Genomic DNA, 44,861 nt, shown 5'->3' on the forward strand with positions numbered 1-44,861 from the left:
CAGCAACACGGAGGAACCCGGCCGAGCGCCGGGCCCTCACCATGCCTACAGAACAGCTAAAAGCACGCGAATCGCATTCATCGAATCATAGCTATGGGCCGACGGCCAAGCGAAAGACTGAGGTTAGTGGTCTTCGTTGGCGTGCATATGCTCTTGACCGTCTTCATGATCCTCAAGCGAGTACGCGCTATGTTCCGCTCTTTCCGGCTCCGGCGAGCAGAGATCATTCCGTAGCGTCAAGGACGAGCTATCTGCGACGCAGGGACGGCCGCCATCCTGGCGGGACCGGCGCGGTCGTGGACGTCTGGGCCATAATCACCCTATGGCGACGGTCGACGGGGTATGTCGTCGTCAGTCCTCCGGCACCCAGCAGATGACGCTGTGCTGGCCGCCGATAGCGCGCCGCCACTCCTGCACGCCGACGCGTCCGCACGCGACTTCGACGCGCCCCTCGTAGATCGAGGCGTCGACCACGGCTTCGAAGTCGTGCCAGTCCGGATGCGCGCCGCAGCCGGTACACGTGTTCGGGTTGAAGCTCGCACCTCGTGCGCTGAACGGCCGGGGCCGTAACCGTCGTGCCACGAGGTCCTGGCCGGCGGCGCGTAAAACCTCTTCGGCCAGCGCAACAGCACCCCTCTTGGTCGACCTTGACGAACTCGCCGACAACTGGCCGGTGCACCGGCAGGAGGGCCAAGACCCACAGCATTTGATGCGCGCAGCCTGGGCACGGCGCCACCCTGCCCAGCACGCGCAGCAGCAGCGTTCCGGTCGTCGACGGGGTTTCCGAGATCGACATGTCGACATGGTGCCAGCTTGGTATGACATCCCGTCCGTTGTCCCCGGTCGGCGGTATGTGGTGTGGGCGCTCGGCCTTACCAGTTACGCAGTCAAGCATCGCGGCTTCAGGCCGTCATTGTGCTCGCTCCACCATAACCGCAGCTTCGTGGAGATCGGTTAATCCAGCTCCGTCTCGTACCGTCGTGAACTCACGGGCCTTCCGATGTCCTGATGGCCCGGGGTTGGTATGTTGCGAGGCAGGCTTCATCGGGCATCACGTATCACCCCTCCAGCCGATTCGAGTGCATATAGCAGCGGATCACCTGCGGTCCGGGGCAGCCGTCCCGCGCCTAGTCCGCTTGCGTCGATCAACTGGTTGAGTTTCTCGTGGTGCATTGGGCTGACTGGGTGGTGCTGAAGTAGCTCACGTGCTGCGTTCGCGTCCTGGTCCTGGAGCAGGTCGCTGACCAGTTGGCTTAGCGCATTGTCGGTGAGGAACGACGGCCCGGCGGGTGCAAGATCGATTGCTGCGAGGAAGAGGCGGGTACGAAATACCGCGAGCCCGGGTGTGGAGAGGGTTTCCAGCGACTGGCCGAGCAGCTCAGTCTGATTGGGTGGCAGGCCAGCGCCGGTAGTTCGTGCATGCCAGCTCGTCAGGAGATCGCGTACCAGTTGTTCCCAAGAGTGCTCGATGGTGGTGTCCCTGAGCAGGGCGGCAGCGGTAGCGCTGTTGCCCTGCATCGTGAGCGCCATGACCGCCACCTGCCGTCCCTCGTGCAGGGTGGGGCCGAGTCCGTCGTAGCGGCGCACGTGGGCTAGAGCGTCGCCCCAACGTCCGGCCACGGTGAGCGCGCGTGTCCCGTCAGCGAGCATGATGTCGCTGAGCCAGTCGATGATTTGATCGCGCTGAGCGTGCTCTGTGGGCAGTTGCTCGGGAAGCAGCTCAAGGCCGTCGATGACGGCGGGGGCACGGTCGTTGATCGCCTGGTACAGGTCGGTGAGCAGACGGTGTGCGCCGTCGCCGTCGCCCGCTCGTATGCGCAGGCGGGCGAGGTTGACAACCGGTTCGAGGGCGAAGCGGGCGGTGTAGCCGTTCAGCGGGGCTTGGCTCAGGTAGAGGTTTGCGTGTTGGTGGCACCAGGTGCGGGCGAGTTCGGCGTCTCCGCAGTCGGAGGCGACGAGGGCCGCGCCGTTGAACACCATGGATGCCTTGTCGGAGTCACGGTCACGGTTGGCGTCTTCAGCCATTCCTACGAGCCGAGCTACGCGTGCGTCGAGGGGTTTGGCCGGCGGGCGTTTGCGGGCGACGAGGGGGAAGTGGGCCGTGACGGTCGAGGCGAGGGGCAGGGTCATGGGGTCCTCATCTGCTGCGGGCGTCGGCGCCTTGGCGGTTCGGGCGCGGCGCTGCTCGGCGTGTGGTCACCGTTCTTCGGCGAGGCCGGGGCGGGGCGAGTACCCGGCCCCGGCAGCATGCGCAGCTAGAAGGAAATCGTGAGGACGGTGTCGGGTCGGCTGATGTCACCGGGCTCGAGCGGGCGGGTTCCGGCCCGGTAGGCGGTCACGGTGGGCTGGTTGGGGCGGCCCGCTGTGTCCCAGCGGTCGAGCAGAGTGTTCAGTTCGGCGGCGAGTTTGTCGGCGTCCGGGCCGTGTGCGATGACCCCGATTTCTTGGTTGCCGTCGCCGACCTCGTGGAAGGTGGGATAGGCGATGGTGCCGCCGTGATAGATGGCGGCACCGGCCCACCGGTAGGCGGGAGTGACCAGGCCGCTGGCACGGGCTGTGTCACCGACGCCGAGGCGGCCGAACGGCTTGTCGGTGTTCACGAGCAGCCACAGGTCGAGGTGGCCGATGGGGTCGGCGTCGCCGACCTGGATACCGGTCCACTGCTCGTACGGGGCGTGGCTCAGCGCCGTGCTCAGGGCTTGCCGGTCGGGCTGGTCGGCGGCGTCGAGTTTGAGGACCACGTCGGCGTCGAGGCTTACGTGCTGGTCGTCGTGCTCGGCGGTGCCGCGCATCGGGACGAATCCACAGACCAGGGGGGTCGCGGTGCTGACGAGTTGGTCGGTGCCGGTGCGGTCGAAGGCGAAGCATCGGGTCAGGCCGCTTTCGTGCACCCGCAGGGGCACGACGATACGGCCGTTGTCGGTGAGCTGGTCCCACCATGAGGCGGAGACGTCCCAAGCTCCGGCTGTCACGATGATCCGGTTGTACGGTGCTGCGTCGGGGTGCCCGAGGGCTCCGTCGGCGCAGATCACCTCGACGGTGTCGTAGCCGGCGCGGGCGAGGTTTGTTCGCGCGCCGTCGGCGAGGTCTTCATCGAGTTCGATGGTGACGACTCTGCCGCTGGCGCCGGTCTGATCCGCGAGCAGGGCTGCGTTGATGCCGGTAGCCGCGCCGATCTCCAGGATGTGGTCTCCGGGCTGCGCTTCGAGCTGTTCGAGCATGTCGGCCACGAGGCTGGGGCTCGATGCCGAGGACATCGCGGCGCCGCTGGGGTCGCGTTTGGTGACGATCTGGCGGCGTGTGTAGACCGTTTCAAGGTCTACGCCGGGCAGGAACTGCTCGCGAGGCACCCTCCTGAATGCTCGTTCTACAGGGGCGGATCGGATGTGGCCGCGCTGTTTGAGTAGCGTGACGAGCTGGTCGCGGAGCACGGCGGCGTTAGCAGATTCTGGGCTGGTTTGGGATAGTTTCACTGCTGTTACCTTACTGTCGTTGACAAGGGTGGGCTGATGGCCGGTTCGGGTGTCGGACGGCTGGTGGAAGGTGACGTGCACGGCAGCCGTCGCCAGCAGCCAGGTGTCGGCGGCGGAGATGCCGAGCCGGTTGAACTGGAACAAGATGTGGTGGGTGAGCAGCCCCCGAAGGTCGCGAGTCAACATGCCGTGCCGGTCGAGTAGACCGAGGTTGCGTCCCGCATAGTCGTGCGCTGCTGGCCATGCTGGAGTGGCGGTTAGGGGACTCGCCGGTGCGTCGGCGCTGGCGGTGAGCAGTCGCTGCACCGCGGCAATCAGTCGAGGGCTTGGTGCAGGCATGGTCGCCTGACGACGATGGGCTGAAACGTTCTGCCAGACATCGCCCTGCTCATAGAACTCAAGTCCGGCCGCGCGCATCAGGCGGGTGGCGAGCAGCACGCCGAGTTCACGGCGATGGGTGGCGCCGGCAGCGGCGAGATGGCCGAGGATATGACGACTGTCGACGTGGAAGAAGGTATGGGCGAGGTCGGTGGCCTGCGGTCCGCCCAAGGCGTACTGCTCAGGCCGGTACAGGGGCTCGGCCACGCCCTGGACGCGGTCGTCGTCGGTGATGGTGGCGAGAAGGGTGTAGAACTCGGCAAGTCGGCCGCTCGGTAGGAGCCGCAAACGCCAGGTCTCACTCTTGCGGATGAACCAGAACCCGGTGATCACGCCGTTGTTCTCGGCAACGGTCAACGCGGCGGCGAGACGGGTCGCCGCGTATTGCTCTGCGATCTGCCAGTCGGAGAAGGTCAGGTTGACCTGTCGCCACCGGTTGACCGGCGCCGCTGGGTCAGGCCGCTCGGTGTCAAGGTCGGTATCGAAGTCCACGGCGCTCTCCCCTAGTTGATCAGCAGGCTGGTCGCCCAGCGGACGTGTGTGCAGGTGGCGAAGGTGTGCAGCGTGAGCGCCACTCCGGCGTGGCCGGCGGTCAGGCCAGACCGCTCCGGAGTTGGGTCGTTGGCGTGCTGGATCAGCAGCCGCAGGATGCGCGGTACGTGGGCGGACAACGCGGTAGACCGGGCGTCGGCGGCGGCGTACCAGAGCGTGGCGGCGAGTCCTGCCCAGCCGTGGCACAGCGACGGGTCGATGATCCGGCCGAGTTGGACGGGGTCGGCTAGGCAGCGGGTCAAAGCGTCCTCCGCCGTCTGCTGCCGGGCGGGGTCGCCGAGAGCGATTCCGGCGAGTTGTTGAGCGCGAGCTATGCCGGGGGTGCCGTAGCACCAGGACGGCCGCGCCGGTCCGATGGCAGTGGGTCTCCCCGCGTGTAGATCGACGGCGGTGACTTTCTCCGGCCACCAGGGTCCTGCCGGATCCGCTTGCCGCCAGGTGTCGAGCCAGGTGGAGATCCGGCCGATCGCCTCGGTGTGTCCCGGCACGATGATGGTGTGGCGCATCGCCAGGGCGAGAAGCGCCAGGGGGCCGGTGATGCCGTGCGCCATGCCGAAGTTGGCGTGCCCGCCGGGGACAGGCTGGTCCGGGTTGGCTGCGTCGGCGCTCCACCAGCCCGGCGCGTGGCGGCCGATGTCGTCGTTGGTGTCGAGCGGCTCAGTGAGCCGGACCAGGTATTGCAGCACCCGGCGTAGCAATGCGCCGTCTGGTTGCCTGGTCAGGAGGTGAGCGCCGAGCCCGGTCAGTCCGCGGACGAGGTCGAACTCCGACAGTGAAGGCCGCTGGCGTGCGGCGAGGCGGACTTCGGCGGCGGCCAGCCGGCGCTCGGCCAGGTCTGCGACAGCGCGGTCAAGGGGGTCGAGTGCTGCCGGGTGGGCGTGCGGGGCGGCCGTGGTGAGCGCGTGAGTGACGGCCGGTGTGCCGAACCAGAGTCCGGCCCCTGTGCTGTTGTTCAGTGTGTCGGCGGTCGCGCGTCGCAGCCAGGTGTGGACCGGCTCCCAGCCGCCGTGTCCGGTCTGGGCGCGCACACCGTGCAGGATCGACACTCCGGCGGCACCCTTGGACAGCGACTGCGCGTGCCAGCGGGTGCTATGCGGCCCGTAGTCGCCCGCCGCGAAGTCCGGCAACGGCGGCTCGGCCAGGGTGTCAGTGATGCACGAGGCCACCGACTCGGCCTCGCAGGCCAGCGTCTTCAGCAATGGAGAGATGGTCATTAGGGCGCTCCTACCCTGCGGGTACGGCGGCGGACGGTCGCCAGGGCGATGTGACGGGCCAGCCGGTAGGTCACCTGTTCGGCGGCCTCGTCGGGACCATGGGTACGAACGTGGTGTAGGTGCAGCAGCGAGGCGAGGACTGACTCCGGTGTGATGGGGCCGCTTGAAGCGGACAGGGCGTCGGCGTACCGCGCCGCAGCATCGGAGCGTTCCCGCCACGCGTTCCTGACCGGCCCTGGAAGCGCGGAGGGGTCAAACGCGACGGCTTGACGCAGCATGTCGCGGTCGATCGGCGAACGCCCAGCCTGCTCCAGGCGGGCTATCAGCCACTCACATCCGTCGTTACGGTTGCCGAGCATGGCAGCGGCAAGGTCGACCATGCTCGCAGCGGTGAACGCCTGCCGATCGATCCGGCATTCGCGTTCTGCCCTCAGTTGTGCGAGGGCTGCGGTGGAGTCGGCGACGAACAGCCGTTCAGCGGCGGCCAGCGCCGGCCCGTCCCCGTAGCGGCCGGACTCCGGATGATAGGTATCCAGGCTCAAATCCCCGGCAAGGCCCTGCTGCCGAAGGTCGGCAGCCCACCGGCCGATTCTGACCGCCGCGTAGCCGAAGTCATCGGTGTGCAACCGGAGCCGAAGGTGCGGGGCAGGGCGGCGCATGCGGATGAACCACATCAGCGGCGGTTCGTCCCAGTCGGCAATCAGCGCTGGTAGAGCGGCCGAAAGGACAAGCTCCATCAGGGACGGCTCGACGGCCAACGACACGGAGATCAGGCCGCCAGTCCCGGGAAGCAGCGGCTCGGCGGGAGCAGGCGGCGGCCACGAGTCCCGTCCGATGAGAGCGGCTGGCACCGCAGCAGGCGCGGCCGTGGAGGCAACCGGCACAACGATCTCGTGGGCGCGGCCGGACAACCATCCGAAGTCCGCTGGTTGCGCCGATTCCACAAGGGTGATCGGTCCGTCGCTGGCGTCCAAGTGGGCGCGCAGCAGCGCCCGGTCCATGGGCTGATCAAGGTTGAGTCGAAGCCGCTGGTCGCCGTTGCCGATTTGGACCCATACCGGCAGTCGCAGCTTCGCGCGGACTAACTCCCAGGCCGTGAGCCACTCGCCGTCGCTCGTCTGCGCAGCAGGCAGCCCAGCGGGGTCAATGCGCCAACGCGCCGCCGTCAGCAGAGTCCGGCCGTATCGCAGCGCTGGCCGAAACGGTAGGCCGGACGCGGCGCCCCAATCGAATGGCTTGAGCCGGGCGTCCATACCGCGCGGCAACTCCACCAGAAACCTGCCTAGGAGCGGCATGGTGTGCAGCGCGGCGGCGTGTGCCACCGTCGGCTCGACCACTCGTCGCTGCGACAGCGATACCAGCACCAGTCGATCGCGACCTACAGCCACACCGAGGTCATCGATGCCGATCGCATCGTCGGTGACAGGGCGGTGCTCGGCCAGCGACACCAGCCACGGCAGGACCTGCCTGGCATTGAGGACGTTCTGTGCGTGCAGGTTCGACGGCGGGAAGCTCAACTGCGCCAGCATGGCCCCCTCTACCGCGACCGGCAGCCTTCCGAACTCCTTGCACATCCGCTCGCGCTCGGTGTCCGGCAGCGCATTGAGAAAGCGTCCGCTGGTGGCCATGGCCGAGCGACCCATGCCGGTCAACGCGACGGTGAACTCGCCGCTGTCCAGAGCAGCTACCGAGGCTGCGCGCACCTCTGCCAGGACGTCGACGTGGGCGCTGAGGTGTCCCTCGTTCTCGTCGGCGCCGGCAAGCGCCTGCACGGCCGCATCATCGAGTACCACCTCACGTGCACCGTCGATCAATGCCTGCTGCGCCAGCGCCAGCAAACGCCCGTCCCGGCCAGACAAAGAAGTGGCCGAGGACGAATCGGCCGTGGCGTCAAAGTGTTCTGGATAACCCAGCCCAGTGACCGGATTGAGTAGGTGGGCGAGCGGCACCACAGCGGCAGTCCCGTAGCGGTTGACGAACCGGGCGCGGTACGCGCGCCATTGCGGCCGTCCCGCCGGGTCGGGCGTCAACCGGCGCAGCACATCCACCGACGCTACGATCTCGGTGGCCACCGGGTGCGGCAGGACGACTCGATCCGCTAGTTGAAGATCCACAGCTAGCGGCTGCGGAACCGCAGTCAGGCCAAGCATCTGTTCGGCCAGTCGACGCAGGTCTGTCGCACTGTTTGGGGTGACATCGAGATGGCCATGAATCCAGCTCAACTCATCTTGAACGGTTCGTCGGCCTCCCCGACTCGCCTCCGCGGTGACATCACGCTGGTCCAGGATGTGTCGCACAGGGTCTCGGCAGGTTGAGGGCGGCCGGAGGGAAGAAATCAATACGCCGTGGCTCACCAGGTCGGCAATCAGGGCTTCGGCCGACGTACGCGGGAAGCGGGGAAAAGCTTCGGCGACTTTGCCGACCAACTCATCCCACCGCACGGGAATCGCAGCGAAGGAGACCAACAAACGCACGGCCTTGGTGTTCCGCACTGAGGCGGTCCCTTGGGCCGGCGCAGACAAGTGCGGCCGACGCTTCACGACGATTCGATCTCCGTGGACCACGGCCATGTTGTTCGCCTGGACACGCAGATGCTTCCGCACGAGCGGATCGGCTTCGAGAAGCGCGACAACCGGTGCAACCCAGCCTGCATCTGCCTGGACTCGAATCGCCGCCTGCCCGAACGTTGTGACCGAGGCGACGGCATCGAAGCGCAACGCCGCGACCCCCGAGAACAGCCCGAAGGGTGTCGCCCGGCGCTGAGCGCGCGCGAGGTAACGAGCCAGAGCCAGCGCCATCCGCCGGGCACGTTCCGCGTCAAGATTCCCCCCGGAGCACGCAGCCCCAACGCGCGCAGCAAACTCTGGGCTGGCGATCCACACCGCGTCGCTCAGACCGGGTTGTCCCCACGTCGCCCGCAGCCAGTTTCGGAGCGCAGCAACATCGCAAAGATTGGGCCACGGTATGGGGCTGTCCGGCCAGGAGTGAGCGGCAGCCCGGATCGTGGCGGCATCAACCACCCGGTACACGCTGCCTCTCGCGGTCACGATCGCTCTCCTTCTCAAGATCTGCTTGGTTTGTGGTGCTGGTTCCGGCGGGCGTTCGGGTTGCTCGCCGGAACCAGCGGGATGGCAGCTAGCTAGCAGTCGCTGCCCTGCACGGTGTCGCAGCCGTCGTCGGTGTTGGCCAGCAGCGCGGCGGTGACCGGCCCTTCCGTGACGATCTCGACGTCGAGCTCGAACGGGTCGCCGTCGATGGCGATGAGGTGGTCCATGGTTCCTCCAAAGTGGGGATGTTCGGCGGGCAGGTAGCCCCCGCAGCTACCAGCACAAGGCGAGAAATACAGGGCAGAAAGGGTCGGCGGGTGGGGAGGATCTCGGTTGGCACGTGACCCACCGGATCGCTGCTCTCTCACATGTCGAAAGCCGCGGTGACGAGGTTGTGGTCGCTGTTTCGTTTCTGGGGGTCGTCTGGTGGTAGGTGCACGCGGTAGGTGCCGGGCACGTAGCGCGGGGCGAGGGAGGTGTTGGCGAGGAGCCAGTCCTTGATGATGGCGCCGTTGGGCACGACGTCGCGGTTCACGGTCGGGGCGTACGCCAGCTCGGGTGGAGTGCCGGTGGCGTGGGCTAGCTCGCAGACGGCGTCGAATCCCATGTCGTCGTGCCGCTCGCCGCAGTGTTCGTCGTGGGCGCCGATGAGGTAGTCCAGTGCCCGGGTGTCGGCGATGACGTCGTCGCCGACGTCGATGCCTTCGTGGTGGCGGCATTGCGGTTCGGCGTCGTGCCAGTTGCGTTGTGGCAGATGCGGTCCGGAAGCAGAAGTGTTGAGGTCGCCGTACACCAGGACGGGGTTCGCGTGTCGTCCATACCGGCCCACCTGCTTGGCCTCGAACAGGCGCCGGTCACCGCAGGTCGAGTCCCAGTGCTGGGCGATGACGCCGAGCCGGGTGCCGGTGGCGTTGACGGTGAACCAGCCGATGTTGCGCCAATCGTCGAAGACGCCCTCCGCACCGTGCCCCACCCACGACTGCACGGTCAGGGCTTCCGGGTTGTAGAAGACGGCCGGCGCGATCGGCCCTCGATCCAGGTGCCCGAGCAGCCCCACGTACCGAACGCCGAGCGTCTCGGACAGAGCCGCGGCAGCGCCGTACAGTCCCTCCCCACCGAGGTCGGCGTAGCCGCGCCCTTCACATTGGACGATGACCGCCGGTGCGGTGGTGAGGTGGGCGAACGCGGCGGAGAGTTTGCCGAACTCGTGTCGGCGGCTGGTCTTGTTGAACCCGCCGGACTCGTAGTTGAACAGCGCCGTTTCCAAGATCATGAATTGCCCCCTCCGGTCCGGATGGTGGTGCCGTTCGTCGGCGTGGTCGTAGCGATCCCCCCGGCAGGTCGGGGCCGGTCGCCAGTTGTCGGTGCAGCGGTGTGAACGCTCGCGCGGACCAAGATCGGACCAGCCCGCCGATGGGGGCGCTGATCGGTCGGCATGTCCTCCGTAAGCACGGCGGTGTGGACCGTTGGGATAGGGATCGGCACGCCGCGCATCGGATTGGTCGCGTGCACGATGCGCCGGACGAGTTGCTCGGTGTACTCGCCCGTCTGGCAGGGCGGGTTGATTACGACGGGCGAATCACCACCTACCGGCGCCGGCGGTGCCTCGCGCCCGCGCCCATCGCTCTCGTCGATCATCGCGAGCAGTTCCCCGGCCGCGCCGAGCGCCGTGTCCAGCCGCGCAACCTTGTCCCGGTTGGGGGCGGCAACCCGGCCCCCGTGCTCCAGTTCGAAGACGTAGGTGCGTGATACCCGAGCTGCCAGCCCTAGCGCGGCACGTGTCCACCCGAGGCCAGCACGCAGTTCGCGCACCCGGGCACCCAGCGCCGCCCCGACACCGGTGCCCCGCGCCTGCTCCAGCCGCTGTTTCACCTGCGCCGCGTACGCCCGCCGACATTCATCGCACGCATACTCCCCGTGCCGGATGTGGCGTTGGTATGTCGATGGTGTCCCGCACGGCTTCAACCGTTCCTCGGGCAGCCGGCTACGTTGCATGCGCCACTTCCGGGTTGGGCTCTCGTGCTCGTGCCACAGCGCAAGGAACCGGTCGCGTGCCCGTTTCACCCGCCCGGTCATCACACCGACGGTCAGTCCCAACGCCCGTGCCGCGCTCGGAATCGAGTACTCATGCGCAGCTAACGCAACCAACACCTCCCGGTCCTGGTCGGCAAGCGCGGACAGGATTTGCCGCAGCGCCAGCGCGTCAACGATCCGCTCTTCCGGGGACCGGGTGACGCTGGCGGACTGCCACCAGTACGTCTCGAACCCCACCGTGGCACGCACGCCGCCCTCATCGGCGGTAGTCCATCCCCACGAGCGCAGGTCATCACGCTGCTCCCGGCGCACCCCGTTGCTGCCAACACCGATGAGCAGTTCGTCGCTCGGCGGTTCCCCACAGGTGTAGAGGTACTCCGCCACGACCACCCACGCGGTGGCATAGCGGTTCTCGAATCCAGCACCGCTGTGGCCCAGGCTCGTGCCGGTCCGCGCCGCGCAGATCCGCGCAATCCGGTGCAGCCCGTCAACGGTCTTCCCATATCGCAGCACAGTCACACGGCCCCCCCCAGGGGCGTCGACGCCTGCCGCTACGTGGCCGATGTCCTTGGTCGCGTTGTTCATGGCTTCCGCGCCATCCCGCAGAACACGTCCACCTCGGCCGGGGCCGGAGCGTCCGCAGGTACGTCCGGCCGCCACTGGCTGCTGGAGACCACGCCAGGCTCGACGAGTTGAAGGCCCTGGAAGTAGCCGGCGATCTCGTCGGGATGGCGGGAGATGTACGGGATGCCGGCCTCGATCGAGGCGCGGGTGGCGTGGTTGCGTGCCACGGGGTTGATGACGTTGGTGCCGTCGTTGACCACCAGGTAGCTACCCGGGGGCAGGGCCGACACCAGCCGGTCGACGATGGTGCGGGCCTGGCGGTAGTCCACGACGTTGCCCAGGATCCCGAGCATCATCAGCGCGACCGGCTCGGCGAAGTCCAGGACCTTCTGCGCCCCGCCCACGATGGCGTCCGGATCGTGTACGTCGGCGTCAAGGTAGTCGGTGGAACCTTCCGGCGAACTGTTCAGCAACGCCCGTGCATGCACCAACACCAGCGGGTCGTTGTCGACGTAGACGATCCGCGCCCATGGGTTGATCCGCTGGGCGACTTCATGAGTGTTGTCAGCGGTCGGCAGGCCCGTGCCAACGTCCAGGAACTGCTTGATCCCCACGTCTGCCGCCAGATACCGCACGGCTCGGGTGAGGAACTGCCGCGACTGCCTCGCAATGTCGATGATGTCGGGGAACATCTGCTTGATCTGGTCACCGAGGTCCCGGTCGGCGGCGTAGTTGTCCTTGCCGCCGAGCCAGTAGATCCACACCCGAGCCGAATGCGGCTTCGACACACCGAGCTGCACAGGGGTCCGCTCGCCGCCCGGCGAGTCGACAGTCATGACGCGCCCCCGTCAGGCCCGGCCGTCGTGGGGGTGCGCCGCCGCAGTGCGGGGGGCTGAGACAGCGGCACACCCCCGGACGCCACCAGGACCGCCGCGTAGGCCGAGACCGCTTCCTGGGCAAGCCGCGCACGTTCTGGTTCTGACATTGGGGTGTAAGACCGCCGTTTGACCTTCGTGGCCGCGTGAGGACCGGTCACCGCGCAACCCTCCCGCGATCGGCGCGACGCTGTTCGACGCGCAGGGTGATCTCAGCCGGTCTGCTGCGGCGCGACAGGACGGACCGGGATTGCAGACGTGGGAAAGGAACGCGACGACCGAACATAACCATGGAGACGAAACCGTTCCTGGAGAACTTGAAAAGGGGAGACGGGGAGACGGTGGGCGTGTGTTGGCTTGTTCGGACCGGTCCCGGAAATCGCCCTCGCGGGCTCGGGTTGTCACCGGGACCGGTCCACGGGGGTGTCAGCTATCGGTGAGCTGGCTCAGGAAGGGCAACTTCGCCCGTACGAGACGCCGTTGGTCCGGCGTCTGCTTACCGCCGGTGGTGCGTTCGGGGGTGCATGCGGCGGCTGCGGTGGTGACGCCCTTGGGGGTGCAGGCGGCGGCCTTGGCCAGCCAGGTGCGGTAGTAGGCGAGGCTGGTCGCGATGATCGGTTTGCCGCACGGGTCGGCCGAGTCGGTCTCCCGCGAGACCAGGCCCTGCCACACCCACCGCCGGTTAGCACCGACCGTCCGGCCCGGGGCCCGGGTGAGTACCGGGCTGCCGGAGTCGCCGAAGCACGGACCGGTAGAGACGCACAGGTCGCCCTTGCTCATCACGCCGACTTCGGTGTCGCAGGACGCCGCCGGGAGCTGGGTGATGTCGCGCTGGCGCAGCATCGTCGGTAGCGGGTCCGGGTTATCGGCCGGCGGCGGGTACTCGGTCAGGCCCCAGCCGATGGCCCGCAGCGAGGTGCCCGGCTTCGACGCGGCAGCCGGGGGCAGCTGCATCGTCGGTGCGTGGATGGGCTGGTCGAGGGTGACCAGGGCGATGTCGGCGACCGGCTTGCCGGTGTTGGGGTCGACCCACCGGAAGTTACGGTGAATCTTGCTGCGAGTGCCTCGGGCGGTCTGGCCTGCGCTGGTGCGATCGTTGGTGCCGGCCCGGACCATGATCCGTGACGGCTCCACCGCGACCGGGTCCGGGATCGCCAGGTTGTCCAACACGCAGTGCGCGTTGACGGCGACGTGCCACGCGTCGTACAGACCGGCGCCGCAGTGCAGGGTCCGGCCGATACTCGGGTAGTCCACGGTGAGGTGGAGCATGCCGTTGTAGCGGTGGGTGGCTTCCTGCCCGCCGACGATCGCGGCGGCTGGTGAGGCCGTCCCGGCGAGCACGGTGACGGCAGCCCCGAGGGCGACTGCCGACCTTGAGAGGAGTTTCATCGATTCCGTTTCTTGGTTGGCCCGGCACTCCGATGTGCCGGGTGGTCTTGAGAGGGATTCAGGGGGCCACGTCAGCGCAGGCCGCTACGGCTGCCGCGGCCCCCTGCCGTGGGTCGAGCAGGACTTCGCTGGAGGGTGCTCAACCCACTGCGACAGCGCCCTAGCGGGGACTCGCGCTGCCGAGACAGACGTGCCGCGGACCCCGGCGTCTACCTCGGGCCGCCACATCGGGAACAGTTCGGGGCCACCGGCCGCGATCCGGAACGATGGCCGGGGCCGGTAGCCGTGCCGGTCATAGAGCGCGGTCGGCCCGGCACCGGTGGACTCCAGGTAACAGGGCAGGCCAAGCCGGTCGGCGTACTCGTGGAGATCATCCAGTAGCAGCGACCCGCGTCCGCGGCGCTGCACGTCCGGGTTCACGGCAAGGAACTGCACGTAGCACTGCTCGACGTCGTCTGGATGATGCGCCTCGATCGCGGCGTCAAGCGCACGGAAGCCTTCGGCATAACCGCCGAAGATCCGGCTCAATCGTCGGTCGTACTCTGGGATCTCCGGTATCACCTGGCCGCCGCCGCGCAGATAGGACACCGCGACCGCCTTGCCGTCGCTGGTGATGTGAACCCACCCGTGTTCCAGGGCGTGCCGGACGAGCATCCCGAAGTACGGCTGGTACATACGCCGGCGATCCCGCTTGTTCGGGACCAGCCACGGCCCGAGGTCTCCGTTGACGAACGCTGCGACCAGCACAGCGGTCACCTGGGTCGCGTCCTGGGTGGTCGCCCGGCGCACCTCGATCAGCCGATCGTGTCGAGTCATCGCACGCCACCCGTGGTGCTGTGCCGGGCGGTGCTCTCCACCTCGGCGACGTTGCTGTGCGCGCCCAGGCCGATCCTGGCGTACACCTCAGGCTTGGCGGATCTGAGGATGAGCGCCCAGACCACCCCGGCGATGAATACGGCCGGGTAGACCCCGAGCAGCCACCACTGGGTGCCGGACGTGGGGTCGACGCCGAACAGGGCGGCCCCGTTGTCCACCGTCACGTAACACACCCCGGCGAGGGCGGCGAAGGCCAGCGCGGGTGCCACCCGGCCTTCCCACACACCCGCAGGGTTGTCGCGGCGGGAGAAGAAGGCGACCACCGCGCTGCTAGTGATGGTCATCAGGAGCAGGACGCCGATCCCGCCGAGCACGGTGAGCCAGAAGAATCCCTTGGTGAACGGGTCCCAGCCGGTCAGCACGAACGCGATGATCGCGAAGAAGGCGAGCACGGTTTGGGTGATGCTGCCGCCGACCGGGGCCTTGGACCGCTTCCCGACCCGGCCCAACAATGCGGGGAGCACACCTTCGCGGGCGAGGGCGAACACGATGCGGGCCTGGGTGTTCTGGAACGCCAGGATCGCGGCGAAGATGCTGGACAGCAGCAGGAACTGCCCGACCGTGATCACCGCCGGTGGCAGGTGGGGCGCGGCCAGGTTGAAGATCAGCTCCGATCCTTCGCCGGTGGCCCGATCGACGATCTGGTCCGGGCCGGCCGCCACGGACATCGCCCAGGCGCAGAAGGCGTAGAGGCCGCCGATCAGGGTGACGGCGATGAACGTCGCCCGCGCGACCGTCCTGCGCGGGTCCTTGGCCTCCTCACCGAACACGGCGGTGCCCTCGAACCCGACGAACCCGGCGATCGCCGTCGCCAAAGCGGCGCCCAGCCCGGTCGTCAGCAGGTTCGACGGCGACAACGTCGTCACCGACAGCCGCCCGCCCGACGGATGCCGCACCTGCACCACCGCCAGCACGACCGCCACGCAGATTTCGGCGACCAGCAGCACCGACAGCACCACCCCGAGCAGATCGATGCGGGTCACACCCAGCACGGCGGCGAGCGCCCACGCCGCATACGCCCAGATCCACCACGGCATCGTCAGGCCTACATGGGTAGTCATGAAATCCTCCGCGACCACCCCGAACCCACACAGCAGACCGACCTGCATCAACGGCCCGTACGCAGCCAAAGCCGTCAACGCCCCGCCGACACCAGCCGGTTTGCCCAGGCCGCGGCTGATGTAGGTGTAAAACGCGCCCGCATTCACGATCCGCCGAGACATCGCCACATAACCGACCGCGAACAACCCCAAGATCACCGCAACCACCACATACGCGAGGGGGATACCGGTACTACCGGTCACCTGGAACCCCGCCGTCGCGCCACCAGCCACCACCGTCAGCGGGGCGGCAGCTGCCATCACGCTGAACACCAGCGCAGCGACACCCAGCCGAGACTTCGCCAACGCAGCCGCGACACCGCCTCGGGAACTACTTCTGCGCGTACGCGCGTCGGGCATGGCTATGAACTCCTCAATGAGGGGGATAGGAAAGGAAGAGAGCTGAATCGGACACCGAACTACGGGACAGCCGCTGGATCAGCCGATGACGACCCTGGTGCCGACGGCCGCCTCGGTCCGGCTGATCAAGTCCTGCACATCGGCCGGCACAAACCCGGCGACCTGGTAACGGATGTGCTGCTCAATGCCCGGGTCCCAGGTGTCGAGAACTTCGTGGTGCAGGCCCATCGCCACCATCAACCCGGCCAGCACCGCATCAAGCTTGTGCAGGTACTCGCCCCGACGGATGGTGTCCGCGATCCGACCCGCAGGCGCCCACGCCTCCCTCTTGTCCACCGGCACGAACCGGGTCGCCCGTGTCAGCCCCAACGTCCGCAGTCGACGAGGCCGCTCAACCCGGATACGGCCCGCCGCCGACAACCGGTCACCCACATCCGATACCGCATCCAAAGCAAGCGCCGCGATCCACGTACTGACCGACCACGGCTGCTCCGCCCGCACCCGCGCCAACACGGCATTAGCAAGATCATCGGACGGGGCGGTCGTCTCCACCACCACCAACGTCCCGTACTCCGAGGTCAACCGCCCCGCGAGCATCAACTCCGCGAGCAACGCCCCGCCCAGCCCGAGGGCGACAACATCCGGATGCACCTCAGGCTCGCCAAACGAGTCATGCGCAGCGAAGAACAACTGATCCGCCAACACCGGCCACACCCGCCGCCGACGATGCACACCAGGCTGCCGCGACACCCCAGCACCCACCGGCGGCCACGAACCCTGCTGCCACTCCGCCGCAGCCGGACCCACGGGCACGTCCCCACGACCGCTCTGCGAGTGCATCACGACCGCCCAACCAACTCGCGAGCCAACTCCCGCGTCGTAGCACCACAACTCGGACACCACCGAGCCTTGACCCTGAACGACAGCAGCCCGGCCAGAAAACCCAACACCGACGCCGCGATGACGGCCACAATCAGCACGGCGACCTCCATTCGACTACGCCCGCCGCGGCGAGATGAGGCGCACGAACGGGCCGGCACGTTTCTCTCGCACGCCATCGCCCGTAGACAGCAGTGCCGATTCGCAGAGTGCTCGGCGCGGAGTCCTGTGTCGTGGACGCCCGGTGAGCTAGCGCTTGCGGCTCGGGCATCGGCATTGATGGCTCAGAAGCGTCTTGAACATTCGCGCAGCGATGAGGCCCGATCATCACGGCGTTCCTCCAGTACGTCCAGATAAGTGCGCTGAGCTTCTGCGCCCTGTAGCCAACGCCACGCGCGTCGCGAAGAGGTGGAAGCGCGGGGTCTACATCGTGCGCCACGTGCCAATCGGTCATCGCTGACTGCCCCTCTCTCATCGGGGATGATCAAATGGAGCTGCGCAGCGCATGCCGGGTGTATGGCGTCTAGAAGGCGTGCTCAGCCCATGCCGGCCCGGAAATGGCGGGCCGAAGAAGTTGTGAGACTGAGCTAACCGCTGATGTCGGGACGATTCACCCACCTGGGAGGACGCCAGAGGGACTTCTGTCCAAGTTGGAAACGTCCCAGGAAGTCCTTGAAACGTCCTAAGACGTACAGGCAGAGTTGTGGTCATGAACGAGCGCCTACGGACCACCATGATGCGGCGAGGCGTCACGACTGAAGATCTCGCCGCCGAGTGCGGCATCGATGTAAAGAGCGTGGAGCGGTGGATCTCGCTCAATCGAGTACCCCACCGTCAACATCGCTGGGCCGCCGCCAAACTCCTTGATGCCGATGAGGTGTACTTGTGGCCAAGCGCCCTGCTGCAAGGCACGCGACGTCGGGATGCAAGCAAGTCCGAGTTGGTGGAGCTGTACCCTGATCGCGCCAGTGTGCCTCGGGAAACGTGGCTCCGTTTGCTAAATGATGCCCGACAGAACATAGATGTGCTGGTGCACTCGGGTACGTTCTTCGCCCAGGTGCAGCCGCGCATTGCGCACATGCTAACCATGCGAGCGAAAGATGGAGTGCAGATCCGACTCTGTTTCGGCGATCCCGACTGTGTGTCCGTGTCTTCCAGAGATGCGGAGGAGGGTCTGGGCGGGACGCTGCAAGCCAAAATTCGGGCCAGCCTCACATATTACAGAACCTTAACCGAGGTCAATAATATTGAAATCCGGCTGCACGACACGACTCTATACAACAGCCTCTTTCGATATGACAACGACATCATGGTGAATAATCACGTATATGGTGCGCCAGCAAGCTTGAACCCGACGACCCATCTGCGGCGGATCGACGGCGGTGTTTTATTCGACCACTACAGTTCATCATTCGACAAGGTATGGGAAACCGCGAAGCCGTGGCTTGGAGTTGAGCAATAGAAATGGGACGCACAGAATATTGGAATGATCCCGCCGCGCCGAAGCCGAACACCCTTGTGCCAGCCTGTGGGGTGCTGGCGGTGGACGACGCCGGACGCCTGCTCATGCAGCGCCGACGCGACACGGGGCAGTGGGCGTTGCCGATGGGGAAGATGGAAATCGGCGAAACGCCCGCTGAATGCGCGGTTCGGGAAACCCTGGAGGAGACAGGTATCCTAGTCGAGGTTGTCGGCTTGGTAGGTATTTACTCGGACCCGCGCCACATCGTCGCCTACTCCGACGGAGAGGTAAGGCAGGAATACGAGGTCACGTTGCTAGCCAAGCCGGTAAGCGGCCGTCCAACAGAAAATGAAGAAGCAAGTGCGGTCGGGTGGTTCACTCCCGATCAGATCGAAGCTCTCGACGTTCACAGATCGATGCGTCGGCAAATTGCGGACTATGTCGAGGGCACGATGCCGCACATTGACTAAGCCCAAATGGCCAATGCTTGAGCCCTTGCCACCCAGGTCCAATGCATCGGGCATGTATCTTTCAATCTGATAGCCGCATTGAACAGGCATTTTCGAGTCTTGCATATTGCGCGACGAAACCATGAAGTTGTGCGTACCCGCGATGTCCGCACAGACCTCGATATTTGCCGCTCACGCTAACCGCTAGCCGACGTCAAACTCTCCTGCCTTCACTCCATCGATGAATGTCCGCCATTGGTCCGGGTTGAGGGCAAGGATCGGTCCAGCCGGATCCTTGCTGTCCCGTAGGCAGATTACGCCTGGCAGGTTGTCGGCGACTTCGACACACTGGCCATTGCTCTGGCTACGCGAACTCTTGCGCCACTTGGCGCGTGTGAAATCCACCGCGCCTCTCCTTCCAGCTACGCCAGTTCCCTGGCGACCGCCGCAATGAGTTCGACCGATTTGGTTGCGCTCAACGCAGCGGCATGCATGTGGGTGAAGACCATGTTAGCGCGTCGAAGATCATCTTCCTTCTCCATGTACACATCGCCGGCGAAGCTCTCGACGTACGCCACCGGCGAGTGGACATCCGGAGGAAACTCCAGGATAGCGATGCTTCCCAACGTCCCCGGGTGGCCGCCTTCGGCGAACGGCAAGACCTGGACAGTTACATTCGGTAACTTGCTGGCGCTGATCAGGTGATCGAGCTGCTCCCGCATGACGACCCGACTGCCGATCTGCCGCCGGAGCGCCCCCTCATCAATGATGGTCCACAGGTGGAGTCGTGGTTCCTCCGTCAAGCAGACTTGCCTGGCGATGCGCACCTGTACACGCTTTTCGATCAGATCCGGGTCTAGCACGAGTCCTTGCGCGGTCAGCAGCGCTCGGGCGTAGTCCTCGGTCTGAAGCAACCCCGGCATGGCCGCAAGCTCGAAATTCTTGACTTCAGTCGCGGCGGATTCCAGACCGATGTACATCACGTACGGAACGGGCAGTTGGCCGAACTTCGCCCACCAGCCTCGCTCTCTTCCCTGCTTCTGCAAGTCGAGCAACGTGTCACGCACGCGGTCATCGGTGACGCCGTAGCGTTCGAGCAGCACGAGTAAGTCGGGTCGACCGACCCCTAGATCGCCTGCCTCGATCTTGTAAATCTTCGACTCTGAGCAGCCCAGCACCTCCGAAATCTCGGCGTGGGAGAGATTAGCGGCCTCACGTAGCGTGCGCAGCTCCCGCGCGAGTTGCCAACGCGCAATCGTTGGACCAGTTGTTCTTGGCACCTGTACCTCCGCCTGCGAGAACACGGACAGTGTCTCGGCCTCTTCGACTGTAGGCAAGCAGCCGCTGACGACGAGCGCGGCCAGGATGGCGGTGTCCGAGGCCTGCCATCCAAGCGAGCCGAGAGTGAGGCCGTTGCGCGAGGCCCGCCACCGCGTCGCCAGAGGGGGCTCGCCGCCGACCGGAGCCGGGACGACCGCCCGAGCCCACCTGGCACCCAGCTTGCGGACACTGTGAGTGCATGAACCACTGATGATCTGCGTAGCCGAGGCTGGCAACTCCAGAATCACCAAATCGGAGGGACATCGCGTGACGTCACACGCTCCGTAGGACCACGCTGACGAGCCATCCGGCGACCAGTGCTGGCCCCATCGGAATCATGCCGGTGCTGCGGCTGCGGGTGCACAGCCTGAGAACGGCTGCGACGGCGCCTTGGAGGAGGAGTCCGCCAGACATACCGAGGGCCGCGGTTTCCCAGCTCAGCCAGCCGAGGTTCAGGGTTATTGCGCCGGCTAGTGCGATGTCTCCAAGGCCGAGTTGTCCCGGCAGCATGAACGCGAGGATCAGCAGGACGAACGCCGTGATGGATCCAGCGGCGACCGCGCGCAGGAGCTGGGAAGGGTCACCGCCGAGGGCGACAGCGCTGATGAAGCAGAGGATGCAGCTCACCACCAGGGCGGCAGTCATGGCGTGTGGCAGTCGGTGACGACGCAGGTCAATGATCGCTAGGCCGACGCCGAGAACGGCGAAAAGCCAGAACGCGGGCAATGCGGGGGACGGCGGAAGACGGCCAGTCACGATTCCGGCTGCCGCTCCAGTCAGGAGCGAGACAGCGGCGACGGTCATCGGGCGTGCCGGTGCGCCGTGCCACCAGCGGCGCGGTACGCAGATGCGGCCCTGCGGGGGGACTGAGTAGGTGATGGCGGCGATGGGTACACCGGCGAGCGCGCCTGCGATGGCGCAGCCTGTTGTGGCCAGGGCGTTCAACCCGATTGCTCGTCGTTGTTCTCTTCGGCGCGGTGTTCTCGTGTCCATCGCTCGATCTCGGACAGGAGGTCGAGTAGCTCGGTGCCCGCGCTTGTTAGGCGGTAGTCGGCGGTGTCCGTGTCGTAGTGGTGCTCGACGAGTCCCCGCTCTTGAAGATGGTTGAGCGTGCGGGTCAGGGTGCGTGCGTGAACGACGTCGGCGCTGGCCTGGGATACGGAGTGGTGGAGCTTGGAGTACCGCAGCGGACCGTCCCGAAGGGCGTTCAGGATGGCACGGTTGAGCTTCCGTTTCGCCATGTTGTAGATGGGTTCAAGGTCGTTCTTCAGCGCGACTCACCTCCCCCGATCACGAGCGCGCGACACTGAAGGTGATCTCAGTCTATTGGGGCGGACAAATGTTCGGCCACCCTTTTTGTGATCGTTGCGCGCCGTCGTCCAGCGTGGGCTGATAAAGGCAAGGGATGGGGCTGGAACCTATATGTCGTGAATGCCGAGATTGGCCGTCATGCCGCTATAGCGCATTATGTTCGGTGGCGCGACAGGCGGATCGTTTGATGATCCATTGCTGGAGGCGGACGACGTGGCCAGAGACCGCCTTCCCCTTGGCGGTCAGGCAGAAGATCGTCTGTGGACTCGGCATGATGTCCAGGCTTCCGCAGCGAGGACCGATGACGAATCCTTCGGCGGCTAGTGCCCTTAGCAGGGCCAACGCCTGCCGTGCGTCAACGGCGATTTGGGCGAAGGTGGCCGCGCCGCCACGCGCGTGCATGGCATACAGCACCTCGTATGTGCCGGATTTGGCGAGCAGCGTGAGCGTTTGATTGGTGCGGCCGTGGTCGCTCATCGCGGTGCACCCTTCTTGGGCCACAGGATTTGGAAGGAGTTTAGGTGGTATCGACGACAGCGTGACTGTCAGGTAGGCGACACAACTGGGGAGTGGCTTGTATTGATTTCGTCGCTGTACGGACCTCAAGGTGCGTGCCCAATGGCGCGTAGGTCCGACCATCCTGAAGGTGCGTACGTGCAGGTACGGAGCTTGCGGTCCGTATGGGGTGAGGGTGTACACACGATTCTTGACCTTGAGTCAGCCATCCTGAGTGGCCAGTCTCAAGGGTTGCAGATGCGGCTCTCCGTTGGGAAGCCGCTCACGATTGGGAGGTAGTGCCCGGTGGTCACCCGTCCGGTTCTGGTTGGCCTCGTCGTCGCGTCCGTCCTACTCGGCGCGGGGTGTAACTCGAACAAGCCCAAGAGCGCCCCGACCGGTTTACCGCTGGCACCGTCGTCGGCAGCGCCGAGCCTCGGACCGGGCACCGCCGACGAGCGCGATGCGCTTGTCGCCTACCGCGGCATGTGGAGCGCGTTCGTGGAGGCGGCGAAGACGTCCGACCCTGAAGCGCCGGACCTGCGCAAGTACGCCTCGGATCAGGCGCTGAAGTTGATTTCTGGCTCGCTCTATGCCGACCGCAGCAACCAGCAGGTGACCAAGGGCCAGTTGCTCACCGATCCGAAGGTGACCGCACTAAAACCCACGGACGTGCCGGCCGAAGCGACGATCGTCGACTGCGTCAATGACGAGAAGTGGTTGAAGTACAAGGCGTCCGGTGAACTCGTGAACGACGTGTCGGGCGGCAAGCACCGGACGACCGCCACCGTCAAGCGCACCGCCGACGGCTGGAAGGTCGCTTCCTTCATTCTGAGGGAGAAGGGGACATGCTGACGATCGCCCGGCGCATCGCCGTCGTCGTGATCCTGGCGGCCACGGCGATGGTAAGTGTGCCGCTCGCCGCCTACGCCGATTCGGGCACCGGCGGAGTCCAGTGCAGCACGGGCGACGCACGTCCTGAGTGCAATGTCGGTGTAGGCACTCCAGGACGGCCCAACGGCGGGGGCAATGGTGGCGGCACCGGTGGCCCGGGGGGTGACGGTAAGTGCCGCGACCCGAAGGGCAAGGAAATCCCGTGCGAGCGTGACGGGGGCTGGGCGGGCTCGGACGGCTGCTATTACAAGCCGGTCGATCTGTCCCCGACCATGATCGAGAACCTCGGCGGTCAGCCCGCCGGTGAGGGCGGCTGGTACCAGAAGGTCTGCTACGGCGAGGACGGGCAGGCGACGACCGGTTTCGGTGGTCCGGAGTGGATCGCGGGCGCTCCTCCTGCGGTGTCGCCAGAGGTTCTCGCTCGCCAGGCGCGAGCGAAGCTCCGGCTGCCAGAGCTGGTTATCCGGATGAATCCGCCGGGTGACCAGCTCGTCAACTTGCCGATTTGGTTGGCCCTCGGTCCGGCCTCGTGGAAGTCGCAGTCGGCGACCGCCACGGTCCCGGGGGTGAGCGTCACCGCGACGGCGCGGCCCGTGAAGGTGGTCTGGTTGATGGGCGACAGCACCACGCGCACCTGTCGGGGGCCGGGGACGGCGTGGAAGCCGGGCACCAATCCGAAGGCGGCTTCGCCGGACTGCGGTCACGTCTACCGGCGTTCCTCGGCGGGCGCGGCAAGGGGCGTGTACACGGTGTCCGCGACGGTGACGTGGGAGGTCACCTGGGCCGGGGCGGGTCAGTCCGGCACGGTGCCGGGGCTGGAGACGACCGGCCAAGTCCAAACCCGAGTACAGGAGTCCCAAGCGGTCATCAGCCGCTAAAACCTGCAAGTCCACTTATAGAAACGCGCCAAGTCGGGGAGGACATTGGTCATGGCGCTAGATTCCGTGCGCCCAAAATCAGGGCTGGAAGATCGTTCCACGGTTGCCGCGCCGCGCGCGGGGCGGGGACCGTGGCGGGCGGCCCGCCGCCGTCGCCGTCTGCCGTTCGTGGCGTTGGGCGGCCTGTTGGTCGTCGTGTGTGTGTTGGGATACGCCTGGGGTGCGGTGCGCCTCGGTGACCGGGTCCAGGTACTCGCAGTGGCCCGGCCGGTGGCGGCCGGGCAGGCACTGGCCGCCGCCGATTTGAAGCAGGTCTCGGCGGCACAGGACCCTGGAGCGCAGCTCATCCTGGTCGGGCAGGCGCAGCAGGTGATCGGCCGTACGGCCGTGGTTCCGCTGTTGCCGGGGACGCTGTTGACGCCGTCGCTGGTGGGCGAGGCGGGGTTCCCGCCCGCCGGGAAGGTCGCCGCTTCTCTGGCGCTCAAGCCCGGCCAGTACCCGCAGGGTCTGGCCAGTGGGGCGCAGGTTGCGGTGTATGTCTCCGCCACCGGGACGGGCGGTGACGGGCAGGCCGCCCCGGCGAACGCCTCCCGGGCGGGGTCGGCCCCGACCCGGCTGCAGGCGGTAGTGCTCGGGGTGGACCTCGCCGGTGACGGTCAGGGCGCCACCGTGATCACGCTGCTGCTGGACGCCTCCGACGGTGGCCGCCTCGCCGCCGCGCCGGCGGGCGGAGTGGTGCTGATGCAGGCCGCTCCCGGAGGTAACTGACATGCCGCTCGTTGCCGTGACCTACGTCAAGGGCCGTCCCGGCGCGACGACGACCGCGCTCGGGTTAGCCGCCGCCGCTCCGGCCGACGCACGGCCGGTCGTGCTGGAGTGCGACCCTGCGGGCGGGGACGTGATGCGCCGCCTCGACCTGGCCGCCACACCGAGCCTGGTGGATCTGGCTGCTGCCGCACGAGGTGCCACGAACGTCGAGGCTGCCATCGTGGCGGGCCGACAGACGGCGATGGTCGCCGGGGAATTGGTGCCGGTGGTGGTGGCCCCGGCGGGCGGGGCGCAGACCCGCGCCGCGCTGCCGGAGCTGACCGGTACCGGACGGGCGGTGCTGACCACCCCCGAGCGCCTCGTCATCGCGGACTGCGGGCGTCTCGCCCCCGGTTCGGCGGCGTGGCCGTTGCTGCGCCTGGCCGACGTGGTCCTCGTGATGGCCCGCGCCCGCACGGACGAGTTGGCCCATCTGCGCGAGGCACTGGCCGAGCTGGTCGACGTCGGCGCGGGCCGGCTGGTGGTGCTGCTCGCCGCCGGGGGCGTGTACCCGGCCACTGAGGTGGCGGAGGTGCTGTCGACCCATGTGGCTGAGGAACTGGCCCGCGACCCCGCATCGCTGGGGGTGCTCGGCCCGCTGCCGACCGACGGTAAGGCGGCGGCCGTGCTCGCTGGCGAGCTGGTGGCCGGACGTAAGTGGCAGCGGCTGCCGCTGATGCGCGCCTACGCCGATCTGCTCCGCGATCTCGCCGCCGACCTGCCGATCAGCCCACAGCCTGCCGTCAGTGAGGAGGCCGTCTGATGAGCTACCCCCTCGCCATACGTCAGCCCACCGGCCGCCGAGACGGGCTCATGCCCGAGCTGGCCCCGGACGCCAGCGAGATCACCGTGGTCCGTCGCGTCCGCCGGGAGGTGGCCGAGCGGCTGACCCGCGCCACCCGGGCGCACGAGACCGCGACGGGTGCGGTGATGTCGGCCGCTGAGCAGCAGGCGACTACCCGAAAGCTGATCACCGCCGCGTTGGATGCGTACGCCGCCGAGGAGATGAACGCGGGCCGCCCGCCGCTGCGCCCCGATGCGGAGTCGCGGGTAGGGCGCGCGGTGGCGGACATGCTGCTGGGCGCCGGTGGTCTGCAACCGCTCCTGAACGACGAGCGGGTGGAGGACATTCACGCTAACGGCTGTGACCAGGTCTTCGTGCGCTACACCGACGGCACCCGCCGCCAGGTCGCCCCGATCGCCGACACGGACGCGGAGATGGTGGAGTTGATCCGCCGCCTCGCCGCTGACGCCGGCCGCGCCGAGACCGGCGGCGAAGGCGGCGAGGAACGCCGCTGGGACCGCGCCGCGCCGATCCTGAAGCTGCAGATGCCCGACGGCTCCCGGCTGCACGCGATCATGTCGGTCACCCCGCGCCCGGCGTTGTCGATCCGCCGTCACCACTACATCAAGGTCACCCTCGCTGACCTGGAACAGCTCGGCACCCTCAACTCGGTGCTGCGCGAGTTGTTCGCCGCGGCGGTCCGCGCTCGGTTGAACACCCTCGCCGCCGGGCGCACCGGTGCCGGCAAGACCACGCTCCTACGCGCTCTGGCCACGCATATCGAGGCGCACGAGCGGATCGTGACCATTGAGGACACCTATGAGCTGGCGCTCAACGCGGACAAGGCGTTGCACCCCGATGTGGTGCCGTTGCAGTCGCGGGAGGCCAACGTTGAAGGCGAAGGCGCGATCGGTATGAGCGAACTGTTCCGCTCCGGGCTACGAATGTCACCGGACCGGGTCATCGTCGGTGAGATCCGGGGCCACGAGGTCATCCCGATGCTTAACGCCATGTCGCAGGGCAACGACGGATCGTTGGGCACCATCCATGCCTCGTCGTCGGCCGGGGTGTTCGAGAAGCTCGCCCTGTACGCGGCACAGTCGCCGGAGCGCCTCGACCCGGCCACCACGAATCTGCTGGTCGCGGAGTCGGTGCACCTGGTGGTGCACCTCGCGTTGACCGATGCCGGGCGGCGGGTGGTCACCTCGGTCCGCGAAGTCGTGGACGCCGACGGGCTGTCTGTCGCCTCGAACGAGATCTTCCGGCCCGGACCGGACGGGCGGGCGGTCCCGGCGTCACCGCCGTCGACCGCGCTGCTGACCATTCTGGCCGGGGCGGGGTTCGACCCGCGCCTGTTGGACGAGGCCCGCACCGCACCGGGCGGGGGGTGGACGTCGTGACGTTGACGGTGCCCCTGGCCGCGATGCTCGGGCTCGGGACGGCGTTCGGGGTCGTGCTGGTCGTGGTCGGGCTGACGGGCCGTGACAACGGGCCCGCCGACTCCGACACCGAGTCGTGGCTGTCGAGGTTCGCCTCCGGCCGTGGCCCGGTTGACCGCCGCCGGGTAGCGGTGTGTGTGGCCGTGGGTGTGCTGGTGGCTGTGCTGACCCGCTGGCCGGTCGCGGCCGTGCTGTGCGCCATCGGGGCGTGGGTGCTACCGGCGGTCATCGGTCCGGACCGTGACCACGCCCGCCGGGTCGCCCGTATCGAAGCCATCGCCACCTGGACCGAGGCGCTCCGCGACAACCTGTCGGGCGCGGCCGGGCTCGAGCAGGCCATCACCACCAGCGCCATCGAATCCCCCGAGCCGATCCGCGACGAAGTGACCCGGCTGGCCACCCGCCTGCAGCGCAGTTGGCGGCTGACGGCGGCGTTGCGGGCGTTCGCCGCCGAGCTGGCCGACCCCACCGCCGACCTCGTCGTGGCCGGCCTACTCATGGCCGCCCGTGGAAGTGCAGGGCAGCTCGGCGAGGTGCTGGGCGAGCTGGCCGCCTCCGCACGGGCGAAGGTCGCCTCCCGGCAGCGCATCGCGGCCAGCCGCAAAAGCAACCGCACGAGCGCCCGGGTCATCGTCGGCGTCACCCTGGCCATGGCCGCGTTCCTCACTCTCGCCAACCGGGGCTACTTGGCACCGTTCGACACCGCAACGGGGCAACTCGTCCTGCTCGCGGCCGGAGGCTGCTTCGGATTCGCGTTCTTCTGGCTCGCAAAGCTGATGCGGGACCGCGACAGCGCGCGGGTGCTGCAGAACGTCGCCGGTGACCCGCACCGGGAGGCGGTGGTGCGGTCATGATCGGATCGTTGGTGTTCGGCCTCGGCACCGGCGTCGGGCTGTGGCTCATCGTCGTGGGCTGGCGGCCCCGCCCGCCACGGCTGGGCGAGGCCCTCGACGCCCCGTACGGGCTGACCCGTCAGGCGCAGGTTGACGCCGAGACCGCCGGGGCAGGGTGGGCCGGACGGTGGGGCCGCCCGGCGGTGCGCTGGCTGCGCCGCCTCGGCCTGCCCACCACCGGCACCCGCCGCGACCTGGCGACTGTGGATAAGCCTGTGGATATCCACCTCGCGGAGCAGGCCACGGCCACCGTCTTCGGCCTGCTCGTCCCGCCGGTATTCGCCATGCTGCTCACCTTCGCCGGGACCGGCCCCGGGTTCGCCATGCCCGCCGCCGCAAGTCTGATCCTTGGTGTGGCCGGGTTCCTGGCTCCGGAGCTGTCGGTCCGCAGCGAGGCGGCACAGCACCGGACGGCGTTTCGTGACGCGCTGAGCTCGTTTTTGGATCTGGTGGTGATCAGCCTCGCCGCCGGGTCCGGCGTTGACCAGGCCCTGGACGAGGCCGCCTCGGTGGGGTCCGGACCGGCCTATGCGGAGATCCGCTACGCCCTCACCGAAGCGAGGTTGGCCCGGGTGCCGCCGTGGGACACCCTCGCCCTGCTCGGGCAGCGCCTCGCCGTGCCGGAGTTGCGGCAGCTCGCCGCGACCGTCGGCATGGCCGGCAGCGAAGGCGCCCGGGTCCGCTCGTCGCTGCGCTCCCGCGCGGTCGCGATGCGCGACAAACGGCTCACCGACGCCGAAGGCGAGGCCAACGCCGCGACCGAACGCATGAGCCTCCCCATCGTCGCCCTGTTCGCCGGGTTCCTGATCTTCCTCGGCTATCCCGCCCTGGCTGCCGTCCTCGGCGGCCTCTGAACCCGTCAGTTCACCGAACCCGGAGGTCCTGTCATGTCCGCCCTGTTGAGCTACCTGAGCGCCGAGATCCGGCACCGCTGGACGGCGGTCCGCGACACCAAAGACGGCGGCTACTCCACCGAAGCCGTCCTGGTCACCGCCCTGCTCGTCCTCGCGGCCATCGCGGTGATCGGCATCATCGTCACCAAGGTCACCAGCAAAGCCAACACGATCAACCTCGGCTGAACCATGCCCACGGTGACCATCCTCCGAGACCGCCGTGCCGCGCGCATCTCCTCCCCCGCGCGCGGCACGGCCGGGCGGCTCCGTGCCCGCTGGCGGCGCGTCGCCGAGCGTTCCGACGCTGGCGCGGCCACGGCCGAGCTGGTCATCGCCATGCCCTTGTTGCTGCTCATCGTCATGTTCGTCATCCAGGCCGGAGTGTGGATGCACGCCACCCACATCGCCCAGGCCGCCGCCACCAGGGCAGCGAGCACCGCCTCCGCCTACCAATCCAACGCCGGAGCCGGGCAAGGCGCCGGCGCGGACACCCTCGCCGCGATCGGCAGCGGCGTACTGAAGAACCCCTCCGTGTCGGTCACCCGCACCGCCACCGAGGCCCGCGTCGAGGTCCGAGGGACCGCCCAAACCGTCGTCCCCGGCATCCACTGGCGGGTCTCCACCGTGGTCGTACGGCCCGTCGAGCGCTGGACCGGAGCCGATCAATGACCGCCCCGGACTTGGTGCCTTCGGCCGGCGCGTCCGAGTTCGCCGCGGGCGTCGCGGACCTCGTCGCCTACGCCCCACGACCCCACCAAGAAAGGCGACTGATGTCGGGAAGTGCCCGTGGTGGCGTCGTGATTCGACTTCGGGCCGCCGTGTCCGACCGGTGGCGGGTGCTGGCCGCGACACCCGATGCCGGGGCCAGCACCGCCGAGATGGCGCTGCTTACCCCGCTGCTGATCATGTTGCTGTTGCTGGTGGTGTTGTGCGGCCGGTTGGCCTCCGCGCAGATCGATACCGACGCCGCCGCGAGTAGCGGCGCCCGCTCCGGATCACTGGCCCGCAGCCAGGCGGCGGCGGTCGCGGGCGCGGAACGCACCGCACGCGCCAGCCTCGCCGCCCAAGGCGTGACCTGCCAGTCCACCGAGGTCAGCGTGAGCACCGGCGGGTTACGGCCGGGCGGGGCGGTCACCGTGACCGTCTCGTGTCGGGTTCGCCTGTCGGATTTGGTGCTGCTGAAGGTGCCCGGGAGTCGGGTGGTCCAGTCCAGCGCTACCTCGCCCATCGACCAGTGGATCGGAGGTGCCCCGTGAGGCGACACATCCGCACGGTGACCCGGTGGCTGCAGGACCGTACCGGAGGGTCAGACGCCGGGCAGGTGACCCCGTTCGTGGTGCTGCTCAGCGTCGCCCTGCTCGCCGTGGCCGGGCTGGTCCTCGACGCCGGACTGGCCATCTCCGCCAAGGTGCAGGCCCTCGAGATCGCACAGTCGGCTGCCCGCGCCGGAGCCCAACAGCTCGACCTGTACGCCTACCGCACCAGCGGCGTCACCCGCCTGGACACCGGCCGCGCCGCCTCGACCGCCCGTTCCTGGCTCGAATCGGCCGGAATTGCCGGGGACGCCTCCGCAACGGCGACCACCGTCACCGTCACCGTCCGGCGGACCAGCCGCACCCAGATCCTGCAACTCGTCGGCGTACGTGGCCTGCACGTATCCGCTACCGCGACCGCGACCGCTGTGCACGGCGTCACCGGCCCCAACACCTGACCCGCTCTCGACAAAAGGGGTTCGAGCATGACGCGCGCCTTCGCCACGGTCGGCCGGCTGCTTCGAGCCGGGGCCGCCCTCGCCCTCCTGGCCGGATTCACTGCCGGGGTGCCGTGGCTGTTGACCGCCTCGGCCGGGTGGCCGCTGAGCTGGATCGGCTGGCCGCACCTCGCGCAGGTCCCCGGGCTGGCCGAGCTGATCGGCGCGGTGACGAATCCCTGGTCGGATCAGATGATCCTCGCCATGCTGGCCTCGATCGGCTGGGTGCTGTGGTTGATCTTCGTCCGCCACGTGATCATCGAGATCATCGAGGCGAGCGCGGACGCTGCCGCAGCCCGGCGTGGACAGCGCCGAGCGCCGGTCGGCGGGCGTGGCCCGATCCGCTGGGTGGCTGCCGTGCTGGTCGGCGCGATCATCGGCGCGGTGCTGTTCGACGCCGCCCGCGCCGTCACCGGCACCACTGGCACCAGCGCCGCCGCCGCTGCCGACGCCGCCGCGCGCCGCCCCGCCGTCACCGTCGCGGCACCGGCACCGGCCCCAGCCGTGGCCGTGGCCGCCCCGGTCGCGCATACCGGCCCGCGCCCGGCCATCACCGTCCACACCGACGCCGCCACGACGATGCCGAGGCTTGCCTCTGCCGCCCACCAGGACACCGCCGTGCCCTCATGGGCGCGCGACGCCCCCGGCGGGGTCCACCCCGTCAAGGCTGGAGACAACCTGTGGGACATCGCCGCCGACAAGCTCGGCGACCCGCACCGCTGGCGCGAGATCTACACCCTCAACCGGGGACACGTTCAGGCCAACGGCTACGCCCTGACCGACCCCGACGAGATCCATGTCGGCTGGGTCCTCGCTCTACCCGCCCGCAAGGCTGCCCCCGCCCATCACGAGACGGCACCGGCCGAGCCCGCCGACCCGGCTCCGGCCGAGACCGGCCCCGCGGCCGGTGGTTCCGCCGCCGCCGCCAGTCCCAGCGGCCCGGCCAGCCCGGCACCGTCCACGGCCGCGCCTTCCGCCACGGTGACGACGCCGGGCACGGCTGCGCCCACCTCGGACGCATCCGCCCCGGGCGAGCACACCGAGTCACACGATGATCAGCAGGTGGGGGTCACGTTGCCGTCGCAAGGCTGGATCAGCCTGGGGCTCGCCGCAACGATCGCGGCCGTCGCCGGACTGCTGCGCCTGCACCGTCGCCGCCGCGCCCGCCTTGGTGCGCGCATCGGCGTAGGGACCGGCCCGACCCGACCGCCCGTCCCGCCGGAGTTGGCACTCGCCGACGCCGCCGGCCGCCGCGACCTCACCCCGGAGGCCGACCCGGACGGCTTTGACGAACAGCCTCGCCCTACCGTCCGTCCGATCGCGCCGGTGCTGCCCGCTCCGATCGGCGTGGACGCGTCCGGCAAGGAGGTGAGCCTGTTCACGCTGCCCGGCCCCGGCCTCGCCCTGCGCGGACCGGGTGCTGACGCCGTGGCCCGTGCCGTGCTCGGCAGCGCCCTCGCCACCGGCGTCTACGACCCTGCCGCCGTGCGGCCCGTCGTGATCACCACCCCGGACACCCTCGCCCGGCTGCTGCCCGACGGCGCCGAGCCGACCGGGCTGGACCCGCACGGCGTCACATTCGACGGTGAACGGCTGCTCGTGCTGGCCGACACCGCCGCCGCTGTCACCCACGCCGAGGAGGAGATGATCGGACGACGAAGGTTGCTCGACACCTTCGACGCCGACACGATCACCGACCTCAACGCCCGCGATGACCACATCGAGCACCAGCCGCCCTACGTCCTGCTCATCGAAGGCGCTCACCGGTACACGGGCCGGGTCGCGGCCGTCGCCGCGCACCGCGCCGCGCTGCATCTGCACCCGGTCGTGCTCGGCGACCTCGACGGCGCCCCGACCATCGAGGTCGCCGCCGACGGCACTGTGCCCGGTGGCGGCCGGTTGGCGACGCTCGCCGCCTCCGACCTGGCGCAGCTCCTGGCCATGATCGCCGAAGCCGCCGCCCGGCCCGAACCCGGCACCGACATCGACGAGCCCACCGACATCGACCCGGCGAACCCGCCGCCAGAATCGCCGGAGGCGGGCGAGGACACCCCGGCCGTGGACCTCGCATCGGCGCCGGATCTGCCCGCCGCCAGCACTGACTCCCCGGCGCTGGCCCGCCTTACCGTGCTCGGTGCGGTCACCCTGACCACCGACAGCGGACCGATCACCACCGGCATGCGCTCCGGTTCCTACGCCGCTCTGGCCCTGATGGCCGCGCGCCCCCACGGACGCACCCTCGCCCAGCTCGGTGCCGACCTGCACCCCGATACCGACCCGGCCGCCGCTGCCAAACGCGTCCGCACCGACATCAACACCGTGCGCCGGGTCCTGCGCACCGCGACCGGCGCCGCCAAAGCGAAGTTCGTCCTCTACGACGCCGCCACTGGCCGCTACCGGATTGATCCCGACACCATCGAGGTCGACCTGTGGCGGATGCTCACCGCGATCGGTACGGCCAACACAGCCACCGACGACACCGCCGCCCTGACCGCCCTACGCGAGGCCGCCGACCTGTACGCCGGGGACTTCGCCGAAGGACAGGACCGGAGCTGGGTCACCGACTACGCCACCACCCACCGCGACCAGATCCTCAACGTGTACGCCCGCATCGCCGAACTCCTCGAGCCCGACCAGCCTGACGCGGCGGTCGCCGCGCTGGAGACCGCTCTGCGCCACGACCCGGTCAACGAGGAGCTGTACCAGCGCATCATCCGCATCCACGGCCGCCAGCACCGGCCCGACGCGGTCCGGCGCACCCTGCGCCGCCTGGAGGCCCAGCTCGCTGACCTTGGCGACGCCGAACCCTCCGAGGCCACCCGCCGCATCGCCGACCGGCAACTGCGCCACACTGTCACGTCCGGACCACGAGCATGAACGAGCCACGCCTACGCCGGCTGCGGTGGGGAGTCCGGGGAGCCTTGCTCGTCGGCGTCGCCGCCTCGGTGACCGCGAACATCCTGCACGCCCGCGACAACCCCATCAGCCAGGCCATCGCGGCATGGCCGCCGCTGGCCCTGCTCCTGACCGTCGAGCTAATCTCCCGCGTCCCGATCCACTCCAAGACCCTCGCCTTCGTACGGTTCTCCGCAACCGCCGTCATCGCGGGTATCGCGGCGTGGGTGTCCTACTGGCACATGGCGGCCGTCGCCGCCCGCTACGGCGAGACCAGCGCCTCGCCCTACCTGCTGCCGCTGTCGGTCGACGGGTTGATCGTCGTCGCGAGCATCTGCCTGGTCGAACTCACCGCCCGCATCACCGACGCCGAGCAACCCGACCTCGCCGACCAAGCGGCGCCAGCGTCAGGGGCCCACAAACAACCCGCAGACCAACCCGGTCACGAGCCCGACCAGGAGGCGTCCGACACCCGCCCGGACCTACACGACGTGGATCCACTCGATCATGACGGCCGCGGCGATGACGATGCCGCGTCGGGTGATGCACTGCCGGACGCCGAGTCTGGCGGCGACGGCCCCGACCTCGCCGATGACCTGGTGCCGCTGCTGCCCGCCGCACGCGCCGCCCGCGACGAGCTGATGCGCGAGGGTGCGACGGTGGGTCGAGACGCCCTCGCCGCCCGGCTGCGCCGCAACGGCACGCCGATCCGCAACACCCGCGTCTCGGAACTTCTCGCCGCGCTGAAAGCCGAAACACAGTCTGACAACGACGCCCGCCCGAAGGCATCGGTATGAGGATCGCGGCCGGTGCGGGCGGCGCGGGCCGCCGTGAGCGGGTTTCGTTTACCTGCGCGACGACGTCGACCAGCTCATGACCGAGGTTGGCCAGGTCCTTGCCGGGCCAGCAAGCCCACGACCAACTACTACGTGAGCACACCCACGACATCAACGAACGCGCCAGATGCCTCGACGTGGAACGCCGCCTCATCACCATGTTGAGCTGGATCGATGAAGTCCTGGCGACACGAGCCGTCCGATTTCTCCTGCTATCAACGGCGCCGGAGGTAGAGAGCTGCCACTGCCATCGCCGATGTCGCCACTGCTCCCAACACCGTAAGCGCGTAGCGGATGGTGCCCTCCTGGATCGCCGCGACTCCGGCCGCGACGAGGATGGAGCAGATGCCACTCCCGACGCTCCCGATAGCCAGCAACGCAGCCTTCGCCACGGAGTGCCCATGATCGGTAGCGCCATGGTCGGCCTGACCGGCAGGCTCCCCATGATCAGGCGTGCGCGGCTCAGGACCCCTCGGCGTAACACCAGTCATATGCCAAGTCCCCTCAAACGATCAAATTGATTTGCGTGGGCAGCCCGAAATAGTCCCCGACGTAGGGGACTGTTGTTTTCGATGGCCGAGATATGTTCTACCACCATTGCTTGAGGAAGGCGAACCTCAGGGATGGATTTCTGGCTGACAGGTTGCGGTCGCAATCCCGTTTCAAAAACAGGGTGGACGACAGCTATGTGAAGCTCATCTATCTCCCCAGTTCATAGCGCTGCGACTGCCCTGGCGGTCGTCCCTGAAGCCCGTCCTGGCGCCGAAGAGACTTCCTATTCGGAGCTTTTTGGATCTTCGGCCGGATTGAAAAGCGGTACGTACCGCATTCCCTCCCAGCCGCCTATCGGCGCTCCCCGCATTGCAACATTTCAACCGCCCATCAACCACGTCTCCACCCCTATCAACCACCTGCCAAAGGGGCATCCAAACCGTCTATCGCGCGGCCCGTCGGCCGCCCTCCTTGATGGCCGAACAGTCGGCCAGTAGGGATAGCGGTTCTAACACGCTAACAACGCCTCTAACAGTGAGTCGGCCTGCTTGCTTGCAAGCAAGCAAGCAGCTGACCAGCGCGTTCTTACAGTCAAACAGCCAGGCAGGCAGTGGAACAGGACGCCGACAACCAGGCCGTACCGCCGTCTGACGCGGGCTCATCCACACCTCGACGGGCTAACCGGCCCAAACCTCGCTATTGCCACGCCCTGCACCGACGTTCGGCTGCGGGGATCCTCGTCATGTCACCACATCGAGAAGGACCCCACCCCCGTGGCGAGAACCAGCCAGACGACTGGACCGCCGGCACTCCGGCTCGTAGCCAAGATCGACCCACAACGCCCAAGCACGAAGATGACAACAAGCGCGCCTATGTGACAACGACCGCGCTTCGGCTCACACGCGAGCGCGATCGAGCGCACCGCCGACATGGCGACAACCGTCGAAATGTGTGCCCACTACGGCTGACCGTCACACCGAGATGGCTGGCGGGGCGGCGATTCACCGGTCGGCGGCGGCTTGATCGCATTGTCGAGGTCTGGGTGGATCGGTGATGCGTGCCACGACCGGGCACGCGTCAGGCCACGACATCCGGAGCGACGAGATGACCCAACCGGCAGCCGCTATGCACACCATCATGGTCGATGAGGAGATGTTCGACCTGCTCAACCGGACCGCGACCACTCACGAAACCGACGCCAACGGCGCTCTGCACTACCTGCTCGATGTGCCACCCGTACCCGTCTCGGCCCCCGCCGACGACGACGAGTAGAGCGGGAACCGGGAAGAGGCATCGCCAGCTTCGAGCAGTTGGTGGTCCCTCTTCGCGTTCTGCCGTGTGGCGTGCGGCCTGCTCGGTCAGGTCGCTGGAAGCGCCGCCGGTTTCACCGCGTCGGCCGCGTCCTCGGCGGCGGCGAGGAGCCGTTGCGCGGTGCGCGGTGCGATGCCGAGCCGTGCGGCCAGCTCGGCGCCGAGCCCCCGCTCACCGCGGCCCTCGGCGCGAGCCGCGCGCAGGAGGTCGAGGGCGGCATTCAGCCGGGGGTCATCGGCGTAGGGGTGCGGTTTGCGGGGGCCGGTGGCGCTGCCCGGGGTGCGGCCGGTGGACTGGCGGCCGGTGCGGGCGTCCGCGATGGCCCACACGGTGCGCCGGTACCAGCGCCGCCGTAGGCGTCCGTCGGAGAGCCTCTCCACGTCGTCGGGTCGGTCGCGGAGCTCGTCGGGAAGGTTCCGATAGGAGCTGTAGCGCATGATTCGCGCGGCTTCACCGGAACCGACGAGTTCGTCGGGGTCACCGTCGCGGTCGATCTGGGTCAGCTCCGCGAGCTTCGCCGCCTGATGCGCGGTGTGAAACGTGGTGATCTGGTCGAGCCAGAACCACTCGTGGCCGCCGTCATCGGTGAAGCCGTCGGGGAATCCGGTGGTCTGCCGGTGGAGGTGCCAGTGGTTGACGGTGGAACGGGCGGCACCGGTGTGCGCCGCGACGCCGTCGCGGTCGAGCGCGACGCGTCGACCGAACCTGCGTCGAGCCATGTCGGTCATTCTCTCTCGCCTATGCGAGGTCAGCGCCGGCGGCCTCGCGGTCCGGTGAGCTCCGTTGCGGTGGAGGTGGATCGGTAGCATCGGCGGCACGCCTGCGCGGGGAAGATGCGGCTCTGTGTGCGCCGTGGGTGGCCTCGTGCGCGGGCGAGGTGGCCGATCGGGGTTTCCGCGCACCGATACGGTGTGTCCTGATCGGCCACCGCCCAGGGCAATGTCAAGCAGTGCCAGCCGGTGAGCCTCGACGCGGTGAAGGCTCAGCGTTGCGTTTCGGTGGTCGTCGCACTGGCGCTGTCAGGAGGACTCGGGCGTCCGGGCTGTGCCGGGGTTCACCCGCTCCGGTTGCGGGGAGGTCCACAGGCCGAAGGGGTGCTGTGCGGTGATGCGTCCTCGGCCCGGCCGCAGGCTCTCCAAGACCCCGCTGTAGGTCCCGTGGAGCTGCCCGCGCACCTTCATCAGCTTCTTGCCCCGCGTGTACGCGGCGGGCATGGCCTCGGTGACCCGGCTGATCAATGCGTACAGGTCTCGGGCCTCGATCAGGGCGGCGCAACCGTCGCAGGCGCTCCACCGCTCACCCCAAATCTGCAAGGGGCCGCGCGTCGTCTCGACGCGCAGGCTCCGCGCAGCGTGGTAACGGCGCTCGTAGTCGGCTCGGGCGACCGTTCTCGCCGTGACGATCCGCGTGTCGGTTTCCTGGTCGGCGCACACGTACACCCACGCCGCGCCGGGCCGGGAGCAGAAGTCACACTCGATGATCGGGTCCGGGACCTCGGTGACCGGCGCCGGTTGAGCCTGGTGCTCGACTTTGCCGCCGCGGACCTCCTCGGGGTGCAAGAAGGTCAGCACGCCGTTTCCGTTCTGGTGACGGTGCAGCGCCCGGCGGCAGACGCGGCAGTGAAAGGGCACCTCGTCCGGTGAGGGAGATGTCCACGCCATACCTGTCATCGCGGGTCTCCTTCCGCGTCAGCACGTAGGAGGTTCCAGGCCAGCGACACCATCACCGTGAGCGGCAGACCCGCGATCTTGGCTCGGGTTTTCGGGGTGGCGGCGTCGTAGACGGTCAGGATGGCGTTCGCGGTGGTGGCGTCTACGACGACGCCGTCAATCTTGCGGGTGTGCCCGGCTTTCGCCTCGCGCAGCGTGGTGATGATGTGCGGGTCGCCGGTGGCGGCGTCGTCCGGGATGGTCTCGTTCTCGGCGGCGTCGGGACAGTCAGGGCAGGTCACCAGATGCGGCTCGTCAGTGATGCGGGGGCTCGGCCCGTCGTCGGCTCCGCACACAGCCCCGTCGTGTCGCGCGGAGCGGCCGTGGGTCCAGCGGGCGGTCACGAGGTCGCCTGCTCGATGGTGGCCGGCGCGTCGAGGTTGTCCGGATCGAGGGTGACATCAAGGCGGGTAGCGACGATCCCGTAGACGTCCATCAGGAGATGGATGATTTCGGCGCTGAGTCGCTCGTCGTAGTCGTGGGCGATGCGGCAGGCGTCGCGCAGCGACCGGCAAGCATCGGTGAAGGCAGCGACGAGGGCGGCATGGTCGTCGGCGCGGGCGCACACGACGATCTCGGCCGGGGTGTAGGCGCGGTGCTCGCCGGTCGGGAAGCGCAGCCGAAGGTCGCGGATGTGGGTGGTGTGCGGGGTCGAGTAAGTGATGTCACTGATCGTGGCTAGGCGGTACTCGATGCCGTCGCGGGGCTGGCGTACCCGGGCGGTGTCGTTGAGGTCCATTCGAGTCTCCATAAGCGGATTCGGGGAGATGACGGTGGGTTTGCGGGCCGAGACCGCCGGGGGCGCGGTAACCGGTGACGGCGGTCTCGGCCCTGCCGGTCAGTCGGCGGCGGGTGCGGCAGCCGGGGTCAGGGTGTCGAGGTTGCCGCCGAGGTAGGTGGTCGCGGTCGCGGCGAGGGCGTCGAAGATCTCGCCGAGCTTGTTGTGCAGCACGTCGTGTTGTTCAGCGGTGGTGATGGCGTGGTGCAGGATCGTGCGCACGGCGGCGAGGTCAGTGAGCACGATGCCGCGCTCGTCGGCCCACGGGTGCACGGTCAGCTCGTCGGACCAGAACCACTCGGTGATGCCGCCGCGAAACTCGACGCGATAGCGGTCGCCGTCGGTGATGCGCGACTGCCGGAAGATGTCGATCACGACGCCGGGATGGCTGTGCGCGGCTTCGAGGGAGTGGCGGGTGGACACCACGTCGAGCAGGAGGGGCGCCGCCAGGACGGGCGCAGGGTCGGTGCTGGTCATCGGGGCTCCTTCGCCGCTATCGGACGGGGTGGTCGCGTTCGCCGGAGCCGTTGACCTCGAACGCGATGACGCGGTCGGGGGTCTCGGTGGTGTCGGCGTGCAGGTAGAAGTCGTGTTCGCGGCGCAGGGCGCCGATGGAGACGCCGTGCAGGTCGAGCACGATGTAGTCGCTGCGGTCTCCGTCGCCCGGCTGACCGGGGTAGACCCGCAAGTGCAGGTCGCGCAGGACGTTAGCGATGACCGGGTCGAGGTCACCGATCAGCGTCAATGCGGCGAGCAGGCGCGGACCGGTGAGGGCGTGCTGGCCGTCGCTCATGGTGTCCGGGCGTGCGGTGAAGTCGGGGTTGTTGGTCATGACTCGGTGTCCTTCGTGCTGGGGCCGGCCGCGGTCGAGTCGAGGCCGAGGTCATTGATCGGGAACGGTGGCAGGAGCGGGGTGAGGGTGCCGTCGGTGTCTCGGTCGGCGAGGGCGGCGCAGGCGATCAGCGCGGCTCCGGCGGCGATGGCCTGCCCGGGGGTGTAGCGGATCCGCACGCTGCGCGTGGCGTCGGGCAGGACGCCTCGCGCCTCCACGACGCCCTTCTGCCACGTGCACACGGGCAGCCGCTCGTCCGCGATGGCGCGCACGTTGGTGCGGGTCAGCTCGTCGTAGGCGGTCATGAGCTGCGCGTGGTAGGTGGTGGAGGCGAGTTCGTACTCCGCGATCTTCGTCATGAAGAAGCCGTCGTTGTCGTCGACGAGGCACTCCAGCAGGGCGCGGTGGCGTTCGGCGCCCGCGCGGGCGGTGGCGTAGGCGTGTACGAGGGTGATCAGGTCTTCCACAGTGAATCCTTCGAGTTGAGGGGTTGCGGTGCAGCGTGCGGGCCGCGCGGCCGGGTCTGGCCGCGCGGCGGGCCGACCGGGTTAGCGACGGTGCGCGGGGGCGGGAGGGCCGGGCACGACGGGCGGCGGCACTGCGGCGGTGCCGATGGCCGGGCCTTCGGGGACCGGGTGGAGTTCGGCGTCAGTTTTGAGGCCGATGCGGTCGAGGGAGACGGCTCCGCAGGCGGTGAGCCGGCCGCCGAGGTTGAGCGCCTCGGTGCCGGTGAAGACCACCGCTACCGGCCGGGCGGCGGCGTCGATCGCGCGGAGTTCGACTTTGCCGCCCGGCAGCGCCCGGACCGGCATGAACCCTTCGACGGTGGCCTGTGCGGGGAAGGCCGCCCGGACCGCTCGTTCGACCTCGCGGAGCCGGTACTCGGCGATCTGCTCCCATTGCAGGTGCTCGGCCTGCTGCACCTCCTGCTCGCCGTAGTCGCTTTCGAAGGAGGCGGCGACACGGTGCGCGGCGCTGTTCTGGTACGCCTCGCACACGTGGCCAATCAAGTTCATGAGCTCGTCGGATGTCATGGCAGGTGCCTCCATCGGCGTGGAGCCGGTATGGGTCTGTTGGGGTGAAGGCGCGTTCGGGGCCGTGGCGGCGCGGCGCGGCCGGGCCGGTGGCGCGGGTGCCGGGCCGTCGCCGGGCGGGCGGCGCGGGCCGGGCGGCCCCGGCGGGCGTGAACGTTTCGGGCCGCGTGCGGGACGCGCCGGGGCGGGGGCCGGGGCCGTGCGCCACCAGCGGCGGCGGTGGCGGCCCCGGTGCCGTAGGCTCATCAGACGGCGAGCAGGTCGAACGCGCGGGTCTTCAGCTCCGCGCCCGCACCGGTCAGCGCCCGGGTCGCGCGGACCGCGTCGGTCTTGGCCGGGGCGAAGTGGTCGAGGTACTCGGTGATGGCCTGGTATCCGGCCCACCGGGTGCCCTTGATCGCCTTCTGCGTGTCCGCGTCCCGGATGAGGTACCGCAACGTGCTCGTCCGCTGCTTTGCGTTGTTCTTCGCGACGTCGGAGGCGTCGTCCTCGACCGGCCAGACCTGGGCGACGATCTTCTCGAACTCGCCCATGCTCATCGACTCGTTGAGCATCTTCTCGGCCTCGGACTGCCAGTCCCCGAAGTGCTTGAACACCAGGCCCAGCGCCTCACGCGCCTCGCTGATCTGCGCGTGCACATTGGAGGTGTGCCGGAACGTGTAGGAGCCCTGCGACCGGGCGTAGGCCATGCGTTGGGTGTTCGCGCACACGATCCGCACCGGGGTCGCATCCAACCGCGGCGACGCCGTGCCGTCGTGCGAGGTGGTCGCGGCCAGATAGAGGTCCATCCGGTCGACTCCGGCGATCTCCATCGCGTTGGGCAGCTTCATCGTGACGAAGACGCTCTTGCCTTTGCGCATCGAGCCGGCCGTCTCGAAGTGCGCCCCGGACTCGTCGACCAGGAGGTTGAGCATGTCGGCGACCTGCTCGTTCTGCACCGTGGCGTAGTCGTCGCCGACCACGCCGAGATACTCGGTGACGCCGGTCTGCGGGTTGGTCCGCACGGTCATCCACTTGTCGGGGCAGTCGACCTTCGTGACGCCCTTCTCGGTGATCTCCATGCCCTGCAACGCGATCTTGCGGACCTCCCAGCCGCCGAGCCACGCCTTCGCCATGATTTCCTCGGCGGTCATGCACTCGTCGGTGACCTGGCCGAGCTGGTGCCAGGCCGACAGGCGGGCGGAGGCGAAGGCGGTCTGTCCATTCGCGAGGGTTTCGAGTTCGTGTGCCATGACTGGCGTTTCCCTTCGGGGTGTGTGCTGGTCGGGTGGGCGACAACGCCGGAGGTTTCCGGCCCCGGCGTTGCCGTCAATAACAATGTTTCCTACCTCCACCGGCCGATCAAGGCGATCGGGTGGAGTCGATCGAGGTTTCTGCCGCGAATCTGACGCCTGCCCGGGACGCCCGGCTACGCGGTGCCGGTGGCCGGGTGTAGTCGCCCGTCCGGGCCGTACACATAGGCGTGCACGGTGCGGAACGGGGCCGGTAGGTACACGGTGAACCCGTGGGCGGGCAGCACCATCGACCGGTAGGACCGGGTGATACCCAGGGTCCATCCGTCGGGTTTGTCGCCGTGCGCGCCGGGCGGCACGGTGCCGCCGCCGGGCCGGTCGGCGCGGGCGCGGCGATGCCGGGCGAGGGCGATGTGCGGGCACAACGTCAGAGCTGCGCGAAGGCACCCGGGGTGACCGGGCGGGTCGGTATAGCGCAACAGCTCGGCGGCGCGAGGGGTGCCGAGGAACGCCACCCGATACTTCATCGACTCGCCGCACAGCGAGCATCGGCGGCCGGCCGCGAGGTGACTCGATGTCGAGGTGTTGATGGTGGTGAAGTCGACGTGCGTGCCGGTGCCGCCGTGCGGGTCGGGGTGCACATTGACCGGTGGGATCGGCAGGCCGCGCCGCGCGGCGCGGGGACGCGCGGCCAGCGACGCGGGCATGTCGCCGGACGGCGGGACGTGCGGGCCGGTCATGGCGTCTGCCCGGTGGCGTCGTGCCGGACATCGGTGATGACGAGGTGCGGGTGCTCGGCGGCCAGCACCTCGCGTGCGGTGTCCCATTGCGCCGGGGTCATCACGGAGGCGATGGTGTCGAGCCCGGCCGCCTCCATGACCATGCGCTGTGCCCCGGCCGCGTCGGGGTTGTCGAACACGGCCACCATGTCGCCTCCGGCGACCACGTACACGCGGGCCTCGCCGGTGACCCCCGGCGGCACCGTCAGCCGGGCCGTGCGGCGGTGTTCCGCCAGCCATCGGCCGATCACCTCGCCCGGGTCGCCGTCGAGGAGATCGGTGTCGTAACCCTCGCCGTCGAGCCACGCCAGATGATCGGCGGCCGTCCAATCGGGATGGGCCAGCCAACTTTGCCGCACGGCCTGCCACGTGGTCAGCCGGGCCGGTACGCCGACCGGTTCGGCCGGTTGCGCACCGTGCGGGCCGTACACCGGGCACAACGGCGTGCCGTCGAGGTGCGACGCACCGGGACGTACGGCGAACCCAGCGAGGGGCCAGTCAGCCGGTGGGACGGGCCGGGCCGCCGTGCCGCATTCGGGGCACCGCAGTGTGCCGGGCTCGGTGGCGGGGCCGGGGTTGTGGTCATGGCGTGGGGTGGTCATCGGTTCTGCCTTCCGTCAGGGGGTGGCGTGCCGGTGCCGGGGCCGGGCGTGGTGCCCGGCCCCGGCGGGGGTGGGGTGTCAGGCCGCGATGGGTGCGGCGGGGGCCTCGTCGGTGGCCGGGGTGCCGGTCTCGTCGTCACCGGTCGCGGTGGCGTCATCGGCGGGGGCCTCGTCGGCGGCGTCCGGGGTGGTCGCGGCGTCCGGGGTGTCGGCGGTGCCGGTGGCGGGCTCGTCAGCCGGGGTGTCGGCGGTGCCGGTGGCGGGCTCGTCAGCCGGGGTGTCGGCGGTGCCCGCGTCGGTGCCGGTGGCGGTGGCGGGCTCGCCGTCGGTCAGCGGCCGGGTCATGTACGCCCGGACATCGGCGGTCGGGGCCGGGGCGGTCTCGGCCAGCGCGTACCGCACCGGGGCCTCGCTGGTCATCACCAGCACACCGCGCCCGGTCAGCTTGCTCATGGCATTGCCGCACGCGCCCGAGCTCCGCCCACCCAGCTCCCGGCCCACCGTGACCGCGCTGACGTCGTGGCCGGTGCCCAGGTCGCGCATGAACGCCTCCACCATGCGCTCCAACTCACCCTTACCCAGCTTCGCCGACCCATCGGTGTTGACCTCACCGGTACTGCGGCCCGTGCCGGTGGCCGGGGCGCGCCGCGCGGAGGGACGGCGGATCTTGCGGGTGTGCCCGCACGTCGGGCACGTGGTGTGCGTCGGCGCGTTCGCCGGGTCCACCTTCGCCAGATCGGCGTCCGCGACCGGCACCCACAACTCAGTACCATCGGGCTCGGTGGGCAGCCGACGCGCGGCCCCGCTAACCTCCATCGCGGCGAGAATCGTGTCACCCATCGCCACCGACAGGCCGCTCTCGTTGATCGCCGCATCGGCCGTGATCCCCTCCGGGTGCCCACCCAACACACCCGCCATGATCAGCACCTTCAAGTCCGGCTGACGCGGGCCGACCGGAGCACCGGACACCGGAGCCACCGCCCCCGCGTCCGCCGGGGCAGCGTCGGCCGGGCTGGCGTCGGCCGGGCTGGCGTCGGCCGGGGTGACGGGGTGCCAGATGTCGGCGCTCTTGCGGTTGCCGTTGGCGGGGCCGGGGGTGCGGGTGGCGGTGCCGTCGGCCTCCATCGCGGTGAGGGTTTTCGCGACGGTGGAGGGACTGACGCCGGAGGCGTCGGCCAGTGCGCGGGTGGTGATGCCGTCGGGGTGGGCGGTCAGGGTCGCGGCGACGGTGAGGGCGGCGGGGGTGGTGGGCGCAGTCATGGCGGTAATACCTCCGTGAATAGGGATGGCAATAGCGTTCCCGCAATTGGTGCGGTGCGCTTATCCGGTGTTGTTCCGGCGGGGCGTTTGTTGTTGCCCACGTCTATGGACCCTCTTCGCGCATTGTTTGTCAACCCGCATTTTCATGACTCTTTACGGCGGGTGGGTGGGGGCGTGTTTTGCCTCGTGTCACGGGGTGGCCGCGCCGCGCGCATGGGGGCCGTTAGCGCGGTTGTATTGCCCGCTCGGCGCGCGCGGGCGTGCGCCGGTGCATCCGATAGGGATTGCGTTCCGGTGCGCGCATATGGCGTTGTGGTGGCTCGCTGCCATCGGGCCAGACACGGCGGCGTGTCCGACCCGATGGCCGGACACGCCTCCTACCGACGGCACTTTGATGCGCGGTCCCTTTCGCTCGAAAACGTCGTGAAGTCAAGTCGACGTATTGAGCTCAATGTCACTTCACTGGCCGGCGTCGTCGCAAGCGCTCGATTCCTCGAATATGTCAAGTACCGGCTCGGCGCGATACGACTATTTCTCGCCATGCGAAATGAAGCATTAAAGCGGCGCGCCATGCTCGATCATGAACGGCACGGGATTTATCGCATTGTTGCTTGACGCCGGGTAACTAGTGTGGATCTCGAAATGCAAGTGCGGGCCGGACGAGTTGCCGGAGGTCCCGACAATCCCGATCGGGGCACCGGGTGCGACTGTTTGGCCGACTCGCACCGAGGGTTGCCGGACCATGTGGCAGTAGCGCGACACGATGTCGCCAGCGTGCCGGATCTCCGCATACCACCCGCACCCACCGAGCCCGGGGTACCCGTCGCGGTCGCACGGCATGGGGTAGCTGAACGGGCTGTCCCACGAGTTGCCAGCGATGTTGCATCGGACCCTCACGACGACACCGCCGGACGCGGCATGGATCACGGTGCCCCGTGCGGCCATGATGTCGACCCCGTCGTGACCGGGACGGTCGGCGGTACGG

General features: G+C 68.6%; 48 protein-coding genes. 17 read left to right on the top strand and 31 right to left on the bottom strand.

All coding sequences use genetic code 11. The features are described from left to right. Positions 1–351: 351 nt before the first annotated feature. The 13 genes from QSK31_RS45170 to QSK31_RS45230 all read right to left on the bottom strand — a co-directional run bounded on the left by QSK31_RS45170 (position 352) and on the right by QSK31_RS45230 (position 16,567). Positions 352–582: a hypothetical protein gene (locus QSK31_RS45170; protein WP_285691278.1), complete on the bottom strand. Its 231-nt coding sequence runs from the start codon at positions 580–582 to the stop codon at positions 352–354. Between the two features lie 459 nt (positions 583–1,041). Then, on the bottom strand, positions 1,042–2,025 hold the full coding sequence (locus QSK31_RS45175; protein ID WP_285691279.1) for a hypothetical protein: 984 nt from the start codon (positions 2,023–2,025) through the stop codon (positions 1,042–1,044). 230 nt (positions 2,026–2,255) lie between these two features. After that, positions 2,256–4,343 (bottom strand): methyltransferase, FxLD system, encoded by a 2,088-nt coding sequence (gene fxlM / locus QSK31_RS45180; RefSeq protein ID WP_285691280.1) that lies wholly within the window; start codon positions 4,341–4,343, stop codon positions 2,256–2,258. Between the two features lie 11 nt (positions 4,344–4,354). Next, on the bottom strand, positions 4,355–5,617 hold the full coding sequence (locus QSK31_RS45185; RefSeq protein ID WP_285691281.1) for a lanthionine synthetase C family protein: 1,263 nt from the start codon (positions 5,615–5,617) through the stop codon (positions 4,355–4,357). After that, positions 5,617–8,646 (bottom strand): lantibiotic dehydratase, encoded by a 3,030-nt coding sequence (locus QSK31_RS45190; RefSeq protein WP_285691329.1) that lies wholly within the window; start codon positions 8,644–8,646, stop codon positions 5,617–5,619. Before QSK31_RS45190 ends, QSK31_RS45185 begins: the two co-directional genes overlap by 1 nt. 110 nt (positions 8,647–8,756) lie before the next feature. Further along, complete coding sequence (locus QSK31_RS45195; RefSeq protein WP_285691282.1) at positions 8,757–8,891, bottom strand: FxLD family lanthipeptide; 135 nt, start codon at positions 8,889–8,891, stop codon at positions 8,757–8,759. A 137-nt stretch (positions 8,892–9,028) separates the two neighbouring features. Further along, positions 9,029–9,937 carry a hypothetical protein gene (locus QSK31_RS45200; RefSeq protein ID WP_285691284.1) on the bottom strand — a complete coding sequence of 303 codons (909 nt, stop codon included), beginning with the start codon at positions 9,935–9,937 and terminating at the stop codon, positions 9,029–9,031. Next, on the bottom strand, positions 9,934–11,283 hold the full coding sequence (locus QSK31_RS45205; RefSeq protein ID WP_285691285.1) for a helix-turn-helix domain-containing protein: 1,350 nt from the start codon (positions 11,281–11,283) through the stop codon (positions 9,934–9,936). Before QSK31_RS45205 ends, QSK31_RS45200 begins: the two co-directional genes overlap by 4 nt. Then, positions 11,280–12,098, bottom strand: coding sequence for an SAM-dependent methyltransferase (locus QSK31_RS45210; RefSeq protein WP_285691286.1), 819 nt, complete (start codon positions 12,096–12,098; stop codon positions 11,280–11,282). The genes QSK31_RS45205 and QSK31_RS45210 overlap by 4 nt, the downstream gene beginning before the upstream one ends. Positions 12,099–12,563: 465 nt before the next feature. Further along, on the bottom strand, positions 12,564–13,526 hold the full coding sequence (locus QSK31_RS45215; protein ID WP_285691288.1) for a S1 family peptidase: 963 nt from the start codon (positions 13,524–13,526) through the stop codon (positions 12,564–12,566). Positions 13,527–13,610: 84 nt separating this feature from the next. Further along, positions 13,611–14,342 carry a GNAT family N-acetyltransferase gene (locus tag QSK31_RS45220; protein ID WP_285691289.1) on the bottom strand — a complete coding sequence of 244 codons (732 nt, stop codon included), beginning with the start codon at positions 14,340–14,342 and terminating at the stop codon, positions 13,611–13,613. Further along, positions 14,339–15,868, bottom strand: a complete 1,530-nt coding sequence (locus QSK31_RS45225; protein ID WP_502873117.1) for an APC family permease — start codon at positions 15,866–15,868, stop codon at positions 14,339–14,341. The genes QSK31_RS45220 and QSK31_RS45225 overlap by 4 nt, the downstream gene beginning before the upstream one ends. 72 nt (positions 15,869–15,940) lie before the next feature. Beyond that, positions 15,941–16,567 (bottom strand): GOLPH3/VPS74 family protein, encoded by a 627-nt coding sequence (locus QSK31_RS45230; RefSeq protein WP_285691291.1) that lies wholly within the window; start codon positions 16,565–16,567, stop codon positions 15,941–15,943. An 883-nt stretch (positions 16,568–17,450) separates the two neighbouring features. Between QSK31_RS45230 and QSK31_RS45235 the strand changes: the two genes are divergently transcribed. Both QSK31_RS45235 and QSK31_RS45240 read left to right on the top strand, forming a co-directional pair. Continuing rightward, entirely contained in the window at positions 17,451–18,203 is a 753-nt protein-coding gene (locus QSK31_RS45235) for a helix-turn-helix domain-containing protein (RefSeq protein WP_285691292.1), read from the top strand. A 2-nt stretch (positions 18,204–18,205) separates the two neighbouring features. After that, positions 18,206–18,673, top strand: a complete 468-nt coding sequence (locus QSK31_RS45240; protein WP_285691293.1) for an NUDIX domain-containing protein — start codon at positions 18,206–18,208, stop codon at positions 18,671–18,673. A gap of 183 nt (positions 18,674–18,856) precedes the next feature. Here QSK31_RS45240 and QSK31_RS45245 read toward each other — a convergent pair whose 3' ends face one another. The 5 genes from QSK31_RS45245 to QSK31_RS45265 form a co-directional block, all read right to left on the bottom strand. Next, on the bottom strand, positions 18,857–19,057 hold the full coding sequence (locus QSK31_RS45245) for a DUF397 domain-containing protein (RefSeq protein WP_285691294.1): 201 nt from the start codon (positions 19,055–19,057) through the stop codon (positions 18,857–18,859). 17 nt (positions 19,058–19,074) lie between these two features. Beyond that, entirely contained in the window at positions 19,075–20,220 is a 1,146-nt protein-coding gene (locus tag QSK31_RS45250; protein WP_285691295.1) for a helix-turn-helix domain-containing protein, read from the bottom strand. 25 nt (positions 20,221–20,245) lie between these two features. Further along, on the bottom strand, positions 20,246–20,917 hold the full coding sequence (locus tag QSK31_RS45255; protein ID WP_285691296.1) for a prepilin peptidase: 672 nt from the start codon (positions 20,915–20,917) through the stop codon (positions 20,246–20,248). Next, on the bottom strand, positions 20,914–21,213 hold the full coding sequence (locus QSK31_RS45260; protein WP_285691297.1) for a winged helix-turn-helix transcriptional regulator: 300 nt from the start codon (positions 21,211–21,213) through the stop codon (positions 20,914–20,916). The genes QSK31_RS45255 and QSK31_RS45260 overlap by 4 nt, the downstream gene beginning before the upstream one ends. Positions 21,214–21,427: 214 nt before the next feature. Continuing rightward, entirely contained in the window at positions 21,428–21,760 is a 333-nt protein-coding gene (locus QSK31_RS45265; protein WP_285691299.1) for a hypothetical protein, read from the bottom strand. A 324-nt stretch (positions 21,761–22,084) separates the two neighbouring features. On the opposite strand from QSK31_RS45265, the gene QSK31_RS45270 reads away from it, so the two are divergent. From QSK31_RS45270 to QSK31_RS45335, 14 genes are all read left to right on the top strand, one after another. After that, positions 22,085–22,633: a hypothetical protein gene (locus QSK31_RS45270; RefSeq protein WP_285691301.1), complete on the top strand. Its 549-nt coding sequence runs from the start codon at positions 22,085–22,087 to the stop codon at positions 22,631–22,633. After that, positions 22,627–23,550 carry a hypothetical protein gene (locus QSK31_RS45275; RefSeq protein WP_285691302.1) on the top strand — a complete coding sequence of 308 codons (924 nt, stop codon included), beginning with the start codon at positions 22,627–22,629 and terminating at the stop codon, positions 23,548–23,550. The genes QSK31_RS45270 and QSK31_RS45275 overlap by 7 nt, the downstream gene beginning before the upstream one ends. Before the next feature lie 168 nt (positions 23,551–23,718). Continuing rightward, positions 23,719–24,318 carry an SAF domain-containing protein gene (locus QSK31_RS45280; RefSeq protein WP_285691330.1) on the top strand — a complete coding sequence of 200 codons (600 nt, stop codon included), beginning with the start codon at positions 23,719–23,721 and terminating at the stop codon, positions 24,316–24,318. A 1-nt stretch (position 24,319) separates the two neighbouring features. Continuing rightward, complete coding sequence (locus tag QSK31_RS45285) at positions 24,320–25,120, top strand: hypothetical protein (protein WP_285691303.1); 801 nt, start codon at positions 24,320–24,322, stop codon at positions 25,118–25,120. After that, a complete protein-coding gene (locus QSK31_RS45290) occupies positions 25,120–26,541 on the top strand; it encodes a TadA family conjugal transfer-associated ATPase (protein ID WP_502873116.1) in 1,422 nt (473 codons plus the stop codon). Before QSK31_RS45285 ends, QSK31_RS45290 begins: the two co-directional genes overlap by 1 nt. After that, on the top strand, positions 26,529–27,434 hold the full coding sequence (locus QSK31_RS45295) for a type II secretion system F family protein (RefSeq protein WP_285691304.1): 906 nt from the start codon (positions 26,529–26,531) through the stop codon (positions 27,432–27,434). The genes QSK31_RS45290 and QSK31_RS45295 overlap by 13 nt, the downstream gene beginning before the upstream one ends. Then, the gene (locus QSK31_RS45300; protein WP_285691305.1) at positions 27,431–28,327 is read left to right on the top strand and encodes a type II secretion system F family protein; all 897 of its coding nucleotides are present in this window, start codon (positions 27,431–27,433) and stop codon (positions 28,325–28,327) included. Before QSK31_RS45295 ends, QSK31_RS45300 begins: the two co-directional genes overlap by 4 nt. Before the next feature lie 33 nt (positions 28,328–28,360). Continuing rightward, positions 28,361–28,552, top strand: a complete 192-nt coding sequence (locus tag QSK31_RS45305; protein WP_285691306.1) for a hypothetical protein — start codon at positions 28,361–28,363, stop codon at positions 28,550–28,552. 3 nt (positions 28,553–28,555) lie between these two features. Then, entirely contained in the window at positions 28,556–29,035 is a 480-nt protein-coding gene (locus QSK31_RS45310) for a TadE family protein (protein ID WP_285691307.1), read from the top strand. A 101-nt stretch (positions 29,036–29,136) separates the two neighbouring features. After that, positions 29,137–29,622 (top strand): TadE/TadG family type IV pilus assembly protein, encoded by a 486-nt coding sequence (locus tag QSK31_RS45315; RefSeq protein ID WP_285691333.1) that lies wholly within the window; start codon positions 29,137–29,139, stop codon positions 29,620–29,622. A 65-nt stretch (positions 29,623–29,687) separates the two neighbouring features. Next, complete coding sequence (locus QSK31_RS45320) at positions 29,688–30,077, top strand: pilus assembly protein TadG-related protein (protein WP_285691334.1); 390 nt, start codon at positions 29,688–29,690, stop codon at positions 30,075–30,077. A gap of 27 nt (positions 30,078–30,104) precedes the next feature. Continuing rightward, positions 30,105–32,993 carry an AfsR/SARP family transcriptional regulator gene (locus QSK31_RS45325; protein ID WP_285691308.1) on the top strand — a complete coding sequence of 963 codons (2,889 nt, stop codon included), beginning with the start codon at positions 30,105–30,107 and terminating at the stop codon, positions 32,991–32,993. Further along, complete coding sequence (locus QSK31_RS45330) at positions 32,990–33,808, top strand: DUF2637 domain-containing protein (RefSeq protein ID WP_285691309.1); 819 nt, start codon at positions 32,990–32,992, stop codon at positions 33,806–33,808. Before QSK31_RS45325 ends, QSK31_RS45330 begins: the two co-directional genes overlap by 4 nt. Before the next feature lie 1,584 nt (positions 33,809–35,392). Then, positions 35,393–35,611, top strand: a complete 219-nt coding sequence (locus tag QSK31_RS45335) for a hypothetical protein (protein ID WP_285691310.1) — start codon at positions 35,393–35,395, stop codon at positions 35,609–35,611. Positions 35,612–35,697: 86 nt separating this feature from the next. On the opposite strand, the gene QSK31_RS45340 is transcribed toward QSK31_RS45335, so the two are convergent. The 12 genes from QSK31_RS45340 to QSK31_RS45395 all read right to left on the bottom strand — a co-directional run bounded on the left by QSK31_RS45340 (position 35,698) and on the right by QSK31_RS45395 (position 43,876). Then, positions 35,698–36,378, bottom strand: coding sequence for a hypothetical protein (locus QSK31_RS45340; protein ID WP_285691311.1), 681 nt, complete (start codon positions 36,376–36,378; stop codon positions 35,698–35,700). 291 nt (positions 36,379–36,669) lie between these two features. Then, entirely contained in the window at positions 36,670–37,221 is a 552-nt protein-coding gene (locus QSK31_RS45345; protein ID WP_285691312.1) for a hypothetical protein, read from the bottom strand. Between the two features lie 95 nt (positions 37,222–37,316). Beyond that, the gene (locus tag QSK31_RS45350) at positions 37,317–37,703 is read right to left on the bottom strand and encodes a hypothetical protein (RefSeq protein ID WP_285691314.1); all 387 of its coding nucleotides are present in this window, start codon (positions 37,701–37,703) and stop codon (positions 37,317–37,319) included. Next, positions 37,700–38,098 (bottom strand): hypothetical protein, encoded by a 399-nt coding sequence (locus QSK31_RS45355; protein ID WP_285691316.1) that lies wholly within the window; start codon positions 38,096–38,098, stop codon positions 37,700–37,702. Before QSK31_RS45355 ends, QSK31_RS45350 begins: the two co-directional genes overlap by 4 nt. Positions 38,099–38,197: 99 nt before the next feature. Beyond that, entirely contained in the window at positions 38,198–38,614 is a 417-nt protein-coding gene (locus QSK31_RS45360) for a hypothetical protein (RefSeq protein ID WP_285691318.1), read from the bottom strand. A 16-nt stretch (positions 38,615–38,630) separates the two neighbouring features. Beyond that, complete coding sequence (locus tag QSK31_RS45365; protein WP_285691319.1) at positions 38,631–38,969, bottom strand: hypothetical protein; 339 nt, start codon at positions 38,967–38,969, stop codon at positions 38,631–38,633. Beyond that, positions 38,966–39,436 (bottom strand): hypothetical protein, encoded by a 471-nt coding sequence (locus QSK31_RS45370; protein WP_285691320.1) that lies wholly within the window; start codon positions 39,434–39,436, stop codon positions 38,966–38,968. Before QSK31_RS45370 ends, QSK31_RS45365 begins: the two co-directional genes overlap by 4 nt. An 81-nt stretch (positions 39,437–39,517) precedes the next feature. Continuing rightward, a complete protein-coding gene (locus tag QSK31_RS45375; RefSeq protein ID WP_285691321.1) occupies positions 39,518–40,003 on the bottom strand; it encodes a hypothetical protein in 486 nt (161 codons plus the stop codon). A 245-nt stretch (positions 40,004–40,248) separates the two neighbouring features. Further along, positions 40,249–41,235, bottom strand: coding sequence for a DUF932 domain-containing protein (locus QSK31_RS45380; protein WP_285691322.1), 987 nt, complete (start codon positions 41,233–41,235; stop codon positions 40,249–40,251). Between the two features lie 176 nt (positions 41,236–41,411). Then, entirely contained in the window at positions 41,412–41,975 is a 564-nt protein-coding gene (locus QSK31_RS45385) for a hypothetical protein (RefSeq protein ID WP_285691323.1), read from the bottom strand. Beyond that, positions 41,972–42,616: a hypothetical protein gene (locus QSK31_RS45390; RefSeq protein ID WP_285691324.1), complete on the bottom strand. Its 645-nt coding sequence runs from the start codon at positions 42,614–42,616 to the stop codon at positions 41,972–41,974. The genes QSK31_RS45385 and QSK31_RS45390 overlap by 4 nt, the downstream gene beginning before the upstream one ends. 78 nt (positions 42,617–42,694) lie before the next feature. Continuing rightward, entirely contained in the window at positions 42,695–43,876 is a 1,182-nt protein-coding gene (locus tag QSK31_RS45395) for a MarR family transcriptional regulator (RefSeq protein WP_285691326.1), read from the bottom strand. 348 nt (positions 43,877–44,224) lie between these two features. Here QSK31_RS45395 and QSK31_RS45400 point away from each other — a divergent pair, with 348 nt between their 5' ends. Next, positions 44,225–44,491 carry a hypothetical protein gene (locus tag QSK31_RS45400; protein WP_285691335.1) on the top strand — a complete coding sequence of 89 codons (267 nt, stop codon included), beginning with the start codon at positions 44,225–44,227 and terminating at the stop codon, positions 44,489–44,491. On the opposite strand, the gene QSK31_RS45405 is transcribed toward QSK31_RS45400, so the two are convergent. Next, a partial coding sequence (locus QSK31_RS45405; RefSeq protein ID WP_285691328.1) for a M23 family metallopeptidase occupies positions 44,432–44,861 on the bottom strand: 430 nt, incomplete at its 5' end. The genes QSK31_RS45400 and QSK31_RS45405 overlap by 60 nt on opposite strands.

This window comes from Actinoplanes sp. NBRC 103695, assembly GCF_030269485.1.
Lineage (GTDB): Bacteria > Actinomycetota > Actinomycetes > Mycobacteriales > Micromonosporaceae > Actinoplanes.

Bases quoted from the DNA above. Each gene is read 5' to 3' on its own strand.
- QSK31_RS45290 (WP_502873116.1), top strand. From the start codon at position 25,120: ATGAGCTACCCCCTCGCCATACGTCAGCCCACCGGCCGCCGAGACGGG.
- QSK31_RS45335 (WP_285691310.1), top strand. From the start codon at position 35,393: ATGCGTGCCACGACCGGGCACGCGTCAGGCCACGACATCCGGAGCGAC.
- QSK31_RS45360 (WP_285691318.1), bottom strand. From the start codon at position 38,614: ATGACCAGCACCGACCCTGCGCCCGTCCTGGCGGCGCCCCTCCTGCTC.
- QSK31_RS45200 (WP_285691284.1), bottom strand. From the start codon at position 9,937: ATGATCTTGGAAACGGCGCTGTTCAACTACGAGTCCGGCGGGTTCAAC.
- QSK31_RS45260 (WP_285691297.1), bottom strand. From the start codon at position 21,213: ATGGCGAAACGGAAGCTCAACCGTGCCATCCTGAACGCCCTTCGGGAC.
- QSK31_RS45175 (WP_285691279.1), bottom strand. From the start codon at position 2,025: ATGGCTGAAGACGCCAACCGTGACCGTGACTCCGACAAGGCATCCATG.
- QSK31_RS45310 (WP_285691307.1), top strand. From the start codon at position 28,556: ATGCCCACGGTGACCATCCTCCGAGACCGCCGTGCCGCGCGCATCTCC.
- QSK31_RS45240 (WP_285691293.1), top strand. From the start codon at position 18,206: ATGGGACGCACAGAATATTGGAATGATCCCGCCGCGCCGAAGCCGAAC.
- QSK31_RS45375 (WP_285691321.1), bottom strand. From the start codon at position 40,003: ATGACATCCGACGAGCTCATGAACTTGATTGGCCACGTGTGCGAGGCG.
- QSK31_RS45210 (WP_285691286.1), bottom strand. From the start codon at position 12,098: ATGACTGTCGACTCGCCGGGCGGCGAGCGGACCCCTGTGCAGCTCGGT.
- QSK31_RS45195 (WP_285691282.1), bottom strand. From the start codon at position 8,891: ATGGACCACCTCATCGCCATCGACGGCGACCCGTTCGAGCTCGACGTC.
- QSK31_RS45395 (WP_285691326.1), bottom strand. From the start codon at position 43,876: ATGACTGCGCCCACCACCCCCGCCGCCCTCACCGTCGCCGCGACCCTG.
- QSK31_RS45220 (WP_285691289.1), bottom strand. From the start codon at position 14,342: ATGACTCGACACGATCGGCTGATCGAGGTGCGCCGGGCGACCACCCAG.
- QSK31_RS45305 (WP_285691306.1), top strand. From the start codon at position 28,361: ATGTCCGCCCTGTTGAGCTACCTGAGCGCCGAGATCCGGCACCGCTGG.
- QSK31_RS45185 (WP_285691281.1), bottom strand. From the start codon at position 5,617: ATGACCATCTCTCCATTGCTGAAGACGCTGGCCTGCGAGGCCGAGTCG.
- QSK31_RS45275 (WP_285691302.1), top strand. From the start codon at position 22,627: ATGCTGACGATCGCCCGGCGCATCGCCGTCGTCGTGATCCTGGCGGCC.
- QSK31_RS45330 (WP_285691309.1), top strand. From the start codon at position 32,990: ATGAACGAGCCACGCCTACGCCGGCTGCGGTGGGGAGTCCGGGGAGCC.
- QSK31_RS45365 (WP_285691319.1), bottom strand. From the start codon at position 38,969: ATGACCAACAACCCCGACTTCACCGCACGCCCGGACACCATGAGCGAC.
- QSK31_RS45300 (WP_285691305.1), top strand. From the start codon at position 27,431: ATGATCGGATCGTTGGTGTTCGGCCTCGGCACCGGCGTCGGGCTGTGG.
- QSK31_RS45380 (WP_285691322.1), bottom strand. From the start codon at position 41,235: ATGGCACACGAACTCGAAACCCTCGCGAATGGACAGACCGCCTTCGCC.
- QSK31_RS45390 (WP_285691324.1), bottom strand. From the start codon at position 42,616: ATGACCACCCCACGCCATGACCACAACCCCGGCCCCGCCACCGAGCCC.
- QSK31_RS45385 (WP_285691323.1), bottom strand. From the start codon at position 41,975: ATGACCGGCCCGCACGTCCCGCCGTCCGGCGACATGCCCGCGTCGCTG.
- QSK31_RS45325 (WP_285691308.1), top strand. From the start codon at position 30,105: ATGACGCGCGCCTTCGCCACGGTCGGCCGGCTGCTTCGAGCCGGGGCC.
- QSK31_RS45265 (WP_285691299.1), bottom strand. From the start codon at position 21,760: ATGAGCGACCACGGCCGCACCAATCAAACGCTCACGCTGCTCGCCAAA.
- QSK31_RS45340 (WP_285691311.1), bottom strand. From the start codon at position 36,378: ATGACCGACATGGCTCGACGCAGGTTCGGTCGACGCGTCGCGCTCGAC.
- QSK31_RS45215 (WP_285691288.1), bottom strand. From the start codon at position 13,526: ATGAAACTCCTCTCAAGGTCGGCAGTCGCCCTCGGGGCTGCCGTCACC.
- QSK31_RS45355 (WP_285691316.1), bottom strand. From the start codon at position 38,098: ATGGACCTCAACGACACCGCCCGGGTACGCCAGCCCCGCGACGGCATC.
- QSK31_RS45205 (WP_285691285.1), bottom strand. From the start codon at position 11,283: ATGAACAACGCGACCAAGGACATCGGCCACGTAGCGGCAGGCGTCGAC.
- QSK31_RS45235 (WP_285691292.1), top strand. From the start codon at position 17,451: ATGAACGAGCGCCTACGGACCACCATGATGCGGCGAGGCGTCACGACT.
- QSK31_RS45285 (WP_285691303.1), top strand. From the start codon at position 24,320: ATGCCGCTCGTTGCCGTGACCTACGTCAAGGGCCGTCCCGGCGCGACG.
- QSK31_RS45315 (WP_285691333.1), top strand. From the start codon at position 29,137: ATGTCGGGAAGTGCCCGTGGTGGCGTCGTGATTCGACTTCGGGCCGCC.